General features: G+C 72.5%; 57 protein-coding genes and 1 pseudogene (1 of these 58 only partly in view). 25 read left to right on the top strand and 33 right to left on the bottom strand.

The genetic code is table 11. The annotated features are described in order from the left end of the window. The 5 genes from ACZ7MY_RS39770 to qcrB all read right to left on the bottom strand — a co-directional run. Positions 1–209, bottom strand: partial view of a VOC family protein gene (locus ACZ7MY_RS39770; RefSeq protein ID WP_499610408.1) — the 5' portion only. 202 nt of this gene lie to the left of the window's left edge; only the first 209 of its 411 coding nucleotides appear in the window; it begins with the start codon at positions 207–209; its stop codon lies off the left edge, out of view. A gap of 5 nt (positions 210–214) precedes the next feature. Beyond that, positions 215–847 carry a GNAT family N-acetyltransferase gene (locus ACZ7MY_RS39765; protein ID WP_499610406.1) on the bottom strand — a complete coding sequence of 211 codons (633 nt, stop codon included), beginning with the start codon at positions 845–847 and terminating at the stop codon, positions 215–217. Positions 848–951: 104 nt separating this feature from the next. After that, positions 952–1,803, bottom strand: coding sequence for an alpha/beta fold hydrolase (locus ACZ7MY_RS39760; RefSeq protein ID WP_499610404.1), 852 nt, complete (start codon positions 1,801–1,803; stop codon positions 952–954). A 205-nt stretch (positions 1,804–2,008) separates the two neighbouring features. Further along, positions 2,009–2,959: an alpha/beta hydrolase gene (locus ACZ7MY_RS39755; protein ID WP_499610401.1), complete on the bottom strand. Its 951-nt coding sequence runs from the start codon at positions 2,957–2,959 to the stop codon at positions 2,009–2,011. Between the two features lie 79 nt (positions 2,960–3,038). Beyond that, a complete protein-coding gene (gene qcrB, locus ACZ7MY_RS39750) occupies positions 3,039–4,664 on the bottom strand; it encodes a cytochrome bc1 complex cytochrome b subunit (RefSeq protein WP_499610399.1) in 1,626 nt (541 codons plus the stop codon). 236 nt (positions 4,665–4,900) lie between these two features. On the opposite strand from qcrB, the gene ACZ7MY_RS39745 reads away from it, so the two are divergent. Beyond that, positions 4,901–5,797, top strand: coding sequence for a sigma-70 family RNA polymerase sigma factor family protein (locus ACZ7MY_RS39745; protein ID WP_499610396.1), 897 nt, complete (start codon positions 4,901–4,903; stop codon positions 5,795–5,797). Between the two features lie 92 nt (positions 5,798–5,889). Here the strand turns inward: ACZ7MY_RS39745 and ACZ7MY_RS39740 are convergent. The 3 genes and pseudogenes from ACZ7MY_RS39740 to ACZ7MY_RS39730 form a co-directional block, all read right to left on the bottom strand. After that, positions 5,890–6,453, bottom strand: a pseudogene (locus tag ACZ7MY_RS39740) (sigma-70 family RNA polymerase sigma factor); the annotation flags it as partial. A gap of 550 nt (positions 6,454–7,003) precedes the next feature. After that, positions 7,004–7,438 (bottom strand): MarR family winged helix-turn-helix transcriptional regulator, encoded by a 435-nt coding sequence (locus ACZ7MY_RS39735; protein ID WP_499610395.1) that lies wholly within the window; start codon positions 7,436–7,438, stop codon positions 7,004–7,006. Continuing rightward, positions 7,435–8,790, bottom strand: coding sequence for an NAD(P)/FAD-dependent oxidoreductase (locus ACZ7MY_RS39730; RefSeq protein ID WP_499610393.1), 1,356 nt, complete (start codon positions 8,788–8,790; stop codon positions 7,435–7,437). Before ACZ7MY_RS39730 ends, ACZ7MY_RS39735 begins: the two co-directional genes overlap by 4 nt. A gap of 331 nt (positions 8,791–9,121) precedes the next feature. Between ACZ7MY_RS39730 and ACZ7MY_RS39725 the strand changes: the two genes are divergently transcribed. Both ACZ7MY_RS39725 and ACZ7MY_RS39720 read left to right on the top strand, forming a co-directional pair. Continuing rightward, positions 9,122–9,586, top strand: a complete 465-nt coding sequence (locus ACZ7MY_RS39725; RefSeq protein WP_499610392.1) for a hypothetical protein — start codon at positions 9,122–9,124, stop codon at positions 9,584–9,586. Between the two features lie 183 nt (positions 9,587–9,769). Continuing rightward, positions 9,770–10,249, top strand: coding sequence for a cupin domain-containing protein (locus ACZ7MY_RS39720; RefSeq protein ID WP_499610389.1), 480 nt, complete (start codon positions 9,770–9,772; stop codon positions 10,247–10,249). 73 nt (positions 10,250–10,322) lie between these two features. On the opposite strand, the gene ACZ7MY_RS39715 is transcribed toward ACZ7MY_RS39720, so the two are convergent. Further along, complete coding sequence (locus ACZ7MY_RS39715) at positions 10,323–11,198, bottom strand: RNA polymerase sigma-70 factor (RefSeq protein ID WP_499610386.1); 876 nt, start codon at positions 11,196–11,198, stop codon at positions 10,323–10,325. Positions 11,199–11,250: 52 nt separating this feature from the next. Further along, a complete protein-coding gene (locus ACZ7MY_RS39710) occupies positions 11,251–11,982 on the bottom strand; it encodes an SDR family oxidoreductase (RefSeq protein ID WP_499610383.1) in 732 nt (243 codons plus the stop codon). 122 nt (positions 11,983–12,104) lie between these two features. Here ACZ7MY_RS39710 and ACZ7MY_RS39705 point away from each other — a divergent pair, with 122 nt between their 5' ends. Continuing rightward, on the top strand, positions 12,105–12,443 hold the full coding sequence (locus ACZ7MY_RS39705) for a hypothetical protein (protein ID WP_499610382.1): 339 nt from the start codon (positions 12,105–12,107) through the stop codon (positions 12,441–12,443). A 553-nt stretch (positions 12,444–12,996) separates the two neighbouring features. On the opposite strand, the gene ACZ7MY_RS39700 is transcribed toward ACZ7MY_RS39705, so the two are convergent. Further along, complete coding sequence (locus tag ACZ7MY_RS39700) at positions 12,997–13,158, bottom strand: hypothetical protein (RefSeq protein ID WP_499610379.1); 162 nt, start codon at positions 13,156–13,158, stop codon at positions 12,997–12,999. 444 nt (positions 13,159–13,602) lie between these two features. On the opposite strand from ACZ7MY_RS39700, the gene ACZ7MY_RS39695 reads away from it, so the two are divergent. The 3 genes from ACZ7MY_RS39695 (at position 13,603) to ACZ7MY_RS39685 (ending at position 16,983) form a co-directional block, all read left to right on the top strand. Further along, entirely contained in the window at positions 13,603–13,869 is a 267-nt protein-coding gene (locus tag ACZ7MY_RS39695) for a WhiB family transcriptional regulator (protein ID WP_499610376.1), read from the top strand. Positions 13,870–14,000: 131 nt separating this feature from the next. Continuing rightward, positions 14,001–16,508 (top strand): molybdopterin oxidoreductase family protein, encoded by a 2,508-nt coding sequence (locus ACZ7MY_RS39690; RefSeq protein ID WP_499610373.1) that lies wholly within the window; start codon positions 14,001–14,003, stop codon positions 16,506–16,508. Continuing rightward, positions 16,492–16,983, top strand: coding sequence for a hypothetical protein (locus tag ACZ7MY_RS39685; protein WP_499610371.1), 492 nt, complete (start codon positions 16,492–16,494; stop codon positions 16,981–16,983). Before ACZ7MY_RS39690 ends, ACZ7MY_RS39685 begins: the two co-directional genes overlap by 17 nt. A gap of 68 nt (positions 16,984–17,051) precedes the next feature. Here ACZ7MY_RS39685 and ACZ7MY_RS39680 read toward each other — a convergent pair whose 3' ends face one another. Next, positions 17,052–17,927: an SDR family oxidoreductase gene (locus ACZ7MY_RS39680; RefSeq protein WP_499610368.1), complete on the bottom strand. Its 876-nt coding sequence runs from the start codon at positions 17,925–17,927 to the stop codon at positions 17,052–17,054. A 107-nt stretch (positions 17,928–18,034) separates the two neighbouring features. Between ACZ7MY_RS39680 and ACZ7MY_RS39675 the strand changes: the two genes are divergently transcribed. Beyond that, complete coding sequence (locus ACZ7MY_RS39675) at positions 18,035–18,499, top strand: SRPBCC family protein (RefSeq protein ID WP_499610365.1); 465 nt, start codon at positions 18,035–18,037, stop codon at positions 18,497–18,499. Positions 18,500–18,525: 26 nt separating this feature from the next. Next, positions 18,526–20,148, top strand: coding sequence for a phytoene desaturase family protein (locus ACZ7MY_RS39670; RefSeq protein ID WP_499610363.1), 1,623 nt, complete (start codon positions 18,526–18,528; stop codon positions 20,146–20,148). 13 nt (positions 20,149–20,161) lie between these two features. On the opposite strand, the gene ACZ7MY_RS39665 is transcribed toward ACZ7MY_RS39670, so the two are convergent. After that, on the bottom strand, positions 20,162–21,253 hold the full coding sequence (locus ACZ7MY_RS39665; protein WP_499610361.1) for a glutamate--cysteine ligase: 1,092 nt from the start codon (positions 21,251–21,253) through the stop codon (positions 20,162–20,164). Positions 21,254–21,467: 214 nt separating this feature from the next. Here ACZ7MY_RS39665 and ACZ7MY_RS39660 point away from each other — a divergent pair, with 214 nt between their 5' ends. The 3 genes from ACZ7MY_RS39660 (at position 21,468) to ACZ7MY_RS39650 (ending at position 23,137) form a co-directional block, all read left to right on the top strand. Further along, the gene (locus ACZ7MY_RS39660) at positions 21,468–21,944 is read left to right on the top strand and encodes a MarR family winged helix-turn-helix transcriptional regulator (protein ID WP_499610358.1); all 477 of its coding nucleotides are present in this window, start codon (positions 21,468–21,470) and stop codon (positions 21,942–21,944) included. A 114-nt stretch (positions 21,945–22,058) separates the two neighbouring features. After that, on the top strand, positions 22,059–22,616 hold the full coding sequence (locus ACZ7MY_RS39655; RefSeq protein WP_499610356.1) for a hypothetical protein: 558 nt from the start codon (positions 22,059–22,061) through the stop codon (positions 22,614–22,616). A 44-nt stretch (positions 22,617–22,660) separates the two neighbouring features. Continuing rightward, entirely contained in the window at positions 22,661–23,137 is a 477-nt protein-coding gene (locus ACZ7MY_RS39650; protein WP_499610354.1) for a hypothetical protein, read from the top strand. A 494-nt stretch (positions 23,138–23,631) separates the two neighbouring features. Here the strand turns inward: ACZ7MY_RS39650 and ACZ7MY_RS39645 are convergent, their stop codons facing one another. After that, positions 23,632–24,771, bottom strand: a complete 1,140-nt coding sequence (locus ACZ7MY_RS39645; RefSeq protein WP_499610352.1) for a winged helix DNA-binding domain-containing protein — start codon at positions 24,769–24,771, stop codon at positions 23,632–23,634. 109 nt (positions 24,772–24,880) lie between these two features. Here ACZ7MY_RS39645 and ACZ7MY_RS39640 point away from each other — a divergent pair, with 109 nt between their 5' ends. Both ACZ7MY_RS39640 and ACZ7MY_RS39635 read left to right on the top strand, forming a co-directional pair. Then, complete coding sequence (locus ACZ7MY_RS39640; RefSeq protein ID WP_245939318.1) at positions 24,881–25,048, top strand: hydrophobic protein; 168 nt, start codon at positions 24,881–24,883, stop codon at positions 25,046–25,048. A gap of 190 nt (positions 25,049–25,238) precedes the next feature. Continuing rightward, positions 25,239–25,577: a DUF3040 domain-containing protein gene (locus ACZ7MY_RS39635; RefSeq protein WP_499610349.1), complete on the top strand. Its 339-nt coding sequence runs from the start codon at positions 25,239–25,241 to the stop codon at positions 25,575–25,577. 6 nt (positions 25,578–25,583) lie between these two features. On the opposite strand, the gene ACZ7MY_RS39630 is transcribed toward ACZ7MY_RS39635, so the two are convergent. Together ACZ7MY_RS39630 and ACZ7MY_RS39625 are read right to left on the bottom strand one after the other, a co-directional pair. Then, positions 25,584–30,101 (bottom strand): cation-translocating P-type ATPase, encoded by a 4,518-nt coding sequence (locus ACZ7MY_RS39630; protein ID WP_499610346.1) that lies wholly within the window; start codon positions 30,099–30,101, stop codon positions 25,584–25,586. Further along, positions 30,098–30,631 (bottom strand): hypothetical protein, encoded by a 534-nt coding sequence (locus tag ACZ7MY_RS39625; RefSeq protein ID WP_499610344.1) that lies wholly within the window; start codon positions 30,629–30,631, stop codon positions 30,098–30,100. The genes ACZ7MY_RS39630 and ACZ7MY_RS39625 overlap by 4 nt, the downstream gene beginning before the upstream one ends. Before the next feature lie 190 nt (positions 30,632–30,821). Here ACZ7MY_RS39625 and ACZ7MY_RS39620 point away from each other — a divergent pair, with 190 nt between their 5' ends. Further along, on the top strand, positions 30,822–31,490 hold the full coding sequence (locus tag ACZ7MY_RS39620) for a haloacid dehalogenase type II (protein WP_499610342.1): 669 nt from the start codon (positions 30,822–30,824) through the stop codon (positions 31,488–31,490). An 18-nt stretch (positions 31,491–31,508) separates the two neighbouring features. On the opposite strand, the gene ACZ7MY_RS39615 is transcribed toward ACZ7MY_RS39620, so the two are convergent. From ACZ7MY_RS39615 to ACZ7MY_RS39595, 5 genes are all read right to left on the bottom strand, one after another. Then, positions 31,509–32,183, bottom strand: coding sequence for an endonuclease (locus ACZ7MY_RS39615; RefSeq protein WP_499610339.1), 675 nt, complete (start codon positions 32,181–32,183; stop codon positions 31,509–31,511). A 44-nt stretch (positions 32,184–32,227) separates the two neighbouring features. After that, on the bottom strand, positions 32,228–32,953 hold the full coding sequence (locus ACZ7MY_RS39610; RefSeq protein WP_499610336.1) for a metallophosphoesterase family protein: 726 nt from the start codon (positions 32,951–32,953) through the stop codon (positions 32,228–32,230). Beyond that, positions 32,950–33,198 carry a BON domain-containing protein gene (locus ACZ7MY_RS39605; RefSeq protein ID WP_499610333.1) on the bottom strand — a complete coding sequence of 83 codons (249 nt, stop codon included), beginning with the start codon at positions 33,196–33,198 and terminating at the stop codon, positions 32,950–32,952. The genes ACZ7MY_RS39610 and ACZ7MY_RS39605 overlap by 4 nt, the downstream gene beginning before the upstream one ends. Beyond that, on the bottom strand, positions 33,195–33,881 hold the full coding sequence (locus ACZ7MY_RS39600; RefSeq protein ID WP_499610331.1) for a hypothetical protein: 687 nt from the start codon (positions 33,879–33,881) through the stop codon (positions 33,195–33,197). The genes ACZ7MY_RS39605 and ACZ7MY_RS39600 overlap by 4 nt, the downstream gene beginning before the upstream one ends. Before the next feature lie 306 nt (positions 33,882–34,187). Further along, positions 34,188–34,397, bottom strand: a complete 210-nt coding sequence (locus ACZ7MY_RS39595) for a hypothetical protein (protein WP_499610328.1) — start codon at positions 34,395–34,397, stop codon at positions 34,188–34,190. A gap of 379 nt (positions 34,398–34,776) precedes the next feature. On the opposite strand from ACZ7MY_RS39595, the gene ACZ7MY_RS39590 reads away from it, so the two are divergent. Further along, positions 34,777–35,226, top strand: a complete 450-nt coding sequence (locus ACZ7MY_RS39590) for a hypothetical protein (protein ID WP_499610325.1) — start codon at positions 34,777–34,779, stop codon at positions 35,224–35,226. A 48-nt stretch (positions 35,227–35,274) separates the two neighbouring features. On the opposite strand, the gene ACZ7MY_RS39585 is transcribed toward ACZ7MY_RS39590, so the two are convergent. Continuing rightward, a complete protein-coding gene (locus ACZ7MY_RS39585) occupies positions 35,275–35,496 on the bottom strand; it encodes a DUF5133 domain-containing protein (protein WP_499610323.1) in 222 nt (73 codons plus the stop codon). Positions 35,497–35,594: 98 nt separating this feature from the next. Continuing rightward, the gene (locus ACZ7MY_RS39580; protein ID WP_499610321.1) at positions 35,595–36,080 is read right to left on the bottom strand and encodes a transposase; all 486 of its coding nucleotides are present in this window, start codon (positions 36,078–36,080) and stop codon (positions 35,595–35,597) included. Positions 36,081–36,371: 291 nt separating this feature from the next. On the opposite strand from ACZ7MY_RS39580, the gene ACZ7MY_RS39575 reads away from it, so the two are divergent. The 4 genes from ACZ7MY_RS39575 (at position 36,372) to ACZ7MY_RS39560 (ending at position 39,493) form a co-directional block, all read left to right on the top strand. Then, a complete protein-coding gene (locus ACZ7MY_RS39575) occupies positions 36,372–36,842 on the top strand; it encodes a VOC family protein (RefSeq protein ID WP_499610318.1) in 471 nt (156 codons plus the stop codon). A gap of 221 nt (positions 36,843–37,063) precedes the next feature. Continuing rightward, on the top strand, positions 37,064–37,600 hold the full coding sequence (locus ACZ7MY_RS39570; RefSeq protein WP_499610316.1) for a hypothetical protein: 537 nt from the start codon (positions 37,064–37,066) through the stop codon (positions 37,598–37,600). Positions 37,601–37,641: 41 nt separating this feature from the next. Continuing rightward, positions 37,642–38,835 carry a sensor histidine kinase gene (locus ACZ7MY_RS39565; protein WP_499610315.1) on the top strand — a complete coding sequence of 398 codons (1,194 nt, stop codon included), beginning with the start codon at positions 37,642–37,644 and terminating at the stop codon, positions 38,833–38,835. Further along, positions 38,828–39,493 carry a response regulator transcription factor gene (locus ACZ7MY_RS39560; RefSeq protein WP_499610312.1) on the top strand — a complete coding sequence of 222 codons (666 nt, stop codon included), beginning with the start codon at positions 38,828–38,830 and terminating at the stop codon, positions 39,491–39,493. The genes ACZ7MY_RS39565 and ACZ7MY_RS39560 overlap by 8 nt, the downstream gene beginning before the upstream one ends. 77 nt (positions 39,494–39,570) lie before the next feature. On the opposite strand, the gene ACZ7MY_RS39555 is transcribed toward ACZ7MY_RS39560, so the two are convergent. From ACZ7MY_RS39555 to ACZ7MY_RS39530, 6 genes are all read right to left on the bottom strand, one after another. Next, on the bottom strand, positions 39,571–39,771 hold the full coding sequence (locus tag ACZ7MY_RS39555) for a hypothetical protein (protein ID WP_499610309.1): 201 nt from the start codon (positions 39,769–39,771) through the stop codon (positions 39,571–39,573). A 26-nt stretch (positions 39,772–39,797) separates the two neighbouring features. Continuing rightward, entirely contained in the window at positions 39,798–39,998 is a 201-nt protein-coding gene (locus ACZ7MY_RS39550) for a hypothetical protein (protein ID WP_499610306.1), read from the bottom strand. Between the two features lie 282 nt (positions 39,999–40,280). Further along, on the bottom strand, positions 40,281–40,499 hold the full coding sequence (locus ACZ7MY_RS39545) for a hypothetical protein (RefSeq protein WP_499610303.1): 219 nt from the start codon (positions 40,497–40,499) through the stop codon (positions 40,281–40,283). A gap of 102 nt (positions 40,500–40,601) precedes the next feature. After that, complete coding sequence (locus ACZ7MY_RS39540) at positions 40,602–41,483, bottom strand: SDR family oxidoreductase (protein WP_499610300.1); 882 nt, start codon at positions 41,481–41,483, stop codon at positions 40,602–40,604. 16 nt (positions 41,484–41,499) lie between these two features. Beyond that, positions 41,500–42,966 (bottom strand): aminotransferase class I/II-fold pyridoxal phosphate-dependent enzyme, encoded by a 1,467-nt coding sequence (locus ACZ7MY_RS39535; protein WP_499610297.1) that lies wholly within the window; start codon positions 42,964–42,966, stop codon positions 41,500–41,502. A 56-nt stretch (positions 42,967–43,022) separates the two neighbouring features. Next, positions 43,023–43,403, bottom strand: coding sequence for a hypothetical protein (locus ACZ7MY_RS39530; protein ID WP_499610294.1), 381 nt, complete (start codon positions 43,401–43,403; stop codon positions 43,023–43,025). Between the two features lie 138 nt (positions 43,404–43,541). On the opposite strand from ACZ7MY_RS39530, the gene ACZ7MY_RS39525 reads away from it, so the two are divergent. Both ACZ7MY_RS39525 and ACZ7MY_RS39520 read left to right on the top strand, forming a co-directional pair. Further along, positions 43,542–44,726, top strand: a complete 1,185-nt coding sequence (locus ACZ7MY_RS39525; protein ID WP_499610291.1) for an amidohydrolase — start codon at positions 43,542–43,544, stop codon at positions 44,724–44,726. 85 nt (positions 44,727–44,811) lie between these two features. Next, positions 44,812–45,372, top strand: a complete 561-nt coding sequence (locus ACZ7MY_RS39520) for a hemerythrin domain-containing protein (protein ID WP_499610288.1) — start codon at positions 44,812–44,814, stop codon at positions 45,370–45,372. Positions 45,373–45,453: 81 nt separating this feature from the next. Here ACZ7MY_RS39520 and ACZ7MY_RS39515 read toward each other — a convergent pair whose 3' ends face one another. Beyond that, positions 45,454–46,419 (bottom strand): LLM class F420-dependent oxidoreductase, encoded by a 966-nt coding sequence (locus ACZ7MY_RS39515; protein WP_499610286.1) that lies wholly within the window; start codon positions 46,417–46,419, stop codon positions 45,454–45,456. A gap of 692 nt (positions 46,420–47,111) precedes the next feature. On the opposite strand from ACZ7MY_RS39515, the gene ACZ7MY_RS39510 reads away from it, so the two are divergent. After that, the gene (locus ACZ7MY_RS39510) at positions 47,112–49,361 is read left to right on the top strand and encodes a catalase (RefSeq protein ID WP_499610447.1); all 2,250 of its coding nucleotides are present in this window, start codon (positions 47,112–47,114) and stop codon (positions 49,359–49,361) included. A 69-nt stretch (positions 49,362–49,430) separates the two neighbouring features. Here ACZ7MY_RS39510 and ACZ7MY_RS39505 read toward each other — a convergent pair whose 3' ends face one another. After that, the gene (locus ACZ7MY_RS39505; protein WP_499610283.1) at positions 49,431–49,772 is read right to left on the bottom strand and encodes a DUF3140 domain-containing protein; all 342 of its coding nucleotides are present in this window, start codon (positions 49,770–49,772) and stop codon (positions 49,431–49,433) included. 3 nt (positions 49,773–49,775) lie between these two features. After that, the gene (locus ACZ7MY_RS39500; protein ID WP_499610280.1) at positions 49,776–49,991 is read right to left on the bottom strand and encodes a hypervirulence associated TUDOR domain-containing protein; all 216 of its coding nucleotides are present in this window, start codon (positions 49,989–49,991) and stop codon (positions 49,776–49,778) included. A gap of 632 nt (positions 49,992–50,623) precedes the next feature. Between ACZ7MY_RS39500 and ctaD the strand changes: the two genes are divergently transcribed. Beyond that, entirely contained in the window at positions 50,624–52,348 is a 1,725-nt protein-coding gene (ctaD, locus tag ACZ7MY_RS39495) for an aa3-type cytochrome oxidase subunit I (RefSeq protein WP_499610278.1), read from the top strand. Beyond that, on the top strand, positions 52,345–52,716 hold the full coding sequence (locus ACZ7MY_RS39490) for a hypothetical protein (RefSeq protein WP_499610275.1): 372 nt from the start codon (positions 52,345–52,347) through the stop codon (positions 52,714–52,716). Before ctaD ends, ACZ7MY_RS39490 begins: the two co-directional genes overlap by 4 nt. Positions 52,717–53,007: 291 nt before the next feature. Here ACZ7MY_RS39490 and ACZ7MY_RS39485 read toward each other — a convergent pair whose 3' ends face one another. After that, positions 53,008–53,829 (bottom strand): GNAT family N-acetyltransferase, encoded by an 822-nt coding sequence (locus tag ACZ7MY_RS39485; RefSeq protein WP_499610272.1) that lies wholly within the window; start codon positions 53,827–53,829, stop codon positions 53,008–53,010. Between the last annotated feature and the right edge of the window lie 189 nt (positions 53,830–54,018).

Below are 54,018 nucleotides of genomic sequence, written 5' to 3'. Positions count from 1 at the left end.
CGCTCCTCCTCCGTGATCGCCGGGTCGCCGGCCGGCGGCTCCAGCACGATCGACGTACCGGGCTGGTCGGCGGGGCCGACGGTGATCCACCGCATGCCGCCGTAGCCGACGTCGTTGCGGACCTTGAAGCCGAGGATGTCGCGGTAGAAGGCCAGCGAGGCCTCGGGGTCGGTGTGCGGGAGGAAGGTCCAGTGAATGGTGATGTCCATGGCCGTCACGCTAGCCGCGGCCTGCTCCCGGGGGCTTCTCCATTCCTGACCGATCCCCGTACCGCTCCGTGGGCGGGGCCTGGCGCCGGCTGACGCCACTGGCCGGCGGTCAGCCGCCGGACGACCTCGATCCCCGCCTCGCCGGGGGCGGAGGGCCCCTCCGGCCGGGGGCCGCGGGCGACCTCGGTGAAGCCGAGGCGCCGGGCGACGGCCCCGCTGGGCGCGTTGGCGGCGTCGTGGTGGATCTCCAGCCGCTCGACGCCGGGCAGCGAGAAGCCCTCGCCGACGAGGGCGGCCACGGCCGCCGTGGCGAGGCCGCGGCCGGTCCACCGCGGGTGGAGCCAGTACCCGATCTCCAGGCCGCCGGGGCCGATGCGGCGGTGGAGGCCGCAGCCGCCGATCACGGTGCCCTCCGCAGTGATCGCGTAGGCGAAGGCCTCGCCGCTCCGCCACTCCTCCTCACCGCGGGCCAGGAAGTCGGCGGTGCGCTGCCTGCTGTGGCCGGCCGCCCAGAACATCCAGGGCAGCAGGTGGTCGAGGGACTCGCTGATGGCGTGGTCCAGGGCGTCGAGGTCGCCGGTGCGCCAGCGGCGCAGTTCGGCCGGGCCGGAGGGGAGGGTCTCGGCGGGCTCGTCCATGCCCGGGATGCTCTCGCGGCGGTGGGTCGGGCGGCAACGCGATATCGCGCGGGCGGGGCGGCGCGTCGTGCGCCGCCCCGCCTGCGGGGTCGCCGGGCCTGCGGTCAGCGGACCGAACGCGCGGCTTCCTCGATGATGCGGGCGGTCTCCTTCGGGTGGGAGACGCTCACCGCGTGGGAGGAACGGACTTCCTCCACGTGCGACTTGGCGCGCTTGGCCATGAAGACCTGCAGCTCGCGGGGGATGTTGAGGTCCTTGGAGGCCACGAGGGTCCAGGAGGGGATGGTCTTCCAGGCGGGCTCGCCGGAGGGCTCGTTGAGCGCGGCGCCCGACACGGGGCGCTGGGTGGCGGCCATGATCTCCGCGGTGTGCGCCGGGACGTCCGCGGCGAACTGGTGGTGGAACTTGGCCTGGTCGATGTAGAGGTCGACGCCCTTGGAGCCGTCGGGCATCGTGACCGGCACCTGCTTGAGCGCGCCGCCGAGCGTGCTGCCCTCGAACTTCAGCGACAGGTTGAAGGCGTCCTCGCCCTTGTCGGGCATGAACGCGGCCAGGTAGACGAGGGCCTTGACGTTGCCGGCGCCGCGGGCCGCGTTGGAGATCACGGCACCGCCGTAGGAGTGGCCCGCGAGGACCACGGGGCCCTTGATGCTGTCCACCAGTTCCCTGACGTAGGCGGCGTCGCTGCTGAGCCCGCGCAGCGGGTTGGACGCGGCCACCACGGGGTAGCCGTCGCGCTTCAGCTTCGCGACGACGTCGGTCCAGCTGGAGGAGTCGGCGAACGCTCCGTGCACGAGGACGACGGTCGGCTTGCGGTGGTGCGAGGGTGCGGCGCCGCCGCCCTTGGCGGCGCTGGCGGGACCGACGGTCGCGGCGAGCAGCCCTGCTGCGACGGTCACGGTCGCCATGAGGGCGAGCGGGGTGCGGATGGTCCGGTAACGGGCGTGACGGTTCACGGGTTGGCCCTTTCGAGGCGGGTGTTGGTGGTGCCGTCCGGCCTCGGGACGGAGGCCGGCGGTGGGTACGGCGTCGTTGCCGTACGGCTGGAGGAGGTGGCCGCGGCCGGTGAAGGACGTGCGGTTCCGGGCCACCTGGGTGCACCGGTGCTCGCGGGCGGCGGTGCGCTGCGCCGCCGCCCCGCGATCCGGGGGCGGGGTGGGGTCAGTGGGTGTGCAGCGCGGTGTGCAGCGTGCGGGTCGCCTGCTCCATCGCCGCGGCGCTCGCCTGCGTGGAGCGGACCGGGTTGAGCATCATGAAGTCGTGCAGGGTGCCGTTGTAGCGGACGCTGACCGTGGGAACGCCGGCCTGGGTCAGCTTGCGTGCGTAGGCCTCGCCCTCGTCGCGCAGGACGTCGTTCTCGTCGGTGATGACCAGCGCCGGCGGCAGCCCCTCGAGGTCGGCCAGGCTCGCCCGCAGCGGCGAGGCGGTGATCTCGGCCCGCTCCGCGGGGTCGGTGGTGTAGCAGTCCCAGAACCAGGCCATGCCCGCCGCGGTCAGGTGCGGTCCGTCGGCGAACTCCCGGTAGCTGTCGGTGTCCTGGGCGGCGTCGGTCACGGGGTAGTAGAGCGACTGGTGGACGAAGCTCACGTCGCCGCGCTGCTTGGCCATGATGGTCAGGGCCGCGGTCATGTTGCCGCCGACGGAGTCGCCGGCGACGGCCATGCGGGAGGCGTCCAGGCCCTCGTCCGCGCCGTTCGCGGTGATCCAGCGGGCCGTGGCGTACGCCTGCTCGATCGCGACCGGGTACCGGGCCTCGGGCGAGCGGTCGTACTCCACGAACACCACCGCGGTGTGCGCCAGGACGGCCAGTTCGCGCACGAGCCGGTCGTGGGTGCCGGCGTTGCCGAGCACCCAGCCCCCGCCGTGCACGTACAGCACCACGGGCAGGACCTCCTCGGCGCCCTCGGGCTTGACGACGCGCACCCGTACGTCGCCCACCTCGGCCGGCACGGTGAGCCACTTCTCCTGGACGTCGTACTTCTCGACCGGCGCCGCCTGGATGTCGTCGAGTACCTTGCGGGCGCCTTCCGGACCGAGCTCGTGGAGCAGGGGCGGCTTCGCGGTGGCGACCGCTATTTCCTGCGCCGCGGGCTCGAGAACGGGCTTGATCATCGTCGAACTCCCAAGTTCGTCATTCCGGTGCGTCATTCCTTCGCACATTCGACCGGGGAGCGGACGAATCTGTGACGCCTCAGCGGAGAATTCCGTCGTCGCCGTGTTCGTGGGTGATCTCCTGGTATTCCCGCACGGTCGGCTTGGGAATCTGGGTGCCCTTTCCGTACAGGCCCCGGCTGAGCAGCGCCCGCAATCTCTCGGCACGCCCGGCCCTGCCGTCCGGGGACAGGCGGATGGGCGTGTACTGCTCGTGCTGCGTGAGGAGGTGGAGCTTCTCCCGGCGGAGCGGCTGGTGCACCTCGACGTACTCGCCGTCCGGCAGCCGCTTGATGATCCCGGTCTCCCGGCCGTGCAGCACCTCGTCGCGGTCCTTGCGCTGGAGTGCCAGCGCCCAGCGCTTGGTCGCGACGTAGACGACGAAGGGCACGACGAACAGTCCGATCCGGACGGTCCAGGTCACGGCGTTGACCGACATGTGCAGCCGGACGGCGATCAGGTCGTTGGCCGCCCCCAGCAGTGCCACCGCGTACACGCTGACCCAGGCCGCACCCAGGGCGGTGCGCACCGGCCGGTTGCGCGGCCGGTCGAGGAGGTGGTGGTCGCGCCCACCGTCTTTGGTGACCCATGCCTCGACGAACGGGTAGGCGCCCAGGGCGAGGAAGAGCCCGGCGCCGGCCAGCAGCGGCAGGAGGTTGTCCAGGGCGAGGGTGTGGCCCCAGGCGGTCAGCTCCCAGCCCGGCATGACGCGCAGCAGTCCGTCCAGGACGCCCATGTACCAGTCGGGCTGCGAGCCCGCGGTGACCTGGTCCGGCCGGTAGGGGCCGTACATCCAGATGGGGTTGATCTGCGTGGTCGAGGCGATGATGAGGATGACGCCGCTGACGAGGAGGAAGTACGCCCCCGACTTCACGGCGTACACGCGGAAGGGCAGGCCGACGACGTTCCGCTCGGTGCGCCCGGGGCCCGGGTACTGGGCGCGCCGGTGCCGGCGTGCCAGGACCAGGTGGGCGACGACGATGCCCGCCATGAGGGCCGGGATCACCACGACGTGCAACGTGTTGAAGTGCGCGATCAGCTCCTTGCCCGGGTACTCGCCGCCGAAGAGGAACATCGACAGGTAGGTGCCGACGACCGGGATGGAGAGGATCGTCCCGTTCACGACCACGAGCCCGGTCCCCGACAGCAGGTCGTCCGGGAGGTCGTAGCCCGTCAGACCCTCGAACATGCCCAGGACCAGGAGCGAGAAGCCGAGCACCCAGTTGAGTTCGCGCGGCTTGCGGAACGCGCCGGTGAAGAAGACCCGCAGCATGTGGGCGAACATGCTGGCGACGAAGATCAGCGCCGCCCAGTGGTGGGCCTGGCGGATCAGCAGACCGCCGCGCACCTCGAAGGAGATGCGCATCGTCGAGTCGAAGGCCTCGGAGACCGTGAGGCCCTGCAGCGGCACGTAACTGCCGTGGTACTCCACGGGTGTCATGGACGGGTGGAAGTACAACGACAGGTAGATCCCGGTGAGGACGAGGATGAAGAAGCTGTAGAGGGATATCTCCCCCAGCATGAAGGACCAGTGGCTGGGGATCACTTTCTGCCGGAGGGACGGCCCGGAACGTGTTTCGGCGCCCGTGCGCACGCTGAACCATTCCGCGACCCTCGTACCCCTGCCCGGCTGTTGCGATTCGGCGGGCCGGCTACCGCTTCCCATGTTGCTGTCACCATTCATGTTTCACCCATGGCGGGTCGCAGGTCGGCACTCTCGTGCACCTTCCGCATATATGACTGATCAGACGATGAATTTGTGACGTGCACCGTGTGAGCCGCATCTCAGGAACGGCGACGGAGGCGGGGCGCAATGTCACAAGGTCCGCGCCCGCCCTGTCTCACCAGCAGGACAGGAAGAGCGGTGCCGTGTCCGTGTGTGCGAGTGGGAGGCCAGGGGCCATGGATTTCTCCGATGACGCGGTGCCGATCGCGGAGCTGCTGGACGAGCGCCGGCACTTGCTGGACGTCGCACTGTGGATGGTGGGCGGTTCGGCGGAGGCCGAAGCGGTCGTCGACGAGGCCTACCGGCGGTGGTTCGAGCTGCCGGAGGCCGCACGGGGGACGATCGAGTCGCCCGGCGCGTGGCTGGTGAGGGCGGTGGGCGGAATCTGCCTGTCCCGGCTGGCACGGTCCGCCGGGGCCACCGGACCGGTCGCGGGCGATCCGGCGCGTCCGCGCCTGGGGGCCGAACTGGAGCAGGAGATCGGTGAGGTCCTGCTGACGGCCCTGGACGCGCTGTCGCCCGCCGAGCGGGCGGCCTTCGTGCTCAACGGCTGCTTCGGGATGACGTTGAGCGAGGTGTCGGACGTGGTGGGCCGGCCGGAACCGGAGTGCGCCGAGCTCGCGGACCGCGCGCGCCGCACGATCCGCGCCTGCCGGTCGCGTCCCGCGACGCCGCAGGAGCACGACGCCGTGGCGCGCGCGGTGCGCGCAGCGTGCCTGAGCGGTGACCCCGCACGGCTGTCCGCACTGTTGTGCCCCGACGCCGCGGCGTTCTTCGACGGGGGCGGGAAGCTGCGGGCGCTGGTCCGGCCGGTGCACGGTGCCGAGCCGGTCGCGCGCAGTCTGCTGACCCTGCTCGCGCGCCACCCGCGGGTGTCGCTGTCCGTCCACCCGGTCAACGGCCGCACCGGTCTGGTGGCGCGCTACGAGGACCGGGTGGTGGCGGTCGTGAGCCTGGACGTCGCCGACCGGCGCGTCTCGCAGGCCTGGGTCGTGCTCAACCCCGACAAGCTCCGGCCCTGGAACGTCCCGGATCGCGTCGTCGGCCCCGCCCGGCCCGCCGTCGACTCCTGAAGGGGCGGGCGCGCGACGCGGCGGGACGCCCGGGCCCTTCAGGGTGCGTCCGGCGGACCGCCGCTGCCGCCCGGGCGGCCCGCGGTGTCCGGGGCGGCCGGGGCGAGCACGGCCTCCAGCGGGGCGAGGTCACCGGTCCTGGCCGCCGAGACGAAGACCTCCAGCAGGCGCTGGTGCTCGGCGGCGTCCGCCGTCCCGGGGGCCCCGGCCGTGACGCGCCGCCGGGCCCGGCTGACGATCTTGCGTACGTTGACCAGGCTGAGCTGCAGCATCTCGGCGATCTCCGGATAGGCGTAGTCGAACGCCTCCCGCAGCACGTAGGCCGCGCGTTCCGTCGGGCCCAGCCGCTCCAGCACCAGCAGGAGCGCGAGTTCCACGGCCTCGGTCCGCTGGACGCCCGCCTCGGGGTCCGCACTCGTGTCGACGGGTTCGGGCAGCCAGGGACCGATGTAGGTCTCCCTGCGCACCCGGGCGGACCGGGCGACGTTGATGGCCAGCCGGGTCGTCGTGGTGGAGAGGAAGGCGGCCGGGCTGAGCACCGCGGAGCGGTCGGTCCGCTGCCAGCGCAGCCAGACCTCCTGTACGACGTCCTCGGCCTCGACCGCGCTGCCGAGCACGCGGTAGGCGATGCCGAACAGACGGGGCTGGAGCTCCATGAAGGCGCAGGCGGCCTCGTCGAGGGCCCGCGGTGCGGCGGCGCGCCCGGCGTCCGCCCGCCCCGGGGTCCCGTCCGCCCGCGCGCCCTCACCGTCGGCGGGCGGCCGGCGGGCGCACACGTCACCCATCCGGTCAGAGGTCATGTACGGGCAGCCCCCAACCGCGCGACACGAAGGTGTCACACGGTGCGTCACCTGGGCGGCCACCGGGACTCCGGTCACCGAACGTCACGTCTTCTCCCCTCGCATCCATGGTACGGACCGGCAGACACCCGATCACGTGCCAGGAAATGCGGGAGAGCGTCGTCGACGACCACCGGAACAACAAGCCTCGGGCGAATGCACGGTGTGTTCTGGAGGACCCGGAACCCACCGTCGGTTCACATCATACGCTCGACAAAAGTCGTGGATCAGACAGTGATTGCGACACTTCGGCAAAAAAGGCACAGAAGGAATGCCATCGTGTTCGGAGACACAGTGACACGCTCCGCTCTCAGGCGGACAGTGTGCCCTCAGGAGGCCGGACGTCACGGAAGGTGACGAGTGACGGCTACCCACACCCCTGGAGGTAGCGGATGAGGGTCCCGTCGGCATCCCCCTCGCCGAGCGCTTCCACGACGTCGTGGACGGCTCGCTCCAGCAGGGGCGCTCCCAGCCGCAGCACATCGCAAGCGACCGCGGTCAGGCACACGTCCACGCTCCGCCGGTCGTGCGCCGAGGTGCGCGTGGTGATCAGTCCGCGGTCGCGGAGCCGGGTCACCAGCCGGCTGGTCGCCGACTGGGACAGCCCGATCTCATCGGCCAGTTCGTCGAAGTGGAGCGGGTCCCCGGCGTCACGGACGCCGTCCCTGAGCACCGTCAGCGCGTGGAACTCCCGGGCGCTGACGCCCAGTTCCCGGTGCAGCACCCGCTCGACCCGGGTCTCGACGCGGCGGTGGAGCCGGTCGAGCGCGCTCCACCGCCCCGCCGTCGTCCCCGTACTCATACCGCCGCGCGGTCGCCCGCCTGCCGCTCCGCGCGGCGCCCGGGGGCGGCGCTGGTGAGGAACGCGTCCCGAGGGTGCTGCACCGAGGCGAGCGAGACGAGGTCGCGCCCGAAGAGGGCCGCGGTGACCCACACGGTGAGCACCCTGACCTTGCGCTCCCAGGTGGGCACGGCCAGCACGTGGTAGCCGCGGTGCATCAGCCAGGCCGGGAGGCCCTTGATGACGATGGCCTTGTACTGGAAGATCCCGCGGCCCAGGCCCAGCGTGGCGACCACGCCGAGGCTGCCGTGCCGGTAGTCCCGCACCCGGCCGCCGCGCAGGCTCGCCAGGATGTTCTTGGCCAGCCGCTTGCCCTGCCGGACCGCGTGCTGGGCGTTCGGCACCGTGTGCGCCCCCGGCACGGGCGAGGCCAGGTCGGGCACGGCCGCGTCGTCCCCGGCCGCCCACGCGTCCGGCACCGGCTCGTCGTCCGTGCCGACCCGCAGGTCGGGGCGCACGACGAGCAGTCCGCGCTCGTCGACCGGCAGGTCGGTGTGCTTGTGCACCACCGGGTTCGAGGCGTTGCCCGCGGTCCAGACGATGAGTTCCGAGTCGAACTCCTCACCGCTGGACAGCACGACGTGACCGTCCTCCGCAGAGACGAGCTGGGTGTTCAGGTGCACGTGCGCACCCCTGCGCTCCAGGTGGCGCACGACCCAGGCCCCGGGCTTGTCCCCCACCTCGGGGAGGATGCGGCCGCGGGCCTCGACCAGGTGGAACGACAGCTCGCCCAGGCTCAGTTCGGGGTAGGACTTGAGCATCGCGGTGGCCAGCGACAGCAGTTCGCCGAAGCCCTCGACACCGGAGAACCCGCCGCCCACGAAGGTGACGGTGAGCAGCTTGCGCCGCTCGGGCCCGGGGGGCAGCGAGGCCGCCTGGTCGAACGCCGTCAGCAGCCGGTCGCGGATGGCGACGGCCTCCTCGACGTGCTTGAGGCCGATGGCGCTGTGGGCCAGGCCCGGGATGGGGAAGGTGCGGGTCACGGCACCGGCGGTGACGACCAGGGTGTCGTAACGGAGTTCGTACTCCTCGCCGTTCACGGGCCGGACGGTCACCGTCCGGTCGGCGTGGCGGACGTCGGTCACGCTTCCCGCGATGAGACGGGTCTTGTGCAGGTGGCGCCGGAGCGACACGGCGGCGTGGCGGGCCTCCACCGAGCCGGCGGTGACCTCGGGCAGGAACGGCTGGTAGGTCATGTAGGGACGCGGGTCGACAACGGTGACCCGTGCTTCCCCGGGCCGAAGCGTCTTCTCCAGCCCCCAGGCCGTGTAGAAGCCCGCGTAGCCGCCGCCGACGATCAGGATCTCGCGCATGATTCCCTCTGTTTCTCTCCGTCACCAGGTAGACAGCGCAGCACCCGCCGATGTGACAGGGCATGCCCGCTGAGTGGCGAACACTGTGATGACCGGGCGCGCATATCTGGACGTAAAGGATCCAATCGGTCACCCATGGGTCCCTGTGCACCCCCTCCGGCGGCCGAATGGATCAACACTGTCTGCTACGTTCCCGGGGACTCGACCTCAAGCCGGCACGGGCTGACCGACGTCCACGGCGACCCCGCGCGCTCGCGCCCGTCCCACACCCGCCCGCACCGCCCTACCGGTGCCGCACCCGGCTGCCCCCCACCCTTCCCCTGGAGCCCCCGTGCGCTCAGCGCTCCTGTCCACCGTTCTCGTCAGCACCGTCGCGCTCGCGCCGTTCGCCGCGGCGTGCGCGGACGCCCCTCCCCCCGAGGACGCCCACGCCTCCCCGACCCCCATGACGGACCTGCGCGTGGGGGCCGTCTGCTCGGCGCACTTCGGCTTCGCCACCGACGTCTCGTGCGGGCTGACCCACTTCGGCGACGTGCGCTACCACTGCGCCGGCGGGCCCACCGGTACGTGCCCGAGGACCCGCTCCGTTACGCTGGAGAACATCGGCACAACGCCGGTCAGGCTCGTGGCCGTCAGCGGATCGGAGCCCGGGGAGAGGCACGAGACCGTCTCCCGCACCCTGCCCTCCGGGGCCGTCCAGGTCGTCACGCCCCGGGCGGGCGACACCTACCTCTACGACATCCTCCTGCGCGCGGACGACGGCGTGGCGGCGGTGGGCGTCACGGCCGTGTCCTGAGGCCGCAGGACCGTCGCACACACCGTCACAAGCGCCGGTCACAAGCACCGTCACACCCGCTGTCACAAGTGCGCGGGGACCGCGGTCTCCCCTCGGAGGGGCGCGGTCGCGGACGGCCGGATCGGCCGGCACCCGCCCCGCCGGTGCGCCGCGGCGCACACGACGCGAGCAAGGGATTCAAGCATGTCGTACCCACAGCAGGTGTACTTCGGGGACACGGGCGAGATCAACGCGAACTTCCGCCCGGCGAGCACCCCGCCGAACGTCGGCCGGGCCGGAGACGGCATCCACTACCTGGCGACCACGGACATGACGCGGGGCGAGTACGGGCTCTACCGCGTCATGATGAAGGCGAACGCGGGTGGTCCCAGCACCCACTTCCACCGGACCATCTCGGAGTCCTTCTTCATCCTCAACGGGACCGTGCGCCTCTACAACGGCGAGAAGTGGGTCGACGCGCGGGAGGGCGACTTCCTGCACGTCCCGCAGGGCGGGCTGCACGCCTTCCGCAACGACTCCGACGCCCCGGCCGAGATGCTGCTGCTCTTCACGCCGGGCGCACCGCGCGAGGAGTACTTCGAGAAGGTGGCGCAGATGGGCAACGCGACGCCGGAGGAGCGCGCCGCGTTCCTGGACAAGCACGACTCGTACTTCGTCGACTGACCGGTGCCGGTCCTCCGTGGTGCCCCCCGCGGACGGGACACCACGGGACGGACGGCCTCACGGGCGGACGGCCTCAGGCGGCGAGGACGGCGAGTTTCGTCGGGCTCATCATCCACATCACGCGGTCGATGCCCTCCGGGGTGACGCTCAGGTTGAGGACGGCGTAGACGGTGCCGTCACGGGACAGCTTGACGGCGGGCCGGCCGTTGATCTGGAGTGGCTCCACGACGGCCCCGACCCAGAACCGGTCGGCGAAGGCGTGGATGTACTTGGCCACGCGCTGTCGTCCGACGACGGGGAACTTCGACGCCCGCACCTCGCCGCCGCCGTCGGAGTACGACACGACGTCCTCGGCGAACATGTCCTCCAGCACGCCCACGTTCCCCGCCTTGGCGGCCGCCACGAAGGCCGTCAGGAAGCGCTGGTGGTCGGCGGCCACGACGCCCACCCGCTTCTCCCTCGCCAGGTGCTTGCGCGCCCGGCTCACCAGTTGACGGGCGTTGGCGTTGGACTGGCCGAGGATCTCCGCGATCTGCGCGTACGGGTACTCGAACGCCTCCCGCAGGACGTAGGCGGCGCGTTCGGCGGGTGTGAGCTTCTCCAGCAGCATCAGCACCGCGACCTCGAGCGCCTCGCCGTTCACGGCGCCGAGGGCGGGATCGCTCTCGGTGTCCACCGGCTCCGGCAGCCACGGCCCGACGTAGGTCTCACGGCGGGCCCTGGCCGACTGCAGCACGTTGATGGCGAGCCTCGTCACCGTCGTCGCGAGGAACGCCCGGGGGTTCTCCACCTTGGCACGGTCGTAGGTCTGCCAGCGGATCCAGGCGTCCTGCAGGATGTCCTCGGCCTCGCTCACGCTGCCGAGCATCCGGTAGGCGATGCCGAACAGGCTTCCGCGGGCGGCCTGGAACTCCTCCTGCGCTGCCCGGAGGTCCTCGGCGTCATCCACTGCTTCGTCCTCGGTCGGCGTCGGCCGCGTCCGGGAAGGGCGCGCCGGTGGTTCAGGACAGCCAGTCCCTGTAGTGGGTGGGGGCGATGCGGGCGTCGCTGCCGCCGACGAGGACGTCCCCCCGCGCGACGGCGAACATGCCCGCGGTGTCGTCGACGACGACGCCGCGCCCGTCGCCCTTGGCGGCGATGGTGATCCGGCCGATCTCCTCGAGGGGGAAGACGTCGGGCCCCGCGATGTCCACGGTCCCGTTGAGCGGGGGACCCGAGGCGACCTCGGCGACCATCCGCGCGACGTCGGCCGCGGCGATCGGCTGGAGCCTGGTCCGCGGCAGCCGTACGGTGTCGCCGTCGGTGGTCCAGGACATGGTCGCTTCCATGAACTCCATGAACTGGGTGGCGCGGACGATGGAGTACGGGAGGGAACTCGCCTTGAGGATGTCCTCCTGGAGCACCTTCGCCCGGTAGTAGTCGAGTTCCGGCACTTCGTCGACGCCCACGATCGAGAGGATGACCATGTGGCCGACGCCGCCCTTCTCGCTCGCCGCGACCAGGTTGTCCATGGACGTCTGGAAGAAGGCGGGCGAGGCCTCGTCGAAGGTCGGCGAGTTCGTGAGGTTCACGACGACGTCGGCGCCCGCGACGGCCTCCACGACGCCCTCGCCGCTCAGGAGGTCCACGCCGGTGGACAGGGAGTGCGGCACGGCCTCGTGTCCGGCTGCTTCGAGGTTCTTCACGACCTGGGAGCCGATGAGCCCGGTTCCGCCGATGACTGCGATTTTCATGGCTTTGCCCATCTCCCGATGCTGATGACCGGTGCATGCCTCTACTGCTTAACGTACCTGCGCGGCAGTCGCCGCGCCTGGGCTGCCACGGGGCGGCCGGGGGGCGCGGGACCGCGCCGCCCGTGCCCTCAGCAGACGCCGTTCCCGGCCTTGCCCGCCCGCGCGGGAGCGGCCGTCCGCTGGAGCGCGACGATGGCGACGCCGTCGCGCAGCGGGCCCCGCGGGTGCCGGCACAGGTCCTCCCGGACGTGCCCTACGAGGCCGGCCGGATCCGCGCCCGTCCAGCGGGCGAGGCGGCCGCGCAGGGGATGGAAGGCACCGGCCGGGTCACCATCTCCTGGCGGTGCTCGGAGGGCGAGGCCACCGAGGCCGGGAGGCGGGCCGCCGCGGCGGGGCTCGAGCCGGGCGACCCGGCCGCCGCCGGCGACGAGGGGCGCCGAGGCTGCTCGCGCTCAACGTGACCGCGCCGAGCCTGCTCGCCCACACCGCCCCGCCGCGCCTGCCGCACCTGCCGCACCTGCCGCACGTGCCGCACGTGCCGTACCTGCGGGAGACCTCGGGCTCCCTCGTCCGGCCGACACCGACGTCATGGTCGCCGCGGGGCTCGCCCCAGGAGATCGAGTCGACATCCGGCCGGGAACGCGACCATGCCCCGATGTGGCGCCTCACGGAGCCCGGGGACGTCGCGGAGCGACCCCGCGCGTCGCCGAGCCGTTCGGCACGCACTTCGGCCGACACCTTGCACGGGGGTATCCGTGGAGGAGCGCGCCCTATGGCCTTCGTCCACAGCCCCTCCCGCACGTGGGCCCCGCCCGGACGCCTGACTGCGGCCACTGCAGGGGATGGGGGACCGTCGTCACCGACTGCGGCCGTCACGAGCCGGCCGGTACTGCCTGGAGGGCAGGCAGGGCTCCGATCCGGGAGAACAGCCGGTTCCGGGCCGTCCGCGGCACGGGTCGCCCGCTACTCCGCCGCGTCCGGACGCGACTGGGCCCGGGGCTCTGAGCCGGGGCCCTAGAGGTTGCGGTCCTGGTGGATGTGGCCCAGCCCGAACCTCTCGGGCGTGCCGGACTCGCCGGGGATCACCCGGGCGGAGGAGTTGCCGCGGCGGTTCAGGACGACCAGGAGCACCACGATGACCGCGACGACGACCAGGGCTGCCAGAAGGTAGAACATGCCGGTCCCCCATGAGAGTTCGCCGCCGCCGTGGCGGCGGCGGTGTGAGCCCATTGTGCACCCGGCAGCGGCCCGGGTCACGGGGTCGTTCCGCCGGGACGCGGCGCCGGAAAGGCGCGCCGCGGTCCCGGCCGGCTCGCCCACGCGGTGCCTGTCAACAGGACGGGCTTCGTGCGCCCCCGGGGGGGGAGAGGCCGGGAGGTGATCAGCGAGTCCGACCGGCCGGTCGGCGTGTGTCGCGCCGGGCGGACGGGACGACCGCGCAACTCGCCAGGCGGTGCGGGAGCTTGGCCCTGCCGCGTCCGCCCGGTGCCCGTACCGGGCAATCCGGGCGTCACACACCCGTCGGTCCACTGGTCTCCCTGAGGAGTCCCCGCCACGGACGCACGGCCTGCGGGTCGCCGGGCGGGCGCAGAGCCGGGGTGTCCCGTACGAGGAGGTTCCATGAACTGGAGATACGAGGCCGCGTGCCAGGAGGAGGATCCGGAGCTGTTCTTCCCCATCAGCGGCAGCGGCCCGGGTCTTGCGCAGATCGCGGAGGCCAAGGCCGTGTGCCTGCGGTGCCCCGTCATGGCGCGGTGCCTGCAGTGGGCGCTGGCAGCCGGACGCCTCGAGGGAATCTGGGGCGGGACCACGGAGGAGGAGCGGCGCACGATCCAGCGGCGCGACTACGTCGAGCGCTGGCAGAAGGCGCGGCAGGCCGGCGTCTGATCCGGGCCGGACGAGTTCCAGCCCGCGTCGACGGTGCCGACCTGACCGGTCACCGCGCCGTGGAATAGGCGCTGTGAGCCCGGGTACCCGAGGGGCGGTCGGTGCCGAGAGGCCACAGCCCGGAGGCGAACATGGAGCCGTCACTGGACCGGATCGCAGAGCCGTGGGGCAGCCGGACCCCTTACGGCCGGCACGAGACGTGGCCCACGCGGGTGGACACGTACCTGGCCGAGGGCATCGAACCGGAGAAGGTGGACCGGTGGGTGCGGGCCGCCTCGATCCTGCACTCGGACGGCGACGCCATGGACATCGCCGTCGTCGGGGACCGCATCGTCGGCGTGCGGGGCCGCGCCACCGATCGTGTGAACCGCGGCCGGCTGGGTCCGAAGGACCTTTTCGGCTGGCAGGCCAACGGCGCACCGGACCGGCTGACCCGGCCGCTGGTCCGACGCGGCGGCCGGCTGGCCGAGTGCGACTGGGACACCGCGATGGAACACGTCGTCGCCCGGTCCCGGGCCCTGCTGGACGAGAGGGGGCCCGGCTCGATCGGCTTCTACACTTCCGGGCAGTTGTTCCTGGAGGAGTACTACACGCTCGCCGTCCTGGCCAGGGCCGGCATCGGCACCAACCATCTGGACGGCAACACCCGTCTGTGCACGGCGACCGCCGGGGAGGCGCTGAAGGAGTCGTTCGGCTGCGACGGCCAGCCGGGCTGCTACGACGACTTCGACCACGCCGACGTCATCGCCCTGTTCGGCCACAACGTCGCCGAGACGCAGCCGGTGCAGTGGATGCGCATCCTCGACCGTCTCGAGGGTGCCGCTCCCCCGCTGCTGGTCTGCGTCGACCCGCGCCCCACCCAGGTGGCCCGCCGGTCCGCCGTCCACCTCGCCCCGCGCGTCGGCACGAACGTGGCCCTGATGAACGCGCTGTTGCACGAGATCATCCGCACCGACCGGGTCGACCACGACTACATCGCGGCCCACACGGTCGGCTACGAGGAACTGGCGGAGCAGGTCGGGGAGTGCACTCCCGAGTGGGCGGCCGGGATCTGTGACGTGCCGGCGGCACGCATCGCCGAGGCCGCGGAGGTCCTGGGGACCGCGGAGCGGCTCACCTCGACCGTGCTGCAGGGCTTCTACCAGTCGCACCAGGCGACCGCGGCCGCGGTGCAGGTCAACAACCTGCACCTGATCCGCGGCATGCTCGGGCGGCCCGGGGCCGGGGTGCTGCAGATGAACGGCCAGCCCACCGCGGAGAACACCCGCGAATGCGGTGCGAACGGTGACCTGCCCGGCTTCCGCAACTGGGAGAACGACGCCCACGTCGCCGATCTCGCGAAGGTCTGGAACGTCGACCCGTCGACGATCCCGCACTACGCCCCTCCCACGCACGCGATGCAGATGTTCCGGTACGCCGAGCAGGGCTCGATCCGCATGTTGTGGATCAGCGGCACGAATCCCGCGGTGTCCCTGCCCGAACTGTCCCGCATCCGCTCGATCCTCACGCAGGAACGCCTCTTCGTCGTCGTGCAGGACCTGTTCCTCACGGAGACGGCGCAACTGGCCGACGTGGTGCTGCCCGCGGCCACGTGGGGCGAGAAGACGGGCACCTTCACCAACGCCGACCGTACGGTGCACCTGTCGGAGAAGGCAGTCGACCCTCCCGGCGAGGCCAGGCCGGACCTGGACGTCTTCCTCGACTACGCCGCCCGCATGGACTTCCGCGACAAGGACGGCGGGCCGCTGGTCGGCTGGCACGACCCCGAATCCGCCTTCGAGGCGTGGAAGCGGTGCAGCGCCGGCCGTCCCTGCGACTACACCGGCATGAGCTACGACAAGCTGCGCGGCGGCAGCGGGGTCCAGTGGCCGTGCGACGGACAGGCGCCCGACGGCACCGAACGGCTGTACCTCGACGGGATCACCTGGGCCCACCCGGACGTCTGTGAGAGCTACGGCAAGGACCTGGTCACCGGCGCCGCGGACAGTGTGGTGGAGTACCGCTCCCTGAATCCCGGCGGCAAGGCGGTCCTCAAGGCGGCCGAGTACCTGCCGCCGCACGAGGAGCCCACCCCGGAGCACCCCTTCCAGCTCACGACGGGGCGGACGGTCTACCACTTCCACACCAGGACCAAGACCGGCAGGGTGCCGCAACTGAACGCCGCCGCGCCCGACGTGTGGGTGGAGATCTCCGCCGGCGACGCCGAAGCACGGGGACTGGACGAGGGCGACCTGGTCGAGGTCGGCACGCCGCGGGGCGCGCTGCGCGGCCGGCTCCGTGTCACCGGCATCCGTGCGGGCTTGCTCTTCGTCCCGTTCCACTACGGCTACTGGGACACTCCAGGCGGTCACGAACCGGACGGTGACACGCCCGGCCGGGCGGCGAACGAGGCGACGGTCACCGACTGGGACCCGGTCTCCAAGCAGCCGTTGTTCAAGACCGCGGCGGCCGCTCTGACCCTGGTGCGGCGTGGCGGCGGAGCGACCGCTCCGGCACCGACCACGACGGCCTCCGCCCCCGTGCGGAGCGGAGCCGTGCCCGCCACTGCGGGAGGCGCGGGCGCCTTCGCGTCCCAGACGCCCGGCGGACCCCCCTCACCCGGCACACAGGAAGGCGGAACCGGTGAACGGCATCAATGACGTGCTGCGGGCCCTGCACGGCGACGAGGAGCACTTGGCGAAGGAATTCGTGGCGGTCGCCGACCGCCATCGTTCGGATCACGAGGTCCACTACGTCTCCATGGATCTGGCCGCGTGGTCACGCGAGCACACGCGCCGGATAGCGGACGCCGCACGGGCCTACGACCTGGACCTCGATCCGCCCGGCGAGCCGCACACCGGTCTCCTGCCGGCGATCGGCAGGAAGGCCGCCGAGGCGGTGGGCCGCCGCCCGGAACCGGCGCTGCTGCTCCTGCGGGACCTGCGGCACCTCCACCTCGCCGCGTCCGGCAACTCCCTGTACTGGGAGATGGTGGCGCAGGCGGGACAGGCCACCGGTGACGAACGGCTGCTCCGCCTCGCCACGCAATGCCACCCTCGGACCCTGAGGCAGCTGCGCTGGACGAACACCATGATCAAGACGTTGTCGCCCCAGGCGCTGGCGAGTCTGCGCTGAATCCCGGCCCGTGCCGCACTCCAACGGCTACGGCTACCTGGCCCCGTGAGGTCGGCGGCGAGCCCGCGTCACGGCCCTCGGGTCGCGTCGGCCCGGCCGCCCGCACCCAGGAGCCCGGTGTCGGTGATGTCGCCGCGCTGCTCCAGGGCGCCCATCGCGTGCCGGGCCCGCCGGGCCACGAGTCCCGGCAGGAGGACGCGCACCGCCTGGACGCCGCGCAGCCAGGGCTGCACGTAGACGGCGGAGGCACGGTGCTCGATGCCCCGTACGAGCCGCTCCGCCGTGGCCTCGGCGGTGTAGGTGCGGCTCGCCGGCCAGGGCAGGAGGGCACGCAGCTCGCGCATGGTCGGGTGGCACTCGGCGTCGCGGATCATCTCCGTGTCCGTCCAGCTCAGATAGGCGACGCCGACCGTGACACCGTGGTGGGCCACCTCCGCGCGCAGGGAGTGCGTGAACGCCTCGACGCCGGACTTGGAGGCGCAGTAGGCGGACATCAGCGGCGCCGCGCCCATGGCGGCGAGTGAGGAGACCTGGAGGTAGTGGCCGCGGGTCGTCAGCAGCTGCGGAAGGAAGGTGCGGGCGGTCAGGGCGCTTCCGACGAGGTTGACCTCGACGATCCTGCGCCAGGTCGCCATGGAGGAGTCGATGAAGGGGCCTCCGGCGGCGATGCCGGCGTTCGCCACGACCACGGAGGCGGGGCCGAACTCCTCGCTCACCTGGCCTGCGGTACGGCGCAGGGCGCATTCGTCCGTGACGTCGACGTACCAGGCCCGCGCCGGACCGGGCGCCGCCGCCGCCGCCGCCCGCAGTTCCGCCGCCTCGAGTCCCAGCAGGGCGACACGGGCGCCGCGTTCCGCGAGGAGATGCGCCACTGCCCGCCCGATGCCCCGGGCGGCGCCGGTCACCACGGCGGTACGGCCCAGCAAGGGCGGGGAGCGGGTCACGCGGGGCCTCCGTCCATGAAAGGAAATCGACAAAACCCCTATAACGACCGTAACCGAGGGCAGGAGACCAGGCGGTCGGGAAAGGCGACGAACCACCGGAGGGACCCATGGCAGTGCGGCACCGGCTGATCGAGGGCGCTCCGGAGGACGTATGGGCCGTCCTCTCCGACGCTACGCGCTACGGCGAGTGGGTCGTGGGTCCCTCGTCCTCCCGGCACGGGGACGGGGACTGGCCCGCGGTGGGCTCCAGCATCGAGTACACCGTGCTGTTCGGGCCGGTGAAGCTGACCGGCGAGACGATCGTCCGTATCTGCCGGCCTCCGCGGCAGCTCGAACTCGAGGCCCTCAGCGGATGGCTCGGCTCCGCGCGGATCGCTTTCGAACTGTGCCCTTGGGGACGGGACACGCTGGTGATCGTGGACGAGCACCCGCTGCGCGGCCCCGGCGGCGCACTTCACAACGCCGCGCTGGACGCCCTGCTCCAGGTCCGGCACCGCAGCATGCTCAGCCGGCTGGCCAAGGCCGTGGAGACGCACGGGACGCACGGCACGCACCAGGGCGAGGACGGCTGAACCGGGCCGGTGACGGGAGGCACGCCATGGCGGACGCGGTGGTGATCGGCGCGGGACCCAACGGGCTGGTCGCCGCGAACCTGCTGGCCGACGAAGGATGGAGCGTCGAGGTCCTCGAGGCCCAGGACGAGCCGGGGGGCGGGGTCCGCTCCGCGCGGGACGTCCACCCCGAGTTCGTGCACGACTTGTTCAGCTCCTTCTATCCCCTGGCGGCCGCCTCGCCGGTCATCCGCGGGCTCGGACTGCACCGTGAAGGCCTGCGCTGGAGCCACGCGCCGGCCGTGGTCGCGCATCCGCTGCTCGACGGCCGCTGCGCGGTGCTGCACCGGCGCGCCGTCGACACGGCCGCGGTCCTCGACGCGGAATCCGACGGCGACGGAGCGGCATGGCTGCGGCTGTGCACGGCCTGGGACCGCCTCGGCGACGACCTCGTCGACGCGCTGTTCACACCCTTCCCTCCGGTGCGGCCCGGGCTGCGGCTCGCGGCACGGCTGCGCGCGGGCGGGGGGCTGCGGATGGCACGCACGCTCGTACTTCCCGTGCGACGCCTGGGCGAGGAGGAGTTCCGGGGCGAACTGGGCGCCCTGCTACTGGCCGGCAGCGCGCTCCACGCCGACCTGGCGCCGGAGGCGGCCGGCAGCGGAGGCTTCGGCTGGCTGATGGCGATGCTGGGGCAGACCTACGGCTTCCCCGTGCCCGTCGGGGGTGCGGGAGCACTCACCGCCGCCCTCGTCGCCCGCCTCCGCCGACACGGCGGCACGCTCCGCTGCGGAACCCGGGTGACCTCGGTCGTCGTCCGCTCCGGGCGGGCGGTGGGCGTCCGAACCGCAGACGGCGACGCGGTGCCGGCGCGCCGCGCCGTGCTGGCCGACGTGTCGGTACCCGCCCTCTACGGGGTGCTGGTCGACCGGGACGACCTGCCGGCCCGGGTCCTGGAGGACCTGCACCGTTTCCAGTGGGACTTCGCCACCTTCAAGGTGGACTGGGCCCTGGCGGGTCCAGTGCCGTGGTCGGCTCCGGCAGCCGCGCAGGCGGGAACGGTCCACCTGGCCGAAGGGGTCGACGCGCTCACGCAGTTCGCCGCGCAGATCGCCATGGGGCAGGTGCCGGAACGGCCCTTCCTCCTGTTCGGACAGATGACCACCGCCGACGCATCCCGCTCACCCGCCGGGACACAGTCGGCCTGGGCATACACCCACCTCCCCCACCGTGTCCGCGGCGACGCGGGCGGAGCCGGGATCGCCGGCACCTGGGACCGGACGGACCGGGAGCTGATGGCCGACCGTGTGGAAGCGCAGGTCGAGCGGTACGCCCCCGGATTCAGGGCGCTCATCGAAGCCCGCCGCGTGCTCGCCCCGCCCGACCTGGAGGAGCACGACGCCAACCTCCACGGGGGCGCCATCAACGGTGGCACGGCAGCCATGCACCAGCAGCTCGTCTTCCGTCCCGTGCCGGGCACCGGGCGTCCCGAGACACCGATCGCCGGGCTGTTCCTGGCCTCGGCGGGGGCCCATCCGGGCGGCGGGGTCCACGGCGCACCGGGCGCCAACGCCGCGCATGCCGCGCTGCGCGCCCGTTCCCCCAGCCGCCTGCTCAGCAGGGCGCAGCGTGCGCTGGCCCGGCGCGGCCGCCTGGGCCGACCAGCCTGAGCAGCCGCGGCTCTCAGAGCTGGGTGCGGCGGGCACAGGCCGCCGTGACCTCGCGGAGGTTTCCGGTGCGGCGGAGGAGGTCGCGCTGGATCTGGGCGCCGTTGCCGGTCTTGAGGAGCGCGGCGAGGGCGTCCTGCGCGGGGATGAGGTCGCCGTTGTCCTCCAGCGCGTCGCGTACGTGGTCGAACAGGGCGCGGACGACGGCCTCGGCCGGGGCCGGTTCCCAGGTCACCGGGTGGAGCAGGCGGCCGCTCAGGCCCTCGCGGGCGGCCTGCCAGGTCGCCAGCCGCAGCGGCCCCACGCCCGGTCCCGACGGCGGCTCGCCGTCCCGCCAGGCGCGGGCCGCGGTCTCCACCAGCGCCCGCACCAGCGTCGCCAGCAGCGCCGTGCAGGACGCGTCCAGGCAGACGTCCGCCACCCTCACCTCGACGGTGGGGTAGGTGTGCGAGAGTCGGGCGTCGAAGTACACCATGCCCGGGTCGCGGAGCGCCCCGGTGGCGATCATGGCCCGCACCTGCTCGTGGTAGCCGGCCGCGGAACCGAAGGGCTCCACCGGGCCGGCCGACGGCCACCTGCCCCACACCCGGCTGCGGTAGCTCGCGTAGCCGCTGTCCCGGCCCTGCCAGAACGGCGAGTTGCCGCTGAGCGCCAGCAGCACCGGCAGCCAGCCCCGGACACGGTCCAGGACCGCCACGCCCTCCTCGTCGGACTCCACCGACACATGGACGTGGCAGCCACACGTCAGCGTCTCCTCGGCGGTCAGCCCGTACCGCTCACGCATCCACCGGTACCGCTCCCCGGTGCTCAGCGACGGGCTCACCGGCAGCGGGGACGTCGCCAGCGCCGCGACCGCCGCACCGGACCGCTCCGCGTGGCGGGCCGCCGCCGCGCGCCACCGTAGGACCTCGGCCGCCAGGTCCTCCATCCGCGACTGCGGCCGGGTGGCGAACTCCACCTGCTGACGCTGCAGTTCCTCCTCCAACACCTCGCCGGGAGCGCCGGGGTCACGGCGCGCCGACGCCAGCACCGCCGCCGACAACGCCCGCGGCTCGCCGGACTCCGCGTCCAGCAGCAGCAACTCCTCCTCCACACCCACCGTGCGCATCGCGACACTCCGTTTCCACGACCGTGCGGTGACCGGACCCCGGGGTCACCCGCGACACCACCAATTCGCCGGGCATCACCTCTGCTTCCCCGCCTCCGGGCTTCGATGCCCCTGAGGGTGACGGCCGCCGTCGCATCCGGACGCGCGATCCGACCATCAGAAATCATCATGTGGAGGTTTCAAACGGAATTGCCGCACTCGATATGCTGGCGGCATGGAGAAGGCCAAGAACGAGGAATGGCTCACCGACGACGAGCAGCGCGCCTGGCGGACCTATCTGGACGTGGGGACCCTGCTGCTCAACCAACTCGGACGTGACCTGGAACCGTTCGGCCTGACCATCAACGACTACGAGATCCTGGTGAACCTCTCGGAGTCGCCCGGCCACCGCATGCGGATGAGCGACCTGGCGCGCGCCACGCTGCAGTCCAAGAGCCGGCTGTCCCACCAGATCAGCCGGATGGAGAACGCGGGCCTGGTCCGCCGCGAGAACTGCGAGTCCGACCGGCGCGGGCTGTTCGCCGTCCTCACCGAAGAGGGCTGGCAGACCATGCGCGACGTCGCCCCGCACCACGTCGCGGCCGTGCGCGAGCACTTCATCGACCTGCTCCCCGCCGAGGACCAGGCGGCCCTCCGCAAGGCCCTCACCCCGGTCGTCGAGCACCTGCGCGCGGAACGCGGCACCACCTGAGGGGCCCCTGACGTAAAGCGTGACGAATGTCCGCGCATGTGGCGTTTCGGGGGCCGGTCCCGGGGCAGGCGACCGCGTGAGGGGGGTTCCCGTGAGTGCTAGGGAGTCGACCCCATGTCAACAGGGACACTTCTGGCGATCATCATCCCCGTGGTGGTGGTACTCGCCCTGATCGCGGTCGCGTCCACCCTCTTCATCCGGCACCGGCGCCTGAAGAACCGCTTCGGCCCGGAGTACGACCGGACGGTCGAGGGTGCCGACAGCCGCATGGACGCCGAGCGGGACCTGGCCGCGCGCGCCAAGCGTCACGACTCGCTGGACATCAAACCGCTGCCGAGCGGCGTCCGGGACCGCTACGCGCGGGAGTGGACGAGCGTCCAGGAGGAGTTCGTGGACCGGCCCGAGGACGCCGTGCACGACGCCGACAGCCTCGTGGCCTCCCTGATGCGCGACCGCGGCTACCCGACCGAGGGCTTCGACCAGCAGGTCAAGGACCTGTCGGTGGAGCACGGCCGGACCCTCGACCACTACCGGGCGGCCCACGAGGTCAACGACCTCAGCACCCGGCACGAGGCCACCACCGAGCAGTTGCGCGGCGCGATGGTGCACTACCGCGCCCTGTTCGACGAGCTGCTCACCGACGGCGGTGGGCGGCGCCACGCCCGGGCCTGACGCAAGGCCCGCACCCACACGTCACCTGGAAAGGCGGATCCGACATGGAACGCGAGCGCGTCTCCCGCGGAAGCGGCCTGGCCACCGAGGACCTGGCGGAGACCCACGCGCCTCCCGGCCCCCCGCAAGACCGTCCCGACACCGCGTCGAGGGCACCGGAGTACCCCGGCGAGAGCACCGGATCGCGAGGTGAACCGCCGCCCCCGGACGAAGCGGCAGGGGCTCCGCGGCAGGAAGCCACGGCGGACGAGGTCCCCGAACTCCTCAGCGGGCACGACGAGGAGGAATTCCGCGCCCGTTGGCAGCGGATACAGAGCGAATTCGTCGACGACCCGCGCGACGCCGTGCACGCCGCCGACGAACTGGTGGCGGACGTCATGCAGAAGCTGGCGTCGACGTTCGCCCAGCACAAGCAGGGCCTGGAAGGGCAGTGGACCCGCGGCGAGCAGGTCGACACGGAGGATCTGCGCACGGCGCTGAAGCGTTACCGGTCCTTCTTCAACCGACTGCTGACGACCTGAGGTCCCCAACACTGGGGCGCCGCCGTGACGGGCGACGCCCCACGTTGCGGCTCGGTCACGTCGGGACCTAGAAATCCTCCAGACCGGTTCCCCGCCGCTTCTCGCGCGGTCGGATCCCCTGTTCTTCCGCTCGCGGCTCCTCTTCCTCCTTGCGAGCGGCTTCCGTTTCGCGACGGGCCCGCTCGTCGGGATCCTGGTCGCCTTCCCCGCGGCGGTCGCGCTCCGGGAGTCCCATACGAATCCCCCAGACATGTGGAATGGGAATAAAATGCGTATTTCCCTACAAGATCCATGATAGGCGCAAGGGATCAGGGCAGGAAAGGTTGCGCGGTGAGAATGCGGCTTCAGCCGAGCTGAGGCGGTCGCCCCCGATCCTGCCCGGGCCCACCGCGTACACCCAGGTGCGGAGGTTCTACGACAACAGCCCCGCCGACGGCAAGACCATCCGCGCCGAGCAGCCGCTTCCCGGCGGCTGCCGAGCCACCGAGCCGCGGTCACCCCGTGACGATCCGGCTCTGCACGCCCGGAAGCCCCTTGTCCCACCAGTGCCCGTAGCGCCGGTAGACGGCCGGATCGCGATCGGCGAGCAACCCCCAGAGCTTGGCGGCCTCCGTGCAGAGGCCGTCCCAGGCGGCCTTGCCCAGCGTACGGAAAGCCGTCAGTTCCAGTCCGCCGCCGGTCGCCCGCCACACCCCGGCGACCTGCCCGTCGACGAGCAGACAGGGCAGCGTGTCGCCGTTGCGCCGCACGACCACCGGCCGGTACTCCTCCGGCACGACCCGGCCGACGCCGGTGTGGGCGAACAGGACGCTGTCCCACATGGGGAGCAGCCGCGGCGGCACCGGCGTGTCCTCGTCCGGGACGGTGGCGCCCGCGAGGTCGTACAGCGGCGTGCGGCCGGGGCCCGCCACCTGCGCCACCTCGTCGCCGAGGCCCTGCAGCGCCCGGGTGACGACGGAGCGCTGGAGCAGCGTGAACCGCGCGAAGTCCTGGGCGGAGCCGGGCCCGAACGCCCGCAGGTAGGAGAGCAGGAGTTGCCGCACCCCGGCGTCCGTCTCCTCCGGCGTCGGCGCGGGGACGGCCGCGGCGGCGCGGTAGGTGTTCGGCTGCGAGAACGACCAGGGGCCGCCGGCCGGCACATGGTGCGTCGGCGCGTACGTGCGCAGCGCCCACCACACCCGGTGGGCTTGCTCGCCGAACCGCGCCGTGACCTCGGCCTCGACCTCGGGGCCGGTGCGGGGCCGCGCGAGGAAGCCGGCGAGTTCGGGGAGGACCGCGTCGGCGTCCTCGGGGCGCAGCCCGGTCGAGCCGTAGCGCCGGTCGTACAGCCGGGACGCCCGCAACGTGCGCACCATGGCGGCGTGGTGGCCGGCGTGGTCCTCGGCGTGGACGGCGTGCAGCGTGATCCGCATCAGGGTCGACTTCACTATCCGGCCGTCCGCGAACGCCGCGTCCAGGTCCTCCGGGGCGAAGTCCCGCACGCGGTTCCACAGCGCCAGGTACGGCGAGGCCGGGCTCTGCGCCTGCAGCGCGCAGACCCGGCGCACCGCCTCGGCCACGTCGATGCGCCGGCGTTCGAGCAGGAGCTGACGGTCCAGGGTGGCGAGGGCGAGTTGCCGCGTGGTCAGGCTCATGGCCGGATCATGCCACCCGGGTCGGACAGGGCGTCCGGCCCGCCGCCCCGAATGCGCCGTGCATGCCGGCGCGACGGCGGGGCACACGCGGGGTCAGGAGGTTGAAGACATGGTTCCTTTGCTGCTTGTCCTGCTGCTGGCCCTGATCCTCTTCGGGGCGGGATTCGCCCTCAAGGCCCTGTGGTGGATCGCGTTGGTCGTCCTGGTGGTGTGGTTGCTCGGCTTCGTGTTCCGGGCCGCGGAGGGTGGCGGGCGGCGCCGCTGGTACCGATGGTGACCTGACGCACGCACGCAGCACGCCGGGGTGCCGGCCGCGGACCGCGGCCGGCACCCCGTTCGTCGTGGGCCGTTCGTCGAGGCGGCGTCATCCGGTCAATCCCCTTGCCGCAGCGGTTCTTGCCGTCCGGCGGGGTACACGGGGCACAGATGGCCGGAGCAGCCCGGCCCATGCCTGCCAGGAGACGCCGATGCGGGAGGACTGCCGCCTCACCGTCCGGGAACGCACGGCGCTCGACGGGATCGAGCGCCTGCTCCGCCATGACGACCGGGCCCTCGCCCGGCGACTGCGCACGATGCGCCTCCACCCACCCCTCCGGGAGGCCGCCGCCCGGTTCGCCCGATGGCCGCGGGCCCTACTGGTGACCTTCCTGGCCGGCACCACCCTCGCCCTGCTGCTGTCGGCCACGCTGACCACGTCCCCGCCTCTGGTGTGGGCGGGCACCGGCTCGTGGATCGTCACCCTGCTCACCGCCGCCTGGCCGGTGACGGGCGGCCGGCGCGTGCGCCGCGGGCGGCAGGCTGCGTGACGGCCTTCAGCCGGCGGACGGTGGCCGGGGGGCCAGCGCGGCGAGGACCACCGCCGCGGTCACCCCGGCCCAGGCGACGGGACCGAGCGGGGTGCAGCCGAAGAACTGGCTCACGCCGGGGGTCTGTATGACCGCGATGAGTGCCGCCGCCGAGCCGAGCACCGTGAGCCACACCAGGGGGCTGTGACGGCGGCCGGTCACGGTCTGGGTGAGCTGGGCGCCCACCACCCCGCACAGGGCCATGGTGCTGGTGCGCCGAGCACTGCCAGGGGTGACGGTGCCGGCCAGCCAGGCGATCGTGGCGCCGAGGGCGGTGAGGATCCCGCGGTGTCGGATCTGCCGGGCCAGGGGCGCGCCGAGGGTCCCCAGACCCAGTGGAGCGGTGCCGGTCCTCGCCGCATCCTGCTCCTGCGGTCCGGATGCCTTCGCCTCGGCTGCCGCGCCTGTGGCGCCTTGCGGGGTCACGGCGACCGCCATGGCCGGGAACATGTCGGTGAGCAGGTTGACCAGCAGGAGTTGTCGGGTGGACAGCGGTGAAGCACCGGAGACCAGCGTCCCGAGCAGTGAGAAGCCGATCTCGCCGGCGTTGCCTCCGATCAGGACGGTCAGTGCGTCGGCGACGCTGTGCCACAGGGCGCGGCCCTCGGCGACCGCCTCGATCAGCGCGGACAGTTCGTCGTTGACGATGACGAGGTCGGCCGCGTTGCGCGCGGCCGCGGAGCCGCGGACGGCTATGCCGACGCCGACGTCCGCGGCCCGGATGGCGGCGGCGTCGTTGGATCCGTCACCGACCATGCCGACGACCCGACCGGACTCTCTGAGGGCTTCGACGACCTGGAGCTTCTGTTCGGGCGCGACGCGGGCGACCACGCCGCAGTCACGGACGAGCGACGCCCGGCCGCCGCGGTCACGGGTGGCGAGATCGTCACCGGTGACGACGGCGACGTCCTCGGGCCAGCCGAGCGCGACGGCGACGGCCCGTGCCGTCTCAGGGTGGTCACCGGTCAGCATCACCGGCCGTACGCCCGCCTGCCGGAGACCGGAGACCAGGGGTGCCGCGTCCGAGCGGGGAGTGTCGGCCAGGGCGATGAAGCCGGTGAGCCGCAATGGATGGTCCTCCAGGGGGCTTTCCAGCGCGCGCTCGAACTCATCGGGCTCCAGGCGTCGTTCCGCCACGGCCAGTACACGCAGGCCCTCCGCCGCCAGCCTCCCGGCCGTCTGCGTGGTGGTGTCCTCGACGTCGGGACAGAGGGGCAGCACCACCTCCGGGGCACCTTTGACCACCAGCAGCGGCGTGTCCTGCGCGTCGTGCCCGGTGGCCGAGGCGTAGCCCCGGGACGCCTGGAAGGGCTGGGTGTCGCCGGGGGTCCAGTGCGGGTCGTCGTCGGCGGCCTCGAGCACCGCCCCGTCGGTGGCGTGGGCGTGGACGCCGTGGTCGTCGCCGGCCGGCGGGCAGGTACGGGCGGCCTGGCGCAGGATCGCGAGGCCCTCCGGGGAACCGGTCGTATGGTCGCCGCCGTCGGGAGCGGCGGTGCGGACCACGCGCAACCGGTTCTCGGTGAGGGTGCCGGTCTTGTCGAAGCACACCGTGTCCATCCGGCCCAGCGCCTCCAGGGTGCGCGGGGTGCGCACGAGCACGCCGTGTTCCGTCAGCCTGCGGGCCGCGGCGAGTTGGGCGACGGTCGCGGTGAGCGGCAGCCCCTCGGGTACGGCCGCGACGGCGACGGCGAGTCCTCCGGACACGGCCTGCCGCACGGGGGTGCCGCGCAGCAGTGACAGTCCGGTCACCGCGGCGCCGCCGGCGAGGGTGAGGGGGAGCACGGTGGACGTCAGTTCCCGGAGCCGGGCCTGCACGCCGGGCGCCGGCGGCATCCGTGCGGCGAGGTGGGCGGCACGGCCCGCCTCGGTGTCGTCGCCGGTGTCCACGACGACGGCGCGCCCTTGGCCGGCCACCACGGTGGCGCCCTCGAAGACCATGCAGTGCCGGTCGGGTACCGGCGCCCTGGGCGTGGCCGCGACCTGTTTGAGGGTGGGCAGGGACTCGCCCGTCAGTGAGGACTCGTCGACTTCGAGGTCCTCGGCCTCTAGCAGCCGCGCGTCGGCGGGAACCACGTCGCCGGTGTGGAGTTCGATGACCTCGCCGGGGCTGAGCCGTCCGGCCTCGACGGTGCGGGTGTCGCCGGTGTCCGGGTCGACGACGCGGCGCGCCTGCTGCCGTTGACTCACGGCCAGTGACGCCAGGGCCTGTTCGGCGCGCAGGCGCTGGATGCCGCCGACGAGTGCGTTGACGCCCATGGCACCGGTGACCAGGAGGGCGTCGACGGCCGAGCCCAGCAGGGCGGAGGCGGTGGCGCCGACGGCGAGCACAGGGGTGAGGGGGTCGTCCAGTTCGGCACGGACCGCGCCGGCCAGGCGTCCGGTGAACCGCAGGGGGGCGGCGGCGGGTGACGCGGCCACGGCCCGGCCGAGGCGCGCGGCCGCCGACGGTGCCCCGGTGGCCTCCTCGCGGAGGTCGCGCTCCGCCTCCCGCAATCGGCCCAGGACCTCGTGCGGTTCCAGGGCGTGCCAGGGCACGCGGGGCCGTGGCCGTGGCACGTCGTGGCGCAGGACGCGCCGTGCGCAGTGCCGGCCGTCGACGAGGGCCGCGGCGGCCGCCGCGTTGACCGGGCTGAGCCGCAGTCCCACCCGCCAGGCCGCGCGTCGTCCCCGCGTACCGCGGGTGAGCACCATCAGTTCCGACAGTGCCGCCCCTGCCTCGGCCAGCACCTTGGCGTGCCTGGCGGCGGCGCGGGAGCCCGGAACGGCGGCCAGCAGCCGCCAGACACCGCGGAGGTCGTCCAGGACGAGGGCGTCGGCCGCCCAGAGCACGGCACTGCCCGCGTCGACCACGGTCACGGCCACGTCGCTGCTCAGCAGTCCCGTGGCCACGTCGTCATCGGGTGTGGTTCCGGCCTCCACCCGTGCGACGGTGAGGACGGTGCGCTGTGATCGGCGGAGTTCACGCACCACCTCGGTCAACGGATCTTCCGGGGGCACGAGTTGGTCGGCGAGCGCGCCGAACTCCCCCAAGGTGCCGTCGTCGGAGACGACGACGTGCAGGCCCGCGCGGCGGGCGGCGTCGAGCACCGCCTCCGCCAGGGGGTCGACCTCCCGGCCGACGAAGACGCCGCCCACCTCGCGGTTGTCGTCGTCCAGGACGGTCATCCGTCCCGTACGGGTGCCGGGCGCGCTGCCAGGGACGGGGCGCAGCCGCACCTCCGGGGCGCCGTCCTGCTCGTCCTGTGCCCGGAGGGTGGCCGCGGAGGCGTGCCAGAGCCGGTCGTGGTCCCAGTCGCAGGCGGTGGGGCGGGCCTCCAGCAACGTGCGTTTGCGTCCGCTGAGGACGGAGTGGTGCAGCACGACGGTGTCGACCAGTTCCAGCTGCCGGATCCGCTCCATGTCGCGTACGAGCACCTTGCGTCGGGCAAGTCCGGTGCCCAGGGCCGCGGTGTACGCGACGGGCCCGTAGCGGGCGGCGCGCGGCGAGGCGGCCAGAACCGCCTCGGCGGCCTCGGCGCCGTCACGGGTGAAGGCCAGGGTCGCCGCGGCCCCCAGCAGCCCTCCGGTGACGGCCCGGTCGGCGTACCGCTGGGCGGGCATGACGTGCAGGCGGGGGCGCCGTACCTGTGGCGTCGGAAGACTGTGCCGCTCGGGGGTGCACAGCCGGTCGTGGACCTCGTCGAACAGCGCGGAACGAGCGACCGATTCGACGAGCTGACCCGCGCGCAGGGCCGCGTCCAGCACCAGGGCGGTCGGGGACTGCCCGAAGCCGTGCGCGGCCGCGTAGGCGGCCGAGAGGACCACGTCCGTGGCCGGTTCCCCAAGTCTGTCCTGGAGCCAGGACCGCGGTCGTGAGTCCTCGCGCAGTGCCGTGACGGCGGCGGTCACCATGCGTGGGGAGCGGTTGAGCCGCAGGACTCGTGCGGTCGTGGCGGTGGCGATGCCCGCCATGTCGCAGCAGAGGGCGACGGCATGCACGCGGGCGCCCGGGGCCCGCCCCGGGTGGCCGTGCTCCAGTGCCGGTTCCCCGGGCGGCTCCAACTGCTCGTCGTCGGCCAGTTCGGCCGCTCGCGCCGCCACGCTGTCGGCGACCGCGTCCTCGGCCAACTGCACGACCAGTGACGCAAGACCGCCGTCCCAGTAGGCGGCCAGGACTTCGGGATGCCGGGCCAGTGACGCGGCGACCCTGCGGCCGGCCGCCTCCAGTTGCCTGGGGGCGAGGGCGGATCCGGGACGTGGGCCCAGTGGGACGTGCAGTCGGCGCACGCCGACCCAGCAGCGTCCCGGGTTCATCGCCTGACGTGCGGCCCTGCCCAGCCGTACGGCGCCGCGCGAGGCGGTCGCGGCGCTGCGCACCGCCGCCCGCGCACCGGCGTCCGCCAGCGGAAGCACATGCCGCGCGACGTCGGTGGGGGCGGCCGCCGCGAGTCGCAGGCCCGCCACGGGGAGTCCGATGAGCAGCCCCAGCCCGGTCGCCGGCCTCATGCGGTGGCGGCCTTCGCCTTCTTGCCTTCCTTCGCCTTGGTCCGGCCCTCCTTGGCCTTGATCTTGGCCTTGCTGGGACCGCCCTCGGGAACCGGCAGCTCATCGGGCATCGTCATGGCGTCCGGTCCCTTCTCGGCCATCGGCGCCTCCCGCGTCTGCGGAGCGGACATGTGGCCCTGCGCGTGCGGGGCGGCCGGTACCCGGGTCTCCGGCGGGACCATGGAATCCTGCATGTCCGGTGTACCCGGGGCAGTTTGGGCCTCGGCCTGGTCCTGGAGCGGTGCCTTCCCGCGCCGCGCGGCGGAACGCTGCTGCGTCAGCCACACCGCGGCGGCTCCCGCAGCCGCCACCGGCCACTCGACGACTCCGGCGACGCCGAGGAGTCCCGCCCCCGTGTACGCGGCGACCCGTCGTGTCTGCGGCGAGACCACGCCCACCGTGTCCAGCACACTGTCGAACGCCCCCTTGACGGCCTCGGCACCCGGCACCCGCTGCGCGGTCGACCTCATCGTGTCCAGGGGATGCGCCACGGCCTCCATCACGGCCGACGACGAATTACGACCACTTTCATCCATTTTTCTCACCTCATATACGTGCTGCCCAGAAATGCGGAGCCGAACAGTCCGGTCCCGGCGGCGAGCCGCGGGGCCGCACGATGGAAGGACAGGCACCAGCCCGTCGCTCCGGAGGCACGCCATGGCGGCCGAGAACCCTGTCCGCGTGATCGTCTTCGACGTCAACGAGACCCTCAGCGACCTGACGCCGCTGGGCGGGCGCTTCGAGGAGGTCGGCGTGTCGCGGGACCTGCTGCCCGCCTGGTTCGCCGCGGTCCTGCGCGACGGCTTCGCACTGACGGCCGCCGGCGGGTACGCGGACTTCACGGAGATCGCGACGGAGAACGTCCGCGTGCTGCTCACCGCGTCGCCGGGCTGGAGCGGTGACGCGGAGGACGCCGCACGCCACGTACTCGAGGGCTTCACCGAACTCGCCGTGCACCCGGACGTACCCGACGGCGTACGGGAACTGCGCGCCGCCGGCTACCGGCTGCTCACCCTGACCAACGGCTCGGCGGCGACCACCCGGCGCCTGCTGGACGGTGCCGGCTTGCTGGAGCACTTCGACGCCCTGCTGGACGTCTCGGGGTCCCGCTGCTGGAAACCGGCGGCGGCCGCCTACCACCACGCCGTCGACCGGGCCGGTGTGCGGCCCGAAGAGGCGCTGCTCGTCGCCGTCCACCCATGGGACGTGGACGGTGCGCGGCGAGCCGGACTCGCGAGTGCCTGGCTGCGCAGGGGCACGGCCCACTACCCCGCCTTCATGACACGGCCGGACCGTGAGGCGGCGAGTCTGCCGGATCTCGCCCGCGCCCTCGGCGAGGCGGCCCACTGACGTCCGGCGGGGCTCCGCTCAGGGCTGCGCCTCGGCTACCTCCTCGACCACGTGCCGGTCCAGCGCCGCCCGCACCAGGGCTGCCGCGAAGACCGCGTACGCGGCCTCCGGCACCAGGTCGGCCAGTGCCTCCGGCCGTGCGGGCAGTCCGAGCCGTTCCGCGCCCTTGAGCGCCTTGTCGTCGAAGAGCGGGCCGGTCTCCGGCCAGACCGCCTGCACCTCGCGCAGGAAGATCTCCACGCCGACGGGTCCCAGCCCGGGAACCTCGCGCAGGGCGCGGCGGATCGCGTCCGGGTCGCCGTCCGCCTCGTCCCGCAAGCGGCGCAGATCGCCTCCGTAGCGGTCCAGGAGCAGCTGTGCGCCGTCCCCGAGCTGCGTCGCCGTGCGCTCGTCGTAGCGCCGGTAGTGGCCCCGGCCGAGGGCGTCGACCCGCTGCTGCCAGGTGGCGTCGCGCATCCTGCGGGGGTCGCGCATCCCGGCGGCGAACAGCTCGTGCGCCGCGGCGGTGGCCACGGACGCCTTGATGCGGGCGCTGAGCAGGCACGCGGCCACCAGCACCTGGTACAGCGGCTGCGGGGTGTTCCTCAGCCTGACGCCGGCGTCCTCGGCGTAGGTATGGCCTTCGTGGTCCAGCAGTGCCTTGACGGTCGCCTTGTCCTTCGTGGTGTCCCGGTCCCGGGTCGTCCCGGTCATCTCGCATCACCTTCTCGGGAAATGCACTGTCCCCGCCAGGTCTGCTACCCGGCGTGCAGCCGGTAGACGGCGAAGGCGCTGTCGATCACGGGCTGGGCCACGTTGCGGACGCGTACGCCGCCCGCGGTCATGCCCCGCTCGACGCCCCGGTGTGCGTGGCCGTGCACCGCAAGGTCGGCTCCGCCTTCGTCGATCGCCTCCGCCAGGAGGTAGCTGCCGAGGAACGGGTGGATCTCGGGGGGCTCCCCGGCCAGGGTGTCGGCCACGGGTGAGAAGTGCGTGAGTGCCACCCGTACCGTGTGCGCGTCCTGCGGCAGTCGCTCCAGGGCGGTGCGCAGCCCCGTCGCACAGCGGCGCGTCAGGGCCACGAATGCCTTCATCTCCGGTTCCCCGAACTCACCGGCGCTCCGCCCGGCGAAGCCGCCGCCGAACCCCTTGGTACCGGCGACGGCCAGCCGCGTCCCACCCAGGTCGACGACCGTGCCCCCGCCCTCCAGGACGGTGACCCCGGAGGCGGCCAGCACGGCTGTGACCTCCGCCTCCTGCCCGCTGTGGTGGTCGTGGTTGCCGAGCACGGCCACGACGGGCACCGGTAGCCGGGCGACCTCACCCGCGACGACCTCGGCCTCCTCCACGGTTCCGTGACGGGTGAGGTCCCCGGCCAGCAGCAGGACGTCCGCGCACTCCCGCAGTGTCTCGAAGGCCGGCCGGAGCGTGTTGCGGCTCTCGAGGCCGAGGTGGATGTCGCCGACGGCGGCCACGCGGATCACGGCAGTTCCTCGGCGTGGTCGGGGGCCGCGACGCTGCTGATCCGCAGGTCGCAGACGACGGGTGAGCCGCCCGCCTCCTCCTCGGCGATCCGCACGATGGCATCCCGCTCGGGCACGTCGGACACGGTGCCCGACAGCACTACGGCCCCACCCCGCCCCTCGACCCGGACGCCCAGCTCGGCGACCTCGTCACCGGCCAGACGGCGGCGCAGGCGCTCGATGGAGTAGTCGTCGGTGGCGCTCATGACGGGCCCTTTCCCGGGTCGATGACGCCGAGCCGTCCGAGTAGGTACAGGAACGCGTCGGGCAACGGTTCCGACTGGTACCGCTCACGGATCAGCCCCCAGTCGATGCGCTCGCGCAGGGTACGGGCCAGGGGCAGCAGGGCGGTGAAGTCGCAGTGCTGCTCGGTGAGGGCGCCGAGGAGGGTGCTCAGCAGGTCGGTGGGCGGCAGGACGGGCATCCGCACGGAATCCACGGGAAGCACAGGGGCGCCGCGCAGAAGTTCGGCGGTCACGGGGCGGCGTCCGAGTTCGAAGATCAGGTCGATGTCCTCACCGTCGGCCCGAGCCTTGACCAGCCAGTCCTCCGGGGCGGGGACGGCCTGGACACCGTCCTCGCCCAGAGCTCGCAGCACGGCCTCGGCGTCCTCACGGCGGACGCAGAAGTCCGTGTCGTGCTGCAGGTTTCCCGGCACCCCGTGCGCGTACGCGGCGACGCTCCCGGTCAGCGCGAACGGCAGCCCTGCCGCCTTCAACACGGCCGCCACCCGCTTTGTCGTCTCCAGGATCGCCTGCGTGTGGTCCACCGGCAGGGCCGGCTCCCTCCCGGTCTCCGCGGGGGCGCCGCTCCACGACCGCGCCTCACCGGTCTCGCCCGCAGTGAGTCGCCACCTGCCCGGCGGCCCGCCGGCCTCGGCGTCGTTCATGAGCGGCCCTCCGTCCTGCCGCGCCCCGTGGACGTGCCCTCACGGGCAGCCGGGGAGCGCGTACCCGCCCACGCCTGCGGCACGCCCCTCAGGGCCTGCGTGATCCTCGTTGACCCGATCGGCTGGGCTCGTCAGGGAACGACGGCGTCCGTGGACCCCGCGCACCGATCGCCACACGAGCCGGCCGGACCGTTGCGGTCCACCGCCCGGACGGGGCACCCCCGTGCCGCCGGTGCAGCGGGCTACGGGCGTGCACGGACCGGCTGTACCCGGCCGACGGCGTCGATGCCGGATGCAGGGGCCGGCTCAGGTCTCGTCGGCGCGCTTCTCGGGTCGGTGCATCTCCAGTCCCTCGAGGGGGTTGCCGGCCGACGTACCGTGTTCCGCGGAGTAGCCTTCGGCGCCGGCGGCGGTGCCGCGGACCACCCGCTCGTGCGCCCGGTCCTCCTTGCCGCCGGCCGCGCCGGGCCCCCTGACGGCGGATTCCGCTGCTTCCTTGTCCCGCTTCTTGCCCATGGTCGGCCTCCCTCTGTGTCGTCGCTCCTCGACGTGACGACCGAACAGGGCGCGCCTGCCCGAGGCGGTCACGACAAAACGCTCCCGGACGACGCGAACGTGACGACGGGTACAGGTTTTGCCGCCGTCGGACGGGCAAGGCGTCAGGTGCCACTGGGGAGTGCCGCCGCCGGCCGTCGTACAGGCCGGAGGACGCCCGCCGGGAACGGCGGTCGGCGGCCGGCCCCGGACCGCCGCACCTGCGGCAACCGGCCCGTGACGTCCGGGGCCCACCGGACGGGGACCGGGCGCCGAAGGACTCCCGGGAAGTGAGCACCATGTCCGCAGGCTCGAGCCGCGATCGGGCGGCCTCGAAGGGCCGCCGGGGAGGGGCGCTGCCGTGACCGCCGCCTGCCGGGTGATCGTCTATCCGCCGTCGGACACCGGCGGCCGTCATGTGCGCGTCGACGGGGAGATCCTCGGTGTCGCCTATGACATGCGTGACTTCCTGGAATTCCTGCGGCGAGCGGGTGTCAATCCCCTCGAGGTCAGCGTGACCGACCCCGACCTCGTCGAGTGGCGCGGCGCCGGGCCGTCGGTATGGCGGTGCGGTCACACCGGCCCCCAAGAGCTCGTTGCCGGGCACGGTCCGGGCCGGGAGGACGCGGAGGACTTCTTCCCGCCCTCGCACGCCGACATGGTGGACGTGACCCTGGACGGCCCTGCCGACCAGGTCTCACGCGTCCGGGCGTGGATCGAGAGCCGTGCGGCGATCGGCAGCAGCATGCTCATGGAGTTGCCGGACGGCAACGTCCGCTGCCGGATCCACCTCCTGGCCACGGACGACTGACGGCGCTTCGGCGCGCCGCGCGGCTCCGCCGGGGCCCTGCTGCACGGGTCAGGCCGGGACCGTGGAGTCGTCGTGCGGGCGGGCGCCCGGCAGGTGGAGGCGCGCGGCGATCAGGGCGGCGTCGACGTCGCTGGTACCGGTGGCGACGCACAGCGTGTACGAGACGTCGTCGAGCCGCCGCTGTACCTCGGGGTCCTCAGGGTCCAGCAGGCGGAGCGTCTGGTACCGGTCGACCAGGTCGTCCAGCACGGCGGGGTGGGCCATCAGCATGGCGTCTCCTCAGGTCGAAGTGGCACGCGTTCCCAGCCCGCGCCTTCCCCGTCCGCGCCGGCGCATGCGGGCGCGAGGGCCGCTACCGAATGCGCTGGTCACCGCCGTATCCCGTCGCCTCGGCGCGGTGTCTCCGCAACGGGTGGCCAGGTGGGAGCGGGCGCACCGGGACGGCCCCGTCCGGCGGCTGCCGTCCGGGCCTGTGCCGGCGCCGTCATGCGGCTCCTCGCGAAACTCGCTCTTCTCCGCACGCCCGCCGCGTGCCGGTGGGCCCGGCTGACGTCGGGGTCGACGGCGGGATCCCAGGTGATCACGTCCGCCGCACCCGCCCCGACCTGGAGCTGGGTGACGACCCGTTGCCAGGTGCCGTCCCTCTGCCAGCGGCGGAACAGGTCGTACACCCGGCCCCACGGCCCGTACCGTTCCGGCACCTCCCGCCAGGGCACCCCGGTGCGGACCCGGAACCGTATGCCGTCGATCAACTGCCGCCGGGTCCACGTCGCCGGCCGGCCGACCTTCTTGCGCACGGGCAGCAACGGCTCCAGCACCGCCCACTGCTCGTCCGTCAGATCTCCACGAGCCACGAATCAAGATCATCCCATAGCAAGATCCATTGCCGTCACGCGCCCCCGGACGACGCCGACGCGCGATCACCCGCATCGTGCGTCCGGACCACTCGGACATGCTCGCCGACGCGCAGCGGGAGCAGCAGGCTACGCCCTCGGGCAACCGGCCCGACGCGCGGGCGTGTTGAAGCCGCGATGGACGGTCGACACCGCCGCGACCGCGACGTAGTCGAGGCCCACCGATGAGTTCCGCCGGCGGGGCCGGTCCACCACGACGTACGCCATCGAGCCGCACACTGGAGACCCGCCATGACCTATCCCGCACACCCCGGCCGCATGCTGTTCGTGAACCTCCCCGTGGCGGACCTCGAGCGCAGCAAGGCGTTCTTCGCCGGGCTCGGGTTCGCCTTCAACCCGATGTTCGCCGACGAGAGCAGCGCCTGCATGCTGGTCGGCGAGCACGCCTTCGTCATGCTGCTCGGCCGCGAGAAGTTCGCGGAGTTCTCGAAACTGCCGATGGCCGATCCCCGCACGCACGCGCTGGCGCTGTACTGCTTCAGCGTGTCTTCCCGCGACGAGGTCGACAGGGTCGGCGCCGCCGCGCTCGCGGCGGGCGGCACCGAGGCGGACGGTGCCGAGGACCACGGCTTCATGTACGCGCGCAGCTTCTTCGACCTCGACGGCCACGGCTGGCAGGTCATGTGGATGGACCCGGCGGCGGCGGAGCAGGGCCCCGAGGCGTTCGCGGCCTCCGTGCCGGACGCCGACGCCCCGGCCTGACGCACGACCGCTTTCCGCGTGCGCCGCCGGCCCCGGGGAACCCCGCGACGCCGGTCACCCCGCGACCTTCAGGCGGCTGCGGAGACTGACGGCGTGCTCGCCGCTCCGCGCGAGGCGGGGACACGCCTGACCAGGTCCCCCAGGGCCGCCCTCCGATCTCCACCCGGGACTCCACCCATGGGTCCAGGTGCCGCGGGCCGTGCCGCAGCAAGCTTGCGGGCATGACAGCAACCGAGTGGATCACCGACATCGCCCTCATCCTCGTCGTCTTCCGGCAGCTGCGCGAGGGCCGGCTGCGCCCCCTGTCGTTCCTCCTCCCCCTGGGGATCGTGGCCTTCGTGGCCCACACGTACCTCGACTCGATACCCACCGCCGGCAACGACCTGGTGCTGATCGGCTCCCTGATGGGCGTCGGTGCCGTGCTGGGTGTCGTCGGCGGTGCGTACACCCGGGTCCGGGTCTCCGGTGAGGACGTCCTGATCAAGGCCGGCGTGGTCTCGGCGGTCCTGTGGGTGCTCGGCATGGGCGCGCGGATGGGCTTCCAGCTGTGGGTGGAGCACGGCGGCGGTGGGGACGACGTCGCCCGGTTCAGCGTGGCCCACGACATCACCAGCAGTCAGGCATGGGTCGCGGCCTTCGTCCTCATGGCCCTCACCGAGGTCGTGACGCGGCTGGCCACGATCTTCGTCCGGAGCCGGACGGTGGGCCGCTCCCCCCGGACCGCGTCCGCCGCGCCCGCCCTCGACCACCTGGTGTGACGACGGACTCGCGCGGGACACCGGTGGGCTATGGTCGGGCCATGCCCGCAGCCACGACCCCGTCGCCGGGGCAGGCCCCGTCCGCGGGGAGCGGCCCGCGGCCACTTCCAGGGCGGGACCCCCGGACGCGATGGATCATCCCGGCAGCGGTCGTCGTCGCGGGGGCGCTGACCATCCGTCCCATGGGCCTCAGCGGCCACGGACTGCTCGTGCTCGCGCTCTTCGTGGTCAACTGCGCCGCTCTCCTCGTCCGGGCGCTGCCCGAGGCGAAGGTGCCCCCGCGGGCCGCCCTGGTGTGGTTCACGCTCGGCATCGTCGCGGCGGCGGCGCTGATCGGCGCCGGCGCCACCGGGACGACCTACCTCTTCGCCTTCTTCATCAGCGGTCACATCGGATACCGGCTGGAGACCCGTCCCGCCCTGGCCCTCGCGCTGCTGTGCAGCCTGCTGTGCGGCGGCGTGCTGTACCTCCGTCTCGGGCAGGGGCACGACGTACTGCCCTGGGCGCTCGGTCTCGCCACCGGCGCCCCGGTCCTGGCGGGGATACTCAACCGCAGCCGGCACCAGGCCGTGCAGGCGGCGCTCTCGGCGGCCGAGTCGGCGGAACGTGCCGCCCGGGCCGAGGCGCGGACCGCCGTGCTGACCGAGCGCGGCCGGATCGCCCGGGACGTCCACGACGTGCTGGCGCACTCGCTGGCGGGCATCAACATGCAGCTGGAACTGGCCGACGCGCTGCTCGACACCGGGGACCTGGCCAAGGTCCGCGAGGCCAACGCCAAGGCGCACGGCATGGTCAGGGACAGCCTGAAGCAGGCGCAGTGGACCGTGCACGCGCTGCGCGAGGACGCCCTGCCGCTGGTCGAGAGCCTGACCGCGATGCTCGAATCCTCCGGCCACCGCGACGCGCTCGCCGTCACCGGCGCCGTCCGTGAGGTGCCGGCCCCGGTGACCCAGAACCTGCTGCGGATCGCCCAGGAGGCCCTCACCAACGCCGCCCGCTACGCACCCGGCGGCGAGGTCCGCGTGGAGCTGGCGTTCGCCGCCTCCTCGACCGCACTGACGATCCGCAACCGTGCCGGGACCCGTACGGTGGCCCCCGGCGGCGGGAGCGGAATGGGACTGATCGGTATGCGGGAACGCGTCGCCCTGCTGGGCGGCACCATCTCCGCGGGCCCGGTCACCGAGGGACCGGACGAGGGCGGCTGGCAGGTGGAGGCAGTGATCCCCGATGAGTGAGCAGGGCGAGAACCACGAGCCGTTGCGGGTGGTCGTCGCCGACGACCAGGCAGCCGTCCGCGAGCCGCTCGCGGCCGTCCTCGCGCTGTCCGAGGACATCGAGGTCGTCGCGGCCGCGGCGAACGGGGCCGAGGTCCTGGCGGCCGTCGCCACGGGGCCGGTCGACGTGGTGCTGATGGACCTGCGGATGCCCGTGATGGACGGGACCGAGGCGACCCGCCGGCTCGGCGCGGAGCACCCGGAGGTGGCCGTGGTCGTGCTGACCACCTTCGCCGACGACGACTCCATCCTGTCCGCGCTGAGCGCCGGGGCCCGCGGGTACCTCACCAAGAACGCCGGGCGGCGGGACATCCTCCGCGCGATCAGGGCGGCCGCCGCCGGTCAGTCCGTGCTCGACCGCGAGGTCCAGGACCGGCTCCTCGCCACCGCGCGCACCGGGCCGCCGGAGCCGGCGCGACCGCTGCCCGGGGACATCACCCCCCGCGAGCGCGAGGTGCTGACGCTCATCGGGCGGGGCCTGCCGAACCGGGCCATCGCCGAGCACCTGTTCATCAGCGAGGCCACGGTCAAGACCCACATCAACAACCTCTTCGCCAAGGCGGACATCCGGGACCGGGCCGACGCCGTGCGCCGCGCCATCGCCGCGGGCCTGGCCTGACCCCCACGCAACGGGCTCCTACGGCTTGCGGCACGCCCGCCGGGCCGCCCGATCGGCCGGGCGGGGCGGCCGTAGGGCTACGCCTCTTCGGTGATGACGTACATCCGGCAGCGGACGGTGCCGTCCGGCAGGTCCACCAGCAGGCTCCGGACCTCGGCGGCCCGGAACTCGATCCACTCCCGGAGCAGCGCGACCTCGTCGTCCGGCCCCTGGAGGACGGCCTCGACCATGCGCGGGTTCGCCGGCGGGGTGAAGTCTTCTTCGGCTTCGTGGCTCACGGTTCCCTGGTTCCCGTGGCTTGCCGTCACCACACGTCGGGGCCACCTCCGTGCCACTCGATGAGGTCCTCGTCGAGGAGGCTGATGCCGTCGGGGTCGAGGCCCGCGCGCCACAGGAACTCCAGCAGGTCGGCCGTGCGGTACGCGGTGCCGAGGACCTCCCCGTCGGCGCGGACGACCCGGCCCCCGGTGTCGGAGGGCGGCATCACGACTATGCGGTGTTCCACGTGCCCAGCGTGCCCCTGGGCGGGTGTGCCCGCACCCTGGAAGTGCGGCCCCGCCCCAAGCGGACGAGATTCAGCCCTCGTGAGCGGGGTCGCCCATGGACGCGGCCCCGTCGACCTGTGCCGCACACACGCGCGACGGGGCCGCTCGTACCCCTGTGCGCGCAGTACCCGGGGAGCATGCGCCGGGGGCCCGACCCGCGTCTCCTCCTCCGTTCCGGTCCCGGCTGCGGCCCCAGCCCGCGCTTCGAGAGGGGACGCCATCACGTCTCGGCGCGGCGGAACCTACGGTTTGTGGGTCACCCAGAGCACTTCCGCCGGCCAGCGGTGTGCCCAGTCGGGTGGGTCGGTTTCGCTGTAGCCGTTGGGCGTTCCGAGTTCGGGCCGCGGGATGGAGTACATGCCCCACAGCGGCGGTGTGGCGCCGATCCGCGGGTCGTGCCGGTGCTGGTAGGCGCTGCTGATCCGGTTCCGGAGCCGCCGGTTGGCGGGGATGCTGTCCACGTGCCGACTCCGGCACCGCCTGCCGGGGGCGGTCGACACGATCAGCACTCTGGCCAGGTCCTCAATCCGGCACCGGCTCGGCCCGTGGTCCGCCGGACGAGCCTACGGCAGCGGCGTGCCGCCGGTCGCGTTGACGACCTCCGCCGTGATGTAACTCGCCTCCTGCGAGGCGAGGAACACGTACGCCGGGGCCATCTCGGCCGGCTGGGCGGGGCGGCCGAGCGGTGACTGCTTGCCGAACTCCGTGGTGTCCGGCAGCGTCGCGGGGATGAGCGGCGTCCACACCGGTCCCGGGGCCACCGCGTTGACGCGGATGCCCTTCCCGGCGACCATCTGCGCCAGCGACTGCGTGAAGTTGACGATGGCCGCCTTCGTCATCGCGTAGTCCAGCAGGTGCGGACTGGGCTTGTAGGCCTGCACCGAGCTGGTGTTGATGATGGAACCGCCGGCCGGAAGGTGCTCGAGCGCCATCTTCGACAGCCAGAACATCGCGTACAGGTTGGTCTTGAGCACGCGGTCGAACTGCTCCGTGGTGATGGCGCCGATCCCGTCCGGCTGCGACATCTGGTACGCGGCGTTGTTCACCAGGACGTCGAGCCGCCCGAACTGGGCGAGCGCCAGGTCGATCACCTCACGGCACTGGTCCTCCTCACGGACGTCGCAAGAGAGGGCGACGCCCTTCCGCCCGACGTCCACCACGAGCCCCACGGTGGTGTCCGCGTCCTCCCTCTCCTCCGGGAGATGGGTGATCAGCACGTCCGCCCCTTCGCGGGCGAAGGCGAGCGCGACCGCCCTGCCGATGCCGGAGTCGCCGCCGGTGATCACCGCGGCCTTGCCCTCGAGCCGGCCGCAGCCCTCGTACGAGGTCTCGCCGTGGTCGGGGGGCGGGTCCATGGGGCCGGTCCACCCCGGGTGCGGCTGGTCCTGCGCGGGGAAGTCCGGCTGCGGGTGGCGGGTGACCGGGTCCTCGTTGCGGGAGGTCATGGGGTTTGTTCCTCCGTCACTTCTCGCTGGTGACGCGGATGGAGTGCACTTGCCGGTCGGTGGCGTCGGGGACGACCATCCCGGCCTCGACCCCGGTGCGCAGGTAGTCCAGCACCTCCCGGTCGAGGCGTTCGCCGGGGAGGGCGGCGGGGATGCCCGGCGGGTACGGCGTGAGCATCTCGGCGGTGATCCGTCCTTCGGCCTCGGCGACCGGGACCTGCTCGGTGGGGCCGAAGAAGGCGTCCCGCGGCAGGACGACCTGTTCCAGGCAGAGTTCGCCCGGGCTCGGGACGTCCACGGCCGGCGTGGGGCGCAGGTCGTCCAGGTGGTCGGCCAGGTCGGCCAAGGCGGTCACCAGCACCTTGGCGGTGTCGTCGTTGTCGGCGTGGGTGAGCTGGGCGCTGATCCGGCGGTGGTCGCTCACGTGGAGGTTCACCCCGTGGTGGGCGCGCAGCCAGTCGGCTGCCCGGTAACCGGTGACGCCCAGCGCGGAGATGTCGACGATCACCTGGAGCGGGTCCAGATCCGCGGCCTTGTCCGGCCCGCAGAAGTCCTCCCGCCCGTGCACGTGGTAGCCGCCGAGCCCCTCGATCTGGCCGCGCAGGGCGTCGGCCAGGGCGAGAGCCCGGTCGTACAGGGCGTGCCCGTGTTCGACCATCTGGCGGCGCCAGCCGTCCAGAGCGGCGTACAGCAGCACCGACGGGCTGGTGGTGCCCAGCAGGTCCTCGCGGGCCTTGAGCACGGCCGGGTCGACCAGGTCGCCCTGGAGGTGGAAGACCGACGTCTGCTCCAGGGCGGAGCCCATCTTGTGCACCGAGGTGACGCACACGTCGGCTCCGGCGTCCATGGCCCAGGTCGGCAGCGAGGGGTGGAAGGGCAGATGTGCCCCCCACGCCTCGTCCACGATGAGCGGCTTGCCCTGCCGGTGGCACTCCTCCGCGATCGCGCACAGGTCCGCGCACGTTCCGTACGGGGTGGGGCTGGTGACCAGGGCGCCCTTGGCGTCGGGGTGGTCGCGCAGGGCGGCGGCGACCGCCTGCGGGGAGGGCGGGTGGGCCAGGTGGAGGTCCGGATCCCACTGCGGGCGCACCCAGACCGGCTCCTGGCCGGAGAGGATCAGCCCCGAGATGACGGACTTGTGGGCGTCCCGGCCGACGACGAGCTTCTCGTGCGGTCCGGCGACCGAGAGCATGGCCGACTTCACCGACAGCGAGCTGCCGCAGGTGGAGAAGAACGTGTGGTCCGCTCCCACGGCGTCCGCCATGAGCTCCTGTGCCTTCTCCAGGACTTCGTGCGAGGAGGTGCGGTCGTCGAGTCCGCTGGTGGCCAGGATGTCGCAGCGGAAGACGGACTCGCCCAGCGCTTCCAGGACGCGCTCGTCGGTGCCCCGGCCCTGTTTGTGGCCGGGCGGGGTGAACGGTGTCTGTCCGGTCGCGTGGTAGGCGGCGAGCGCCTCCAGGACCGGCGCGTGCGAATGGTCCATGATCTGCGGCTGCCCGCGCCCTTCAGGGGGAAACGCCCCCGGGGACGGGACGCGGGTCAGCGGCCGCGGTGCTCGGTCTTCGGCTCCTGCGGGTCGACCCCGCTGAACTCGGACGTGTCCTTGGCGCCGCTGGGACGGCCGGAGGGGCCGCGTTTCCCGGTGTCCTGGATCTGCCGCTTGCCGGTCTTGCCGGCCCGCTCCTCACCGCTGCGCGAGACGTCGTGCGCCGGCGTGCCGGCGGTGGACTCCGCGATGTCCTTGGGGGACGGTTCGCGGTTCTTCCCGCCGGGTGCGTAGGTGTCCGGGTGGAACGAGCGGTGGCCGCTGGGGTTGTCCTGCTGCTGCTCCGCGTCCACGTCGGTGGCCCAGCCGTGCTGGTCGTCGCCCTTGTGGCGGCTCGGCCCCTCGCCGTGCGGAGGATGCTGCTTCTTCGTCATCGCGCTTCCCTCTCGAAGAGTACCTTTCGCGCATTTTCTGCCCTTCGGGGCGCGTGCCCCGGCAGCGGCGGCTCATGCCTGGCGCGGTGCCGCGCACCGGCCCGGGTAGGCGTCCGGCACACATCCGGGAGGTCACCCGTGGACGAGCCCTTGGACCAGGTGTACGCCCGCGTCGCGGAACAGCTCGCAGCCCGCGCCGGGCCGCTGTGGGAGGTGGCTTCGACGCTCCACGGGGACCCGGAGCCGCCCTTCGAGGAGCACAGGGCGGCCGAGCTGCTGACCGGCCACCTGGAACGGGAGGGCTTCTCCGTCCGGCGCGGCGTCGCGGGCCTGCCGACGGCCTTCGTCGCGGCCGCCGGTGACGGCGGTACCCCACGGGTGGCCCTGCTCCTCGAGTACGACGCCCTGCCCGGGATGGGTCACGCCTGCGGCCACAACCTCATCGCGGCGGCGGGGCTCGGCGCCGGCCTCGCCCTCTACGGCGCCGTGCCGGAGGTGCGAGGAACCCTGCTGGTGGTGGGTACCCCGGCGGAGGAGCGGGGCGGCGGCAAGGTCGTCATGGCCGAGGCGGGCGTCTTCGACGGGGTGGACGCCGCGCTGATGTTCCATCCCGGCGTGCACAGCTGGTCGTGGGCACCGCTCACCGCTTCGGCCCAGGTGAGGGTGGCCTTCCACGGCCGGGCCGCCCATCCCACGGGCAGTCCGACCGAGGGGATCGACGCACTGGCCGCACTGATCCAGTTCTTCAACACCCTGTCCGTGCTCGGCCGGCGTCTGCCCGCCGGATCGCACGTCCAGGGCATCGTCACCGAGGGCGGCAAGGCCACCAACGTCGTCCCCGAGTACGCCGAGGGGCTGTTCGGCCTGCGCGGAGCCACCACGGCCGCCCGTGACGAGCTGGCGGACGCTCTGGCCGACTGCGCCCAGGGGGTGGCGCACGCCACCGGCACCCGGACGAAGGTCTCCCCCGTCGATTCGGGTTACGACCACTTCCGCAACAGCGAGCTCCTTTCGGCACGGTTCACCGCCCATCTGGCACGGGCGGGCGTGCAGGCGGGCGAACCGGTGCCGGGTGTCCACCTGGGTTCGTCCGACGTCGGCACGGTCAGCAACCGCCTGCCGACCATCCATCCGTTCGTGGCGATCATGGACGCCGACGGTTCCGACCACACCCCGCGTTTCGCGGCGGCCGCGGCCGCGCCGCGGGCCCGTGAGGTCATGCTGGCCGCCGCGCGGGCGCTGGCCTGCACGGCCGCCGACGTGCTGGCCGATCCCGCCGTCACGGCCGCGGCGTGGGCGGAACACCGCCGTCCGGAGTGCTGAGGAAAGGGGGCGTGCCCGGCGTGGAAGGGGGAAGCCGCCCGGGGAGAGACCGTCCACGCACACCGGAACGGAAGGGAGTCACGTGATGGGACACGGCGGAAACGTCATCGCGGAACTCACGGCCGACCACCGCGAGGTGGAGGAGTACTTCGCCCGTCTGCGGGCCCTGCCCCCGGGCGACAAGGAACGCAGGAACGTCATGGACGAGGTCACCATCGAGCTGGTGCGGCATTCGGTGGCCGAGGAGATGTACCTCTACCCGGCCGTCCGGGAGCACCTGCCCGGAGGGGACGCCCTGGCCGACAAGGAGATCGGTGAGCACGCCGAGGTCGAGCAGGTCCTCAAGGACCTGGAGGACGTCGACATCGACGACGCCCGGTTCGACCAGTTGGTGGGCAAGCTGATCACCGACGTCACCGAGCACGTCCAGGAGGAGGAGCGGCAGCTCTTCCCGAGCCTGGCGCAGGCCTGCTCGCCCGAGAAGCTGAACGAACTCGGGGATCAGGTGCGCAGGGCCAAGAAGGTCGCACCGACCCGGCCGCACCCCAGTGCGCCGGACACCCCGCCGGGCAACAAGCTGCTGGCGCCGGGTACCGGACTGGTCGACCGCGCCCGCGACTTCGTCACCGGCCGCGGCAAGTCCTGACGCGACCGGTCATGCCGGGGGCCGCCCACACGGGTCGACCGTGTGGGCGGCCCCCGGCATGGCTCTGACGGGCGGCCCGCGTCAGAGTTCACGGAGCGCGGGCAGGAGGGTCTTCTCGGCCCAGTCGAGGAAGGCCGGCTGCGTGTCGCCGCCGACCTGGACGAGGGCGATCTCGGTGAACCCCGCTTCCGCGTACGGCCGGACCGCCTCCACGAAGGCCTCCGGGTCGTCCCCGCAGGGAATGGACTCCGCGACGTCCTCCATACGTACGTTCTCGCTCGCGGACGCGAAGGCCGCCGTGCCGGGCAGTTCGGAGTTGACCTTCCATCCGCCGCCGAACCAGCGGAACTGCTCGTGCGCCCGCCGGACGGCCGTGTCCCGGTCGGGGTCGTAGGACACAGGCAGCTGCCCGACGCGCGGCTTGCCCGCGCCGCCGTGCTCGTCGAAGGCGGCCACCAGATCCGCGTCCGGCTCCGTGGCGATCATCAGATCGGCCAGCCGCCCCGCCAGTTCGCAGGACTGCGCCCCCGACACCGCGACCCCGATCGGCGGCGGCCGGTCGGGCAGGTCCCACAGCTTCGCCGACTCCACGTCGAAGTGCTCGCCGCGGTGGTTGACGTACCCTCCGCCGAACAGCGCCCGGATGATCTCCACGGCCTCGGCGAGCATCGCCTGGCGGACGTCCACGGCGGGCCAACCGCCTCCCACGACATGCTCGTTGAGGTTCTCGCCCGATCCCAGCCCGAGGCGGAAGCGGCCGTCGGAGAGCAACTGCACCGTCGCGGCCTTCTGCGCCACCACGGCGGGGTGGTAGCGCACGGTCGGGCAGGTCACGTACGTCATCAGCGGGATTCGCGAGGTGGCCTGCGCCGCCGCCCCCAGCACGCTCCAGGCGTAGGGCGCGTGACCCTGCTCGTCCAGCCAGGGGAAGTAGTGGTCGGAGGTCACCGAGAAGTCGAAGCCGGCCTCCTCGGCCCGGACGACGTGGGCCACCAGGTCCTTGGGGCCTGCCTGCTCGGTCATCATCGTGTATCCGAATTGCGTCATATGGGGCGGCTGCCCGGTCGATCACCGCGGAAACGGCCGCGTCCGCGTGTGTGCGACGGGGGATCGGGGGCACCCGGAAGGTGCGGTGAGGCAGCCGCACGGTGGGTGAACGCCCCGGACGCCGGACCCCCCTCCGGCGTCCGGGACAGCCATGGGTCCTCCCCCGTCTCAGTCGGGTGGCTCCTGCGGCGGCACGTCGCGCGACGCCTCGACGTCCTCGCTCTGCGGCTGCTCTCGTTCCGCGCCGCCGGGATCACGTCCACGAACCGGCCGCGGATCCTGCCGGTCCTCCGGGTGAGGCGCCGTGCGGGGCGCCTCGTCGGATGTCCCTTTGTGCTCCATGCCCTTCTCCTCGCTGCGCGGTCAGTCATGCTCCGAAGCCGCCCACGGCCCCGCGGGCGCGCCGTCGGCGCCCTCGTCGTCCTTTTTGTGGTCTGGTGCCCGGTATCGGTGCGTCCATGCCGGAGGGTCGACGTCAACCGATTGCAGGCTTCTCACGGCACCGGCGCCGCGCGGCCGCCGGGCACTCGGGGGCACATCCGCCGCGAACGGCGGACATCCCCGCGGGTCCCGTTTGTGCGCCGGCGGCACCGGTTACCGGCAGGCGAAAGGGTTTCCCGAGGACGAAGCAGGAGAGTGCCATGGCCAACGAGCCAGGCCCGGTGAAGAAGATCGTCGACAAGGTCACGGACATGGCCGCCGAGCTGACCCCGGCGGGGCGCGCGGAGATCCCCGGCGTGCCCGGCAGCATGCCGCCCACGGTCGACGAACCGGTGGAGCCGCACGAGCCACTGCCGCCCAAGCCCGATCAGGGTGTGCCCACGCCGCTCAGCGCGACGGGCCGTCCCGACGGACCGTCCAAGACCGTCCGGGCCCAGGACGGGGCGTTCCTCACCACGGCGCAGGGGGCACGGCTGCCGGACACCGACCACTCGCTCAAGGCCGGACCGCGCGGCCCGGTGCTGCTGCAGGACCACCATTTGCGCGAGAAGGTCATGCACTTCGACCACGAGCGGATCCCGGAGCGGGTGGTGCACGCCCGAGGAGCCGCCGCGCACGGTGTCTTCCGCGGGTACGGCACGGCGGCCGAGGTCTGCAAGGCCGCCTTCCTCGCGAAGGACGTCGACACGCCGGTCTTCGTGCGGTTCTCCACCGTCCTGGGTTCCCGGGGGTCCGCCGACACCGTACGCGACACCCGGGGGTTCGCCACGAAGTTCTACACGTCCGAGGGCGTGTTCGACCTGGTCGGCAACAACATCCCGGTGTTCTTCATCCAGGACGCGATCAAGTTCCCTGACATCATCCACGCCGGCAAGCCCCACCCGGACCGGGAGATCCCGCAGGCGCAGAGCGCCCACGACACCTTCTGGGACTTCGTCTCGCTGCACACCGAGGCCACCCACCACACGATGTGGAACATGTCCGACCGCGGCATCCCGCGTTCCTTCCGCACGATGGAGGGGTTCGGCGTCCACACCTTCCGCCTGGTCGGCGAGAGCGGCGCCACCACGCTGGTGAAGTTCCACTGGAAGCCGAAGGCCGGTGTGCACTCCCTCGTGTGGGAGGAGGCGCAGATGATCAGCGGCATGGACCCGGACTTCCACCGCCGCGACCTCGCCGACGCCATCGAGGCGGGCGCCTTCCCGCAGTGGGAGCTGGGCATCCAGACGTTCCCGGACACCCCCGAGCAGACCTTCCAGGGCATCGATCTGCTGGATCCGACGAAGATCGTCCCGGAGGAGCTGGCGCCGGTGCAGCCGGTGGGGCTGCTCACCCTCAACGCCAACCCCACCAACTTCTTCGCCGAGACCGAGCAGGTCGCCTTCCACGTCGGGCACCTGGTGCCGGGCATCGACATCACCGACGACGCGCTGCTGGCCGGGCGTCTCTTCTCGTACCTCGACACGCAGATCACCCGCCTCGGCGGACCCAACTTCCCGCAGATCCCGGTCAACCGGCCGCACGCCGCCGTCAACGACATGCTGCGGGACGGCTTCCACCAGGACGCGGTGCACACCGGCGTCGCCCCGTACAAGCCCAACTCCCTGGACGGCGGTTGCCCGTTCTTCGCCGGCGCCGGGGACCACGCCTACATCGAACACCCCACGCCCGTCGCGGCGGCGGCGAAGGTGCGCGAGGCGCCGGCGTCGTTCGACGACCACTTCAGCCAGCCCCGGTTGTTCTGGCTGAGCATGAGCCCCGCCGAGCGCGAACACATCATCGCCGCCTACACGTTCGAGCTGGGCAAGTGCTACGAGCAGGCGATCAGGGAACGCACCCTGAAGGTACTGGCGAACGTCGATCCCTACCTGTGCCGGCAGGTGGCGCAGGGACTGGGCCTTCCCACTCCCACGGCCACCGAGCCGCTCGCCGACGCGCAGCCCAGCCCCGCGCTGTCGCAGGTCGGCCGCACCTGGCCGACCGACGGACGCGTCATCGGCATCGTCACGGACGGCACCGGTGACCTGGGCGCGGTGGACGCCGTCCGGCGCTCGGTGCTGGCGAACGACATGGTCGCGCTGGTCGTCGCGCCCACGGGCGGCACGCTCATGGGCGAGGGCGCCGACCCGGTCACCGTCCAGCGCAGTTTCGCCACCGCGCGCTCGGTGGAGTTCGACGCCGTGCTGCTGGCCGGGACCCCCGGGCCGGCCGCCGATGCCCAGGGCGGCCGTGACGCCAAGGCGGGCGCCCCGCCGCTCGCCGCGGCGCCGGTGGACCCCCGCATCGTGCTGATGCTGCAGGAGGCCTACCGGCACGCCAAGCCGATCGGGGCCTGGGGCGACGCGGCACCCGCCCTGCGCGCGGCCGGCATCGACGCCGGCGCGCTCGGCGTCGTCACCGGCTCCGACGGCGAGGGGGTGCTGCGCGACGTGACCGCGCTGCTGGGCGCGCACCGCGTGTGGGACCGCTTCCCCGCTCCGGCGGAGAGCGACGCGGTCTGAGGGCTCGGACCCGAGGAGGGGCCCCTCGGCCGGTTCACGCCGGCCGAGGGGCCCCTTCACGGGCACCGGTCAGTCCAGCGGATCGTGGCCCCAGTTCATCAGCGAGTACCGCCATCGGGTGTCCGTGACGTCGCCGCCGGGACGCTGCTCGACGTGCCGGTGCACGTAGCCGACGACCTTGCGCATGTGCGCCAGGTCGCCTTCGCTCAGGTCGCCCTTCTTGGTGCGCAGGAGCGTGACGATGCGCCGGCCCGAGGCATGCCCGACGCTCTCGCCGCCGTCACTCTGGCCGACGCTCTTCGACTCCTCGGTGGCGAGCCACTTCTCGAGCCTGCCTGCGGTCATGTTGACCGCCTCTTCGAAGGCGTCCACCGTCCGGTCCCGGTCGTCGTGCTTCTGGGCCTGGGCCATGGCTCATCCCTCCTTGCCGAGCGCTCCGGGCTTGTGCACCGCCGAGCGACCGCTCTTGTCGCTCTCCACCTCGTACTGCGGTTCCTCGCTCGACGCGTCGACGGTCCGGCCCGCCGCCCGGGTCCGCTTCGTGATCTTCTTCTTGACCTCTCCCGTCACCTTATGGCCGTGGCTCTTCCAGGACACCTCGTCGCCCTTGCCGAGATCCTGTTCGCTCATGGCATCCTCCTCGGCTGTCGCCCCCGCACGGGTGCGCCTGCCCATGCCACCGCGTCCGATGCGGCATGTTCCGCCATGCCCGAGCAGGGTGACCGACAGTGGCGCTCCCCCCACTGTCGGACGTCCGGCACCGGCCCCGGCGCACGGGCCTGTCGGGCTCCAAGGGTGTCGTCGTCCACGACCTCAAGGGCGGACGGCGTCCTCCACAGGTCCCTCATCCGGCTCTGCTGCCCCATCGCTCGGGAGTCGGCGGCGCACTCGGCAAGGGCAAGTGCGCCGCCCTGCGGGACACCACCGGACCGGGCCGCGATCAACGGATACCAGAGCGGCAGGTCGCGACGTCGATCTGCGGGACGCCCCGGGAAGGGAAGTCACCCGTACGGCGCCTGGCGCGCCCACAGCAGGCGTAGCGCACGGTTCAGGCACCGACGCGGGGCTGCTCCGCCATCGAGCGCTCGCAGCGGGCTCCCCGGTCAAGGCCATCTCCCCGACCGCCGCGCCCACGGTCGGGGCAATCCGCTCCGGTCGCCCGTGGCCGCACTACGAAGGACCTTGGCAAAGGTGCCCGGACACCTTGAAGTGCGGGAAAGGGCAGCGGACAAGGCTCACGTGGTGGAAGGGCGGCACCAGACATGGCCGTGCAGGTGGAACCGACGCAGGGGGCGGAACGGGAGCGGCTCAAGCCGGGCGCCGTCATCGTCGACTGGCTGACGACGACGGACCACAAGAAGATCGGGTCGCTCTACCTGGGGAGCGCCTTCGGGTTCTTCCTGGTCGGAGGTGTTCTGGCCCTGGTGATGCGGGCGGAGCTGGCCCGGCCCGGCATCCAGATCCTCTCGAACGAGCAGTACAACCAGGCGTTCACCATGCACGGCACGATGATGCTGCTGATGTTCGCCACCCCGCTGTTCGCCGGGTTCGCGAACGCCATCATGCCGCTGCAGATCGGCTCCCCCGACGTGGCGTTCCCGCGGCTGAACATGCTGTCCTACTGGCTCTTCCTGTTCGGATCGCTGATCGCCGTGGCCGGCTTCTTCACCACCCAGGGGGCCGCGGACTTCGGCTGGACCGCCTACACCCCGCTCTCCGGGGGCGAACGCACCCCCTACGCAGGGGGCAACATGTGGATCCTGGGCCTGGCGATGTCCGGGTTCGGCACGATCCTCGGCGCGGTCAACTTCATCACCACGATCATCTGCATGCGCTGCCCCGGGATGACCATGTTCCGGATGCCGATCTTCACCTGGAACATCCTGCTGACCTCGGTGCTGGTGCTGTTCGCGTTCCCGGTGCTGGCCGCCGCCCTGCTCGTCCTCTTCGCGGACCGCAAGTTCGGCGCGCACGTGTACGACCCGGAGAACGGCGGGCCGCTGCTGTGGCAGCACCTGTTCTGGTTCTTCGGCCACCCCGAGGTCTACATCATCGCCCTGCCGTTCTTCGGCATCGTCACCGAGGTCATTCCCGTCTTCGCCCGCAAGCCCGTCTTCGGCTACGTCAGCCTGATCGGTGCGACCATCTCCATCGCGGGCCTGTCGGCCACCGTGTGGGCCCACCACATGTTCGCCACCGGCGCTGTCCTGCTGCCCTTCTTCGCGTTCATGACCTACCTGATCGCCGTGCCGACGGGGGTGAAGTTCTTCAACTGGATCGGCACCATGTGGAAGGGGTCGCTGAGTTTCGAGACCCCCATGCTGTGGGCGATCGGCTTCCTCGTCACCTTCCTGTTCGGCGGCCTGACCGGAGTCGTCCTGGCCTCGCCACCGCTGGACTTCCACGTCACCGACTCCTACTTCGTGGTCGCCCATTTCCACTACGTCGTCTTCGGCACCGTGGTGTTCGCGATGTTCGCCGGCTTCCACTTCTGGTGGCCCAAGTTCACCGGCAAGATGCTCGACGAACGCCTGGGCAAGATCCACTTCTGGACCCTGTTCATCGGCTTCCACACCACCTTCCTCGTCCAGCACTGGCTGGGCGCCGAGGGCATGCCGCGACGCTACGCCGACTACCTGGCCGCCGACGGCTTCACCACCCTGAACACCGTCTCCTCCATCGGCGCGTTCCTGCTGGGCCTGTCCACCCTGCCGTTCCTCTACAACGTGTGGAAGTCGGCCCGCTACGGCAGGCCGGTCGAGGTCGACGACCCCTGGGGATACGGGCGCTCCCTGGAGTGGGCGACCTCCTGCCCGCCCCCACGGCACAACTTCCTCACCCTGCCGAAGATCCGTTCCGAGTCCCCGGCGTTCGACCTCCACCACCCCGACGTCGCCGCACTCGACCAGGAGCTCAACGCCGGCCGCCGCGACGTCGTCGAACCGGGCCAGGGCGCCGCGAAACCGCTCGGCGAGGGGCAGGCATGACGTGGCCGGCCGGTGGGGCCGGCGATCCCGCCGCAGCGGACGGCATCGCGCGGTGCGAGGACTTCCTCTCGTGGCATGCCGAGGCAGGCGACGCCAGGATCGCCGCGCGAGCCTTCGCCGACCGCATGCCATGGCTGACCGCCGGCCAGCGGGACGAAGTGCTCCGGCTCTACGTCGCCGACCGCCTCGAACTGGTCGGCGTGATGCTGCGGCGGGCCTCCCGGCGCGAAGGGGATCTGCACAGCGAGTACGACCTGCGCCATCGAACCTTGCGGAACCGGCTGCGCTGCACGGTCCTCACCGTCGCCCTGCTGGCGGCGGCGGTCTGCATCCCCGTGCCACTGCTGTTGCTGCTCACGGGGGGCTGAGCCCCCTTGACCGACGACCCGTTCGGGCGTGCGGACCATCTGGTGTCGGCAGGTCGGCGCGTGCGAGCGCTGGGCCCTCGCCGCCCGCACAACGGGGGCCCAGCGCTCACACGGCGCCGAGGGCTCATGGACTGAGGGCCCTCCAGCACCAGGACACCCTCGTCACGCCGGCGTGCCGCGCCCCCGCCCGGGACGGGGGCGGGTGATCGTGACAGGCGGTCGGCATTCCGGGCCGGCCGTCGCGGCCGAAACGACGACCCGGCATCACGGCGCGCCTGCCGTCGGCTCCCTTCACGCCACGCCGCGAACCTCTGGGGTCGGCGCTGCGGCCTCGACCAGTGCGCGATACCGCTGCTCGTGGGAGCGGGGCGTGAGCCTGGTGACTTCGATCGTGGTCAGTCGGCGGAACCCGATCCGCTCGTAGAGCGCCATGGCGCCCGTGTTGGTGTCGATGACGTGCAGGAAGACCTCGTCGCCCCGGGCACGGATGCGGGCGGCGACAGCCCGCATCAAGCGGGTGGCCAGCCCCTGGCCGCGGAAGGCCGGGTCTGTGCACACCGCGCTGACCTCGGTCCAGCCTCGCGGCTTGCCCGTGGGTGCGGAGAAGCGTTCGCCGGCCATCGCGGCGAGGACGCCGTTCCGGTGGATGCCGAGGTAGCCGCCCAACTCGATGGTGCGCGTGAGGAAGGGGCCCGGTGCGGTCCGTGCGGCCAGATCCGCCATGGCCGGAACGTCGTCGGTGGTCAGTTCGCGGATCTCCGGGTCCTCCGCGTCCTCGGGGCCCGCGGCCAGGCCGGCTCCGGAGAACTGAACCACGTTCAACCGGTGGAGATCGATGTGGTGGTCGGCCGCCCAGGACTCGGGCAACGCCCCTGGCTCCCGGTGCAGGAGGGCGCCGCCCGTACGGCGGGTGAGTCCGGCGAGGTCACGCCAGTCCTGTTCGGTGGCCTCGTCCGGAACCGCGGCAAAGGGAGCCACCGAGTCCAGATATCGCAGGGCCCGGCCCTCGCCGTCCGCGAACCGCGCGTGCCGGCTGTTCAGCGCCGCGAACACCACGTTCACCAGCACCCTCGTGTCAGGGCTCGTTGAGGCGTCATGCAAGGGGGTGGTCATGACCATCCGGTCGGTCGGGGCGGCTTGTGCCGCGCGGTTGCGGTGGGTCGGAGTCGGTGCGTCCGCTCGGCTTCCGCTCTCCCCTGCCGCTAGATGTATTGATCACGAGCGTTGTTGACACCTGCGGGGGCTTGATCAAGGCGAAGACCTCCGGTGTGGTGGAGCTGTCTAGGACTGCACCACACGGAG

The organism is Streptomyces sp. NPDC111520, assembly GCF_055635295.1.
Note: the sequence above shows the minus strand (reverse complement) of the source record. Positions and strands in the feature narration are given on the sequence as shown.

Excerpts from the sequence above, each read along its gene's own strand:
- ACZ7MY_RS39710 (WP_499610383.1), bottom strand. The coding sequence starts at position 11,982 with ATGAAAATCGCAGTCATCGGCGGAACCGGGCTCATCGGCTCCCAGGTC.
- ACZ7MY_RS39505 (WP_499610283.1), bottom strand. The coding sequence starts at position 49,772 with ATGGCCCAGGCCCAGAAGCACGACGACCGGGACCGGACGGTGGACGCC.
- ACZ7MY_RS39485 (WP_499610272.1), bottom strand. The coding sequence starts at position 53,829 with ATGACCACCCCCTTGCATGACGCCTCAACGAGCCCTGACACGAGGGTG.
- ACZ7MY_RS39650 (WP_499610354.1), top strand. The coding sequence starts at position 22,661 with ATGGAACGCGAGCGCGTCTCCCGCGGAAGCGGCCTGGCCACCGAGGAC.
- ACZ7MY_RS39595 (WP_499610328.1), bottom strand. The coding sequence starts at position 34,397 with ATGGGCAAGAAGCGGGACAAGGAAGCAGCGGAATCCGCCGTCAGGGGG.
- ACZ7MY_RS39660 (WP_499610358.1), top strand. The coding sequence starts at position 21,468 with ATGGAGAAGGCCAAGAACGAGGAATGGCTCACCGACGACGAGCAGCGC.
- ACZ7MY_RS39675 (WP_499610365.1), top strand. The coding sequence starts at position 18,035 with ATGGCAGTGCGGCACCGGCTGATCGAGGGCGCTCCGGAGGACGTATGG.
- ACZ7MY_RS39490 (WP_499610275.1), top strand. The coding sequence starts at position 52,345 with ATGACGTGGCCGGCCGGTGGGGCCGGCGATCCCGCCGCAGCGGACGGC.
- ACZ7MY_RS39755 (WP_499610401.1), bottom strand. The coding sequence starts at position 2,959 with ATGATCAAGCCCGTTCTCGAGCCCGCGGCGCAGGAAATAGCGGTCGCC.
- ACZ7MY_RS39540 (WP_499610300.1), bottom strand. The coding sequence starts at position 41,483 with ATGACCTCCCGCAACGAGGACCCGGTCACCCGCCACCCGCAGCCGGAC.
- ACZ7MY_RS39635 (WP_499610349.1), top strand. The coding sequence starts at position 25,239 with ATGCGGGAGGACTGCCGCCTCACCGTCCGGGAACGCACGGCGCTCGAC.
- ACZ7MY_RS39500 (WP_499610280.1), bottom strand. The coding sequence starts at position 49,991 with ATGAGCGAACAGGATCTCGGCAAGGGCGACGAGGTGTCCTGGAAGAGC.
- ACZ7MY_RS39745 (WP_499610396.1), top strand. The coding sequence starts at position 4,901 with ATGGATTTCTCCGATGACGCGGTGCCGATCGCGGAGCTGCTGGACGAG.
- ACZ7MY_RS39730 (WP_499610393.1), bottom strand. The coding sequence starts at position 8,790 with ATGCGCGAGATCCTGATCGTCGGCGGCGGCTACGCGGGCTTCTACACG.
- ACZ7MY_RS39720 (WP_499610389.1), top strand. The coding sequence starts at position 9,770 with ATGTCGTACCCACAGCAGGTGTACTTCGGGGACACGGGCGAGATCAAC.
- ACZ7MY_RS39670 (WP_499610363.1), top strand. The coding sequence starts at position 18,526 with ATGGCGGACGCGGTGGTGATCGGCGCGGGACCCAACGGGCTGGTCGCC.
- qcrB (WP_499610399.1), bottom strand. The coding sequence starts at position 4,664 with ATGGGAAGCGGTAGCCGGCCCGCCGAATCGCAACAGCCGGGCAGGGGT.
- ACZ7MY_RS39530 (WP_499610294.1), bottom strand. The coding sequence starts at position 43,403 with ATGACGAAGAAGCAGCATCCTCCGCACGGCGAGGGGCCGAGCCGCCAC.
- ACZ7MY_RS39695 (WP_499610376.1), top strand. The coding sequence starts at position 13,603 with ATGAACTGGAGATACGAGGCCGCGTGCCAGGAGGAGGATCCGGAGCTG.
- ACZ7MY_RS39515 (WP_499610286.1), bottom strand. The coding sequence starts at position 46,419 with ATGACGCAATTCGGATACACGATGATGACCGAGCAGGCAGGCCCCAAG.
- ACZ7MY_RS39510 (WP_499610447.1), top strand. The coding sequence starts at position 47,112 with ATGGCCGCCGAGCTGACCCCGGCGGGGCGCGCGGAGATCCCCGGCGTG.
- ACZ7MY_RS39665 (WP_499610361.1), bottom strand. The coding sequence starts at position 21,253 with ATGCGCACGGTGGGTGTGGAGGAGGAGTTGCTGCTGCTGGACGCGGAG.
- ACZ7MY_RS39735 (WP_499610395.1), bottom strand. The coding sequence starts at position 7,438 with ATGAGTACGGGGACGACGGCGGGGCGGTGGAGCGCGCTCGACCGGCTC.
- ACZ7MY_RS39605 (WP_499610333.1), bottom strand. The coding sequence starts at position 33,198 with ATGAGCGCCACCGACGACTACTCCATCGAGCGCCTGCGCCGCCGTCTG.
- ACZ7MY_RS39640 (WP_245939318.1), top strand. The coding sequence starts at position 24,881 with ATGGTTCCTTTGCTGCTTGTCCTGCTGCTGGCCCTGATCCTCTTCGGG.
- ACZ7MY_RS39520 (WP_499610288.1), top strand. The coding sequence starts at position 44,812 with ATGGGACACGGCGGAAACGTCATCGCGGAACTCACGGCCGACCACCGC.
- ACZ7MY_RS39765 (WP_499610406.1), bottom strand. The coding sequence starts at position 847 with ATGGACGAGCCCGCCGAGACCCTCCCCTCCGGCCCGGCCGAACTGCGC.
- ACZ7MY_RS39630 (WP_499610346.1), bottom strand. The coding sequence starts at position 30,101 with ATGAGGCCGGCGACCGGGCTGGGGCTGCTCATCGGACTCCCCGTGGCG.
- ACZ7MY_RS39645 (WP_499610352.1), bottom strand. The coding sequence starts at position 24,771 with ATGAGCCTGACCACGCGGCAACTCGCCCTCGCCACCCTGGACCGTCAG.
- ACZ7MY_RS39565 (WP_499610315.1), top strand. The coding sequence starts at position 37,642 with ATGCCCGCAGCCACGACCCCGTCGCCGGGGCAGGCCCCGTCCGCGGGG.
- ctaD (WP_499610278.1), top strand. The coding sequence starts at position 50,624 with ATGGCCGTGCAGGTGGAACCGACGCAGGGGGCGGAACGGGAGCGGCTC.
- ACZ7MY_RS39585 (WP_499610323.1), bottom strand. The coding sequence starts at position 35,496 with ATGCTGATGGCCCACCCCGCCGTGCTGGACGACCTGGTCGACCGGTAC.
- ACZ7MY_RS39535 (WP_499610297.1), bottom strand. The coding sequence starts at position 42,966 with ATGGACCATTCGCACGCGCCGGTCCTGGAGGCGCTCGCCGCCTACCAC.
- ACZ7MY_RS39575 (WP_499610318.1), top strand. The coding sequence starts at position 36,372 with ATGACCTATCCCGCACACCCCGGCCGCATGCTGTTCGTGAACCTCCCC.
- ACZ7MY_RS39655 (WP_499610356.1), top strand. The coding sequence starts at position 22,059 with ATGTCAACAGGGACACTTCTGGCGATCATCATCCCCGTGGTGGTGGTA.
- ACZ7MY_RS39560 (WP_499610312.1), top strand. The coding sequence starts at position 38,828 with ATGAGTGAGCAGGGCGAGAACCACGAGCCGTTGCGGGTGGTCGTCGCC.
- ACZ7MY_RS39615 (WP_499610339.1), bottom strand. The coding sequence starts at position 32,183 with ATGACCGGGACGACCCGGGACCGGGACACCACGAAGGACAAGGCGACC.
- ACZ7MY_RS39600 (WP_499610331.1), bottom strand. The coding sequence starts at position 33,881 with ATGAACGACGCCGAGGCCGGCGGGCCGCCGGGCAGGTGGCGACTCACT.
- ACZ7MY_RS39570 (WP_499610316.1), top strand. The coding sequence starts at position 37,064 with ATGACAGCAACCGAGTGGATCACCGACATCGCCCTCATCCTCGTCGTC.
- ACZ7MY_RS39690 (WP_499610373.1), top strand. The coding sequence starts at position 14,001 with ATGGAGCCGTCACTGGACCGGATCGCAGAGCCGTGGGGCAGCCGGACC.
- ACZ7MY_RS39700 (WP_499610379.1), bottom strand. The coding sequence starts at position 13,158 with ATGTTCTACCTTCTGGCAGCCCTGGTCGTCGTCGCGGTCATCGTGGTG.